A 57,671-nucleotide genomic window follows, 5' to 3' on the forward strand; every position below is an offset into this window, starting at 1 on the left:
TTTCTGAGTAGATTGATTCAAGTTTTTTGATTATTTGACAATTTTATCCCATTATCTCCTTTTTTTGACTCCCTGTAGTCTTCTTATCATTAGACCAAACTGTGCAGTTTGGTTGCAGGTTGAGTTAGTCTAAACTCCAGTTATAATTGACATTAATTCCTTGCATTTTCACGAGCGCACTTAGGTGTCTCATGCCAACGATACTTTTAGCCAGCACAAAACCTACCCAGCAGCACATCAAGGTAAATGTACTTATGTAAAATAATCATTTTTGGGGAGTGGTTTGAGAAGCTATTTCATTAGTTTTGGTAAAATTATAAGCCTGGCTTATTCACCCTTATTAGGGTATATTTAATTTATGTTCCTATCTATAAAAGCAACTTTTGTATAACTTCTTTCCATATTTGAAGATTTACAGCTTGTCAAAACCTATTGTAGCATTTATCTTAATAGTGAGGTACAAAGTTTTCCTTTGGGGGAGTCGGTGGTCAATACCAAATTAGGTTACACTTCATCTTTATGGGAAACGCTGTAAAAATTATCGAGGTAGAAATTGAGAACTATAGCCTAAACACCAGCGATTCAAGCCCCTTTTTGACTGTTAACCCCCTTAACCCAGAGATTATGGATGCTTTTAGTCCCTTTCCCCCTGACTGGACAGAGAATGCTGTTCACGCCTACAATTTTTGTTGTCCTTACTGTGGGGCAAAAGCTAAAGAAGCTCAGTCCGTTTGGATCAATCGCCGCGCTCCCGTTTTAGGAGAAGATTCTCGACGTAAATGGCAGGAATTCTATCATTGTCAATGCGATCGAGTTTGGTGGGCCTGGAGTAGTGATCGACCTGCCGAAAATAAGTAATTCTCAATCGGGAATGGAAAATATGGCCGATGTTTATGTTTCTTGGGATGAATACCATCGTCTGATCGAAAAATTAGCAGTAAAAATCGATCATTCTGGTTGGCAATTTGCTCAGATTGTCTGTTTAGCTAAGGGAGGATTGCGCGTCGGTGACATTCTCTGTCGTCTTTTTCGTCAACCCCTAGCCATTCTCTACGCTGCTTCCTACGGGGGGCAAAATCATCAAATTCGGGGAGAATTAACTATTTCCTCGAATTTAGCTATGATCGAACCCAAATTAAAGAGTCCCTTGTTATTAGTGGATGATTTAGTCGATTCGGGAATCACTCTCCAAAAAACCTCGATTTTGTTACAGGAAAAATACGGGATTACCAATATCAAAACTGCGGTGATCTGGTACAAAGCGGCATCAAGAATCAAACCTGACTATTATGTGGAATATTACCCCGATAATCCTTGGATTCATCAACCCTTCGAGCGTTACGAGTTAATTACACCCAAAGACCTCCTAGAATAAATTCAGTTTAGCATCAGAGGTAGAGAGTTTCCCTTTAAAAATCCCACCAAAGAAGATTCATGTCTGAAATCGGCAACCTCATCTATTCTCCGTAGGATTCAGCAGTAATTTTGCCCCGAAAAACGATGTAATTATAAACTGTATAGGCTAGTAAAATTGGGATTAAAAAACCCACAAAAGTCAGCATAAACACCAAAGAACTAGGGGCGGCCGCCGCTTGATAAATTGTCACTGACGGGGGAATAATATCGGGGAAAATCAATAATCCCAAACCGATAAAAGAGAGCATAAACAGCAATACTGTCCAGACCATGGGGGTGTTTTCTTCCTTTAGTTGCAAACTCCGCAGTAATAAACCCAGTAAGACCACAGCTAAAATCGGGATGAGGATAAAGATGTAAATTAGTCGAGGGTCAAATAAACGCTGACGGATATGGTCAGAAAGCAGCGGCGTACTGATGGTGATAAAGACAGCACCGATAAAAGTGGTAATAGCGGCAATTTTTGCCGTTTTATAGTGAACTTCCTGTAAATTACCCGTAGTTTTCAAAATTAGGTAAGTGGAACCCACTAAAACATAAGCTTGGATTAAAGTTAGAGACACTAGAATCGATCGCCATGTTAACCAATCAAAGGGGCCGCCGGCAAAATGACCCAATTCATCCACTTTAATGCCCTCAAAAACCGCACCGAGGGCGAATCCTTGCCCCAAAGCGGCCAAAAAACTGCCGAGTCCGAAGGCATAATTCCAGAACAACTTGCGACGAGAATGTTCACGAAACTCGAAGGAAACAGCCCGAAATAACAGCCCCACCACCATAATCACTGCTGGCAGGTATAAAGCGTTTAAAATTGTCCCGTAAGCTAGGGGAAACGCCCCAAACAGGGAACCCCCCATCAAGACAATCCAAGTTTCGTTAGCATCCCAAACATTGCCCAAACTGGTCATTAAAATACTGCGACGCTTCTCGGAGGAGGAAGTCAGGGAAAGAATTCCCACCCCCAAGTCAAAACCATCGAGAAGGACGTAGAGAAACAGGAATAAACCCAGAATAAAAAACCAAATTTGTGGCAAAAAATACTGTAACGGTTCCATAGTTCCTCCTATTGTTGCGCTTCTAGGGAACGAGGATTTAGTTCTGGTGAGGTCACTTTTTCCTGTTGAGTCCCCGGCAGTGGTAAGTTAAGATTTGGTCCCTGACGGATAATAAGACTACCGAAATAGAGAGCAGAAACCAAGAAAACGACATAAATCGCCGTAATTCCGATTAAAGAGGTTAAAATCTCGCCTGCGGGCAGTTTAGAAGCAGCATCCACCGTCCGAATTTGATTGTAAACCGTCCAGGGTTGACGACCGACACAACGGACAATCCAACCGGTTTCCACCGCAAGATAACCCAGAGGGGCCGCAAAAACCCAAGCGCGTAGTAACCATTTTTGACTGTCGATTTTTTCGTTAGATAATTGACCGCGCAGCCATTGCCCAACAGTTACAGCCATTAAAGACGCGAGAAAAAGACCGATAGCGACCATAATCCGGAAGGAATAATAGATTAGCCCCACCATGTGCGGTCTGTCTTCGTATTTCCACGTTTTTAAGCCGAGAACAGGTTCCGATAACTTGGGTTTTAATTCCAAAAGATAACCCAAAGCATTAGGAATCTTCACTTCCCAGCTATTTGTCTCCGCTTTATCCTTGGGTAAAGCAACCAAACTCCAACCGGCAGTTTCTCCCGCAGGAATAGTTTCCCATTGCGCTTCCATGGCGGCTAATTTAGCCGGTTGATAGTGATACACTTGTTCGGCACTAAGATGACCGACAAAAATTTGCAAGGGAGCGATAACAATCGCTAGAGTAAGAATAATTTTGAGAGAACGACTAAAAAAGCTAATGTGACGTTTATTGAGCAAATACCAAGCACTAATCCCACCAATGACGAATAAAGAAGTTTCCAGAGTTGCGAAAAACATATGCAGGAAACTATTAACCATGAAGGGATTGAGAATCGCTTGTAGGTAGTCCTGAACGATAAATTTACCATCCACGAAGATGCCACCGGCGGGGGTTTGCAGCCAAGAATTAGCGGTTAAAATCCAGAAAGTGGAAAGATTAGCCCCAAAAGCGACGAGAATTGTCGCCAGGAAGTGAATTAACGGGGGAACTCGTCCCCAACCAAACAACATAATTCCTAGAAAACTAGCCTCTAGCATAAAGGCCATGGTTCCCTCGAAACCGAGGATAGTTCCGAAAAAGTCCCCCACCGCTTCCGAAAAAGGCGCCCAATTCATGCCAAACTGAAAAGCCATCGGTAAACCAGAAGCAACTCCAATGCCGAAATTGAGAATGTAAAGTTTTGACCAGAAGCGAGCGTGATGATAGTAGTCAGGATTGCGGGTTTTTAGCCATAATCCTTCGACAATAACTAGATAAATGCCCATACCAGTGGTTAACACCGGCCAAAGCATATGGAAAATAGCGGTGATGGCGAATTGTATCCGCGACAAAGCAACGGGATTGGCAAGTAAATCCATGATTATAATCTTTAAACGATCGTGAAGATATCATAAGCACCTATAATACTTAGCCAGTAATGCCCTGAAAAGGCAAGGTTAAATAGGAATTATATAGATTGTTTTTAGATTTATGCGATCGCTTTGATGGTATTCAATGATTTTAGTTAGTATTTTTGTATTGTATTAGGGGGAAAACTCAGAAAAATTGCTAGAATATTAGCCTGATTAATTAATTTTCCCCTCGATCGAGTATGACTTTCTCCTCAGCCGCAGACTTTCAAGACGAATTTGATGTCATCGTCGTCGGGGCGGGCCATTCCGGCTGTGAAGCGGCCCTAGCTTGCGCCCGTCTCGGTTGTCGTACCCTTCTCCTCACCCTTAATCTCGATAAAATCGCTTGGCAACCCTGTAACCCCGCCGTCGGTGGTCCGGCTAAATCCCAATTAACCCACGAAGTGGACGCTTTAGGCGGCGAAATTGGCAAAATGGCCGACCGCACCTATCTGCAAAAACGGGTTCTTAATGCCTCTCGCGGACCGGCAGTCTGGGCCCTACGCGCCCAAACCGATAAACGGGAATACGCGGCGGTGATGAAAGGTATCGTCGAAACCCAAGCCAATCTGGTTATTCGGGAAGGCATGGCCACAGACCTGATTTTAGGGGCAAATGAGCAAGTTTTAGGGGTAGAAACCTATTTCGGCACTTGTTTCGCCGCTAAAGCCGTCATTTTAACCACTGGCACTTTTTTAGGCGGCAAAATCTGGATTGGCGGCAAGTCTATGGCAGCTGGACGGGCGGGCGAATTTGCGGCGGTGGGTTTAACAGAAACCCTAAATCGTCTCGGATTCGAGACCGGTCGCCTAAAAACTGGCACTCCTGCCCGTGTGGATAAGCGTTCGGTGGATTACTCCCGCATGGAACCGCAACCGCCCGATGACGAGGTACGTTGGTTTAGTTTTGATCCAGAGGTGTGGATCGAACGGGAACAAATGAACTGTCATCTCACCCGCACCACGGCGGCCACTCATCAATTAATCAGAGATAATTTACATTTATCCCCCATTTATGGCGGTTTTATTGACTCCAAAGGACCGCGTTATTGTCCTAGTATTGAGGATAAAATCGTCCGTTTTGCCGATAAAGAAAGTCATCAAATTTTTATTGAACCGGAAGGGCGCGATATTCCTGAACTTTATATCCAAGGCTTTTCAACGGGACTGCCGGAAAATGTTCAATTAGCAATGCTGCGGACTTTACCCGGTTTAGAAAACTGTGTGATGTTGCGGGCTGCCTATGCAGTGGAATACGATTATTTACCGGCAACTCAGTGTTATCCAACCCTGATGACGAAGAAGATTGAGGGGTTATTTTGTGCGGGACAAATTAACGGGACAACCGGTTATGAAGAAGCGGCGGCCCAAGGACTGGTGGCGGGGATTAATGCGGCCCGGTTTACTTTAGGAAAAGAGTTAATTGTTTTTCCCCGGGAGGAAAGTTATCTAGGAACTTTGGTCGATGATTTGTGTACTAAGGATCTGCGGGAACCCTATCGAATGTTAACCAGTCGTTCCGAATATCGCTTAGTATTGCGATCGGATAATGCCGATCAAAGATTAACACCTTTAGGGCGAGAAATTGGTTTAATTGATGACCGGCGTTGGCAATTATTCCAAACGAAACAGGCTAATATTATCGCTGAAAAAGAACGCCTACACGAAACGAGAATTAAAGAACGGGATCAGGTGGCAATTGCCATCGTTAAGGATACGGAACAAAAAATTAAAGGTTCTCTCTCTTTAGCGGATTTACTGCGTCGTCCTAGCTTCCATTATCTGGATCTTGATCGCTATGGTTTAGGTAATCCTGATATAAATTTAGCCGAAAGAGAAGGGGTAGAAATTGAGATTAAATATTCCGGTTATTTAAAGCGACAACAAAATCAAATTGACCAAATTAGTCGCCACAGTAACCGTCATTTATCCCCCGATATTGACTACATGAAAATCGAAACTTTGTCAATGGAATCCCGGGAAAAATTAACAAAAATTAAACCCGCCACCATCGGCCAAGCCTCGCGAATTGGCGGAGTCAATCCCGCCGATATTAACGCTTTATTAGTGTACCTAGAAATGCGGCAGATGTCGGCAGTTAAAAGTTAGGAAATAATCCTGATTATCAGCGATCAAGAGTTCTTATCGGCTGCCTAATTGGCAGCCCCAATCAAAATAAATGACCGATTACTCCTGACAAAAGAAAAACCTTTACTTGTGACAAGGTCAAAGAATTTTGTGGACATCAAGAGTTGAGTCAGAAACTAGGAGCAGATTTTTATTTTGCCCCTCCTGATCATTCTTAGGAGAGGGGATTAAACGAGCATACTAATATTGCCAACGGACAGAAGGCGATCAAAAACCGACTAATTACCTTGGAAAACGGACAGAAGAATTTAGAGTTAGGGCAGTCGGAAATTAAAGGCGATATCTGAACCCTAGACGGAAAGATAGAGGGTTTAAGCTGCAAGCGGCTCGAGTTAAAGTATGGCGAACGCGGCGGGGAAAACCACCGATCTCGCCGAAAAAGTCGGAGAATTGAAAAACCGGAAACAGATCGGGATAGTGGTGATCACCGCTTTGATCAGTTCGGTCTAGTCCTAGGTTTTAAAAGTTACCCAAAAAGACAGGCAATAATTATCCCCAAAATACTCTGGGGAGTAACCTAAATAACCAACCTTAAAAAAACTCTCTGCTAAACTTGAGTCAGTAGATGCACCCTGATGAAAAAGGAGAGTCAAAGAAAGCTCTCCTTTTTTTTTGTTGAGAAAGCAATCTGGGGGATTTAGCCGCGGTTAGCAGGTAGTTTCGCCTTGCGTGCCATGTCTTTGAAACCATTCAAACTTGGACCGGGGCGACGGCGAGACAGACTAGGAGTAATCAAGTATTTTGTCGCAAATTCCACCTCTTGCGGCTCTACTTTACCGTTAGTAGCGGCTACGGGTGCCGGTGCGCTCACAGGAGCGGCGGGAGTTTCTTTTACTTGCTTTTCTTTCTTGATAGAAGTTTTTTGGGCTTTTTTCTCGGCTACAGGGGCGGCAGCAGACTCCACAGCAGCGGCGGGCGCTTCCACAACAGGGGCGGCTGCTGCCGTGGTTGCTGTCGCTTTTTGTTCACCATCAGTTTCTTTTAGTTCTAGGTAAAAGTCAGATTTTTTGCCACCAAAGAGATTTTTTAACATCGGGGATCACTCCGAGAGTTGGGAAAATGTAAAAGACTAGGTATTTAAAAATTTATCATTGACCGGGATCAGACAGCAAACAAGATTATTCTCTTGAGGATTTCCCTCTTTCATCTATTTTTCTTTGGATAATCGCTACCAGAAAAAGTTTTTAAAAACAAGTTAAATTTACAAAAATTAATAAAAATCTCGAAGGAGAAACCCCGACGCAAACAAGGGCAAAAACTGCTAGAGACGTTGCTGACAACGTCTCTAGATTATTTATTGGGGATTTAGCCGGCTGCGGGTACACGGCTGCCGCTAACTCCGGGGACAGGACCACGACGAATGTTGGTTTCCGCTTCGATGGGAACGAATTCAATATGATTAAGGAGGGTAGTAACGAAAGCAAAGAGTAAAAAAGGCAAAGAGAGGACGACGACTAACCCCACGGTAGCGAGGGCGAAAATTTGTCTAGTGCTACTCCAAAGAGCTAGAGTGGAAGCGAGAGTAAGAAAAATAACGATTAACCAAACGATTATTTGTCCGTAAATATCTCCAAAGGTGAGAGTGCAAACCATGCGATAGTTACGAAAATCCTTATCCATAACAGTAAACCCGTAGATAGTCAGTTATTATCTCAGGGTAAGTCTAGAATCGTCACCTTGGTCAATATTTAAAGGTTTTTATAAACACTTGTTGATAAATCTTTACAATTACGCCCCGATCGGGTAGCCAAATCTAGAGGTAAGAGCGGTATTGCTTGGTTGCCCTTCTGGAAAACTAAGTTGATATTATAAGAATTGATAAGAATTGCTAAGAATTACCAAAAAACTGGCCAAAATTTTGGCGAACGCTCTTTACAATTAAATTATAAAGGCAAGGAGGAGCAAGCCTAATGAAAACTTTTGTTGAGCGTTATTGGTCTTGGTTTAATTGGACAACCTTAGCCATGGTTGTTCTTGGTTTCTGGTTAAGTGCCAGTTTCGTCATCGATTTAATCATTCTTCCCAGCTTATCCGTAGCTGGCATGATGACACAAAATGGCTTTGCCAGTGCCGGTTACTTGCTATTTGGCATTTTTAACCATCTGGAATTAGTTTGTGCGGCGATTGTGCTGTGTAGCTTTGTTGTCTTCCACCGCTATCATACCTTAATCCATCTCCCCGAACATCGATCGCTTCTATTCGCCGGTGTTCTCTTAGTAATCACCCTAATTTACACCTATTTTCTCACTCCTAATCTGAGTGCTATGGGTTTACTGGCCCCCGTTACCGCGTCGGGAATGTCGGGAGAAATGATGTCTTTGCAGATTGGTTATTGGTTTCTAGAAGTGGTTAAAGGTTTGATAGCTTTTACCCTGTTGCGCTGGTGTTGGCGAGATGCCTTTAAGTTGGCTTAGTTTTTGATGACAAGCGGGGTTCAACCCGCTTTTTTTAGTTCTAGCAATATAATCCGCCTATTTGACTCGTGAACGGAGTGGCACCACAACTGGCGAATCCAAGAATAGAGGTGGTAAATTTTTTACACTTCATTTAGGCATACTAGGGGATTACATAATTGATAACGGATAACTTTAAGAACTTGCTAAGTGGGTGGGTGGAATTAAATATAAGATGAACGTAGGTTGGATTGAAGCATGAAACCCAACGCCCGCTCATGTTACGCTACCGCTAACCCATCCTACAAATAATTGTGCATCCCTACTTATCTAAGAATAAATCTAGGGGATTCCATGATTGATAACGGATAACTTTAATAACTTGCTATCTAAGCATAAATCAGTTACAATTTTTGCAAATTAATTTCGTCTGTGAGGAAAGCTGGAAGTGTTATTAAAAAAAGCCAAAAGAAACAGCCAGATGAGACAGATATTTTCTGGAGGAATTTTCATCACATCCTGTGTGGGGACAGCCATACTTTGTGATGGGATGAAGGCCCTTCCTTCCCCCTTAGACATTGACGCTGCTTCTATTCGGGTATCCCAGGAAAAAATTATCATTAATTCCCCCGTAGAATTAGAGAAGACAGAAAGAGTTCTGACCACCAATTCCTTCTCGACAACAGAGGGATTAGCCGACAGTAATCTGCCCTTATCCTTAGAAAATAAACTAGAGAAATCTTCCCTCGATACTCTAGCAACAGAAAAGACCGGGACAATTTCAACCCTAGAAGAATGGAAGGCGAATCTAGGGACAACGCAAGCGAGTCAGCTTTTACCAGCAGGGGGTAATAACTCGCCAGAAGTCGAAAAATGGCAAGCGCAAGCATCCACCCCCGTTGATACCAATGTTTCTCCCGAATTGCAGCGTTTACGTCAAGAGTTTCTGATTGAGGAACCGCAAACCCTTTCTGCGAAACTGGCGGAATTTGTGGTTGCTCCTAGTGCCAGTATTTCTATTCCCATCGGTTTTGGAGCGAATTTTGGGCAGATTTTCGGTGGTTTCGCTTTCCAGTCGAGAACCCGTTTTACCAATCAAGCAGATGGTGGGTTAGCCCTAGGGGTCGGTTTAGGAGAACCCCAGAAAATTGTCGGTTTGGATGTAACTATGGCGATTTTGAGCCTTTTTGGTGATAATGCCGGACGGGGTAGTTTTAGCTTTAAAATTCACCGTTCTCTGCCAGAAGGTTTTGCTGTCGCCCTAGGATTTGAAAATGCTATTAACTGGGGTGGGACAGATGCCGGTAGCAGTATCTACGGGGTGGTGAGCAAATTTTTTCAGTTCACAGAAACAACGAAAGAACCCTTTAGTCAATTGACGCTCTCTTTGGGTGTTGGTGGTGGTCGTTTTCGCTCGGAAGGAGCCATCGAAGATGGGGTAAATTCCCTCGGTGTCTTTGCTAGTGCTGGTTTAAGAATTGTTGAACCGGTCTCGGCCATTGTCGAATGGTCGGGTCAAGATTTAAACGCAGGTATTTCCCTGATTCCCTTCCCGAAAGTCCCCTTGACGATTAACCTTGCCGGTGCTGATTTAACGGGCAATGCTGGGAACGGCGCTCGCTTCGTCATGAGTATCGGCTACAATTACTTTTTCCCCCGTTAGTCGGTTTTTAGATTGTTAATTTAGCTTTTTGAATGGAGATTAAGACCATGTTGATGAAATGGTTGACCAATTGGCAAGTTTCCCTAGTGGCGGCGGTTTTGCTGACCAATTCCCTAGTCTCTCCCGGTATGGCGCAAACCGGCAACCAATCCGATGCCACCGGACCAATTCTTTCCACCGGTGATTTTGCTGGTCAAACTTTCCCCACCACCACGACGGTAACGGGATTTCAAGGGGGAGAACCGGCTCAAATCGCTGTTAATCAGGCGGCTGCTTCTCTGAATACTCTGTTAGCTGATAATAATTTAACCTCCCCCACGGGTACCCCGATTCCCGCAGCCGTTCAGCAATCGCTACTGAGCATCTTAACAACGGATGCACAGGCGGGTAATAATATCAATGCTGTCACCGCCGCTCTTTACTCAGCCCCCGGCGCACCGCCATTAAATGTTATTCAAGACTTATTGGCCAGCTTAGAGAAACTGACCAGGGATGACAAGGTAGTGCCAGCTAAATTGCTGGCGGCGGTGCTGGCCTATAATGCGATGATTTTAGCCAGTAACGAAGAGTTTCTCCGCAATCCCCCCGCAGAACTACGAGCAATTCAAGCATCCTTAGCTAAATTGGTCCAACCGACTATTAGCTAACCCGCATTTTCCCTGCTCACTTCACCATAGTCTCCTTGGATTAGAGGGCTGTGGTGAAGGCTCCACGGTGGGCGAGGTGGTTGGCTGTGAGGGAGTTACAGGAGGGGTATTTCCTCCCCCTAAAGATTCTTGGAGCTTGTCGCGCAGTTTTTTGGCGGTATCGGAGTTAGGATTAATTTTGAGAGCTTGTTCGTAGGCGGCCAGCGCCTCTTGGGGGCGTTTCCAGTAGGTCAAGACCAGACCTTTCCCGTACCAAGCTTGATAGAGTTGAGCATCGAGTTGCAAGGCTTTTTCATAGGCGGCATAGGCGAGGGCTAATTGTCCTAACCGCCACATTTTATTGCCTTGATTAAGCCAGTTGAGGGGATTAGTATCGTTATTATTGGGAACTTCAAAAGCCTTGTATAATTCATCACCAATTTCTTGCAAAGATAAGGCATTGGGGGGCGAATTTTCGACATTTATCTGCCCTTGAATGCCAGACTGGGGTGTTAATTTCAAAAAAGTAGTGATGGGAATAGCGAGACTAAAGCCAATTGGCACGGGAACCTTTTCGATTTTTTCGGCTTCATTTTGTCCGTGAACTGCGATGACTCGTCCATTGATATCCAACACTGGACCGCCACTCATGCCCCCATAGGTGACACTGGTATAAACTATCTCATACCCCAACTCCGGGGGAAATATTTTCAGCAAGGGCGTAATGGCGTTGGGTAGCACTTTCCCCACATTGAACAATCGTTTCCGCTTGCCGATAAATTTCGGGTCGGGCCATCCAGAAGCAAAAATAAATTGTTCGTCAGCTACTTGATAGTTAGCCAAGGTCGCTAACTGATAATTTTGGTCGCTCTGAAACTGCACGAGGGCTAGATCTACTCCGGGTAATTTTTTGATGCTATTGTAATCGAGCGGATATTTCTTACCATCCCAGGTAATAATTTTTAGTTGATCGTAATAGAACTTGCAGGCATCTCTAGCATCTTTACAGATCACATGACTGGCAGTAAGAACAGTATAAACTCTTCCTTCTTTGGCAATAATTGATCCAGAGCCATTAGAAGTAATTTTCCCATTCGCCCCCTCTTCTTCTGAGGGGATTAAAACGGTAATCTTTTCAGCAATTTTTTCTATCTGCTCAGTTGTTGATGCCTTAGCAATCTGAGGAGAAACCACAAACACCCCTATACTAACTAGGGCGGCGGAAATTTTCAAGAAATTGTTGCTCATTCTGGTTTAAAAATACAGTTGAGTGGAATTTACCAGAGGGGTGTGCGAGCGGGATTCTTTTCTCTTGGGGTTGACGGGGATGGAGAAGAAAAATCTTCCGAGAAAGTGGGTTCTCTATGGGTGGGAAGCGATGGGGGTGACACTGCGGGCCGTTGCCGACTGGAAGCAGATGGAGAAGATGACCCCGATTTTAAAAAAGTCCCGATAGGAATCGCCCAACTTAATCGACTCATTTGTTCCCACAGTGCCGGTGAAGTCACCGTTCCATCAGCAAAAACGTAGGATTTACCCCAGAGAGGATAAGCATGAATCCCGTTAATACCAATAACTTTACCTTGCCGATTCAGCAGCGGTCCGCCACTCATGCCATTTTTAATCTTATTGGTGTAGCCGATTTGGTAGCCTCCCGAAAAGGATTTATCACTCAAAAGCGACACTTTACCCAGGGTGAAGGTAAATCCTTGTTCTGTCGGGCGATCGCCATCGTAGGGAAAGCCGGCGGCGAAGACTTCATCTCCGATAGCGAGATCATCGACATTAGCCAAATCAGCAATAGAATAAACTTGGCTACTGCGAAAAGAAACTAAGCCTAAATCATAATCATTCAAGCGAACTGTTCTGACCAACTCACCCCGATGTATCTTGCCGTCAGGGGTTTGTATTTGCCAACCCCGATAGCGATACCGCCCTAAAACATGGTCATTCGTGAGGACTTTGTAGGAAGAACCCTGCTTTTCAACTAAAATGCCCGAACCCCAGCCTTGCCCTGATAACACCTTAACAGTAATTGCTCTGGCTAACTGACGCAGCTGTTGTTCTGAAAGTTGCTGAGAGCTATGGGCATTGGCCTGGTTAGGTTCCAGAGCAGGAGCATAGCTTTGGACAGCAAGCAAAGGTGTGGACAGTCCCAATAATAAACTGCCCGCACCAGCCAAAATTCTTTTTATAGGCCGACTCACTTGATTACTATGCTCCTATCTATAGAACTAGAAAAGTTTACCAAACAGAACCGCCCGATGGTTTTTGGGGGGGTTGTTCGGGAGAAGTCTCCGGCAGTGGAGAGGGGGACGAACCGGTGGCAGGATTTGTTTCCACGGGAGCATTTTCTAGGAATTTATTGAAATAGACAATGACAGAATCCGATGAGCTTTCAAACAAAGGACCAGGGCCGCCTCTCTCCCGGAGGTCAAATAGCAGTTGGATTTTCTGGGTTGCGTCTTCCCCTCTCTTGAGGGTAAATAATAGGTTACTGCTATTTGCCCGTTCTCGTCCATGACTAGGGGAATAGATGACCGGCAGACCATTGAGATAGCCAGTGGTAATAATATCAATTCCTCTAGGTCGAGCGTCAAGGGTATTGAATCGTTTAGTTACTTCTAGACACCGTTGCCGGGGAGTGTAACCGGAACCGCTAGAATAACGAGAAACCCAACGAATCACAGCTTTGCGTTCATTAGGGCGGACTTTGACATAGGTTGTGGGAACTCCCACATGGGGGCCTGTCACTGGTAAAAGACACTCGAATCTGGCTTGAGCTTGGCTCGGTGATTGTAAGGTCAAGGCAGGTCCTACACCAATCAGAGCAATAGTCAGAGTTTTTGTCAAAGTTTGTAATTTCATTGTCCTTATTCTAATCCTGCAAAGGGACTCTACTATACACTTCAAAGGTAGCTATTATCTCTCCGCAAAACCAACAAAAGCAAGGCTTTTGCAACAATTCTTATTTTTTGGCTCACCCTTTCTTCAAACTCCTTTAAGAGAGCAATCAGATGAGTTCGTTTACCCCAAAGCAGACCAAACTTCTAACTTACTGACCACGCGACGAATCACCTCATCGGTAAACTCAATCATGGTCATTTGTCCCCCTAAATCGGGGGTTTTTTTGCCCTCGTGAATAGTTTCAAAGACACTTTCATAAATTGCCCTGGAAGCTTTACGCGCTTCGTTAGTTTCGATATAACCTAACAAAGCTGCCGAGGCTAAAATCATCGCCATGGGATTAGCGATATTTTTGCCCTCTAAAGCCGGGGCTGTGCCGTGGGGAGCTTCTGCCATAATAGTTTTAACTGCTAAGGTCTCCTCATCAAATCCCAAAACTAAACTTTCGGCCCCAGCAATACTGCCATAGAGTTGCAAGACAAAATCCGATAATAAATCGCCATCGCGATTAAGGGCCGGAATCACCAAAGCTTCGCCGTCGGTTTGTAAAAGTAGGGCAAAAGTTGCGTCAATTAACAGGGGTTGATAACGTACTTCCGGATGTCTTTGGGCTGCCGCGTCTAATTCCTCTTTAAACATCCCTTCGTAGGTGGCACTGACGGTGAATTTTGGGCCGCCAAATACCCGCGCCCCGGTTTTTTTGGCCTGTTGAAAGGTAAACTCGGCCACAGCGCGACTGGTAGCCCTAGAAATGCGCGAGGTGCGATAGGCAATTTCATCGCCGGTGGCCGTGGTTTCTCGCCATTCTTTGGCCCCGTAGGCATCGTCAACGGCCATGCGGACAATGGCAATGGGAGAATAAACGCCACCAATCGGACGAATACCGGGGATACGGCGACCAATGCGGAGAATTACCTGAGAATTCATTGCTTCTCTTAAAATAGCGTTAGGACTGCCCACATCTCCTTTAATTTCTGGGGTAATGGTGGCAGCTTTGAGAGCTAATCCGGTTTTTAGAGTCGCTTCGGCGGCCTCATGAACCACTTGATTGTTACTCTGGCGACGCTGGGCTAAACTAAGATCAAAATCGGCAAAGTTAAGCGGTTGACGAATTATCGAGGGTTGCAATACTCTCAGGGCTTCTAGTAATAGTTCTTCTCCAGTTTGGTCGCCGTGCATGACCACAATGGTGGGGATATTTTCTGTCATAGTTTTTGAGTTTTAATAAAAATTTTCAAGTATATGTTAATGCTGAATTGGCTGGTTAATCGGCTAAAAAAGATACTTTTTACCTTAATTAATTCTGTAATTTTATCAATCTTGCAGAAAAAGATATATAACAGCAAATCTGGTTATTAAAAACTGATTATTTATTCTCCCTTTTGCCTTTTGCCCCCCTTGATAAGGGGGGTTTGATCCCCCCTGCCCCCCTTGATAAGGGGGGTTTGATCCCCCCTGCCCCCCTTGATAAGGGGGGTGCCGATAGGCGGGGGGATCTACCCTTAATAAGGGGGGTATCTGAAAGTTTTTAACACCTAGCGACTTAGAAGAAAATATATAATTAATATTATGCCCGATCGCTAATTAAATTAGCAATCGGGCGGTGGTGAGAATTAATTAACCCAAGATTTAGAAAGCTTGTTCAACTTCGGCAATTTCGGGAATCACTTCCCGGAGACGACGTTCGATGCCCATTTTTAGGGTCATGGTGGAACTGGGACAGGAACCGCAAGCGCCTTGAAGACGCAGTTTGACGACTGGCCCGTCGATTTCGACTAATTCCACGTTACCACCATCCGCCATCAGGTAGGGGCGCATTTCATCTAAAACTTGTTCGACGTTATTGGGAGTCAGTGTTAAAGACATAATCAGCTTCTGGTCAGAGATTTATTAGAGTGTAAGTAAGTGGTTTCAATTAAATTGAAGATAGATTTTGTCTTTGATCCCCCCTGCCCCCCTTGATAAGGGGGGTGCCGATAGGCGGGGGGATCGCCCCTGCCCCCCTTGATAAGGGGGGTATCTGACAACTTTTAACACCCACCTACTTACCTTTATTATAGAGGAAAATCCCCCAGAGAAATTTTCTATTCTTCCTCTGACTCTGGAGAACTTACCCAAGGGGTAGAAGATTCGGCAGCTTTCGGGAAAGAAAAAGATTTTTTCGGAGGAGAAGGCAATAATTCCAATTGTCGATTACCGGTTTTATAGCTAGTTTTATTTTTCTGCTCTCCCCGTCGTCGTTGGGAGGTTTTTTCCTCCGTGGTATTTTCGGCTATCACTTCATACAAAATCGCCCGTTTATCCTCTTGTTGGCCTTTTCTTAAAACCCGTCCCAAACGCTGAATATATTCCCTCGTGGAACCGGTTCCCGATAAAATAATCGCGATGCGTGCTTCTGGCACATCAACCCCTTCATTGAGAACATGGGAAGTCACCAGAATTTTGTATTCTCCCTGACGAAAACGGGTCAGGATTTCATGGCGTTCTTTCACGGGAGTTTGATGGGTTATGGCAGGTATTAAAAAGCTCTCGGAAATGCGGTAAACTGTGGCATTATCGTTGGTAAAAATTAAAATTGGTTCCGGATAGTGTTCACAGATTAACTCGGCTAAAACCCGCAATTTTCCCTGGGTTCCAGAGGATATTTCCTTCGACTCCCGGTGGGCTAACATCGCCCGGCGCCCTTCGCTACTTCTGGCACTAATCATGACAAAATTTTGCCAACCATCTAAACCAGACAAACTGAGATTATTTCTTCTTAAAAAATCATTGCGAATTTTAATTGCTTCTTGATATTTTTCCTGTTCTTTGGCAGATAGTTTCACTTTAATTTGAATTATTTCATGATCCGCTAGGGCTTTTCCTGACAAGTCTTGGGGAGTTTTTTGATAAACAATTGCACCGATAAGATAATCTAAATCTTGATGACTACCATCACCGCGATCCGGTGTTGCTGTTAAGCCTAAACGATAGGGTGCGATCGAATCTTCCGCTATTTTCCGAAAGAAATCCGATGGTAAATGATGACATTCATCAAAAATCAAAAAAGCGTAACGATTGCCAAGAGTTTCTGAATAAATTGCCGCACTTTGATAGGTGGCGATTAAAATAGCACTATTATCCTTAGAACCTCCCCCTAATAATCCCACCTCGGCATCGGGAAAAGCCGCCAACATCTGGGCATACCACTGGTGCATTAAATCAATAGTCGGCACGATAATTAAGGTGCTGCGGGGAGTCGATTGTAGAGCTAATTGGGCAAGATAGGTTTTACCGGCAGCGGTGGGAAGGACGATAACACCCCTTCTCTGGGATTTTTTCCAAGCGATTAACGCTTCCGTTTGATGGGGGTAGGGTTCCCGTTCAAAACTGGCAATTAATTCTAAATTGTTAAAAGCTTTTGCTTCATCTTGGAAGTTAATGCCCTCCTCCTGTAGGGTTTCCACGAGAGGACGATAATGAATGGCCAAAATGCGAAATCTTTCAATACGATCATCCCAAGTGGCAAAATCTAGCCATTTTTTCCCTTTTGGTGGTGGATGGAGAATTAAGGTTCCTCGCTCATATTTGAGGGTGGGTAAGCGCATTTTTCAGTTATCAGTAAACAGTAAACAGTTATCAGTAAACAGTAAACAGTATAAGTGAACTGAAAACTTACATCTGATAACTGATACTAAATCCGTTGAGTATAGGCTACATATCAGGACGGGCAAAAGGCAAGAGGCAACCCCCCCGACGTCGGGGGGGCAAGGGGGGGTAGGGGGAATAAATAATCAGTTTTTAATAACCGGATTTAGTATGATAACTGATTCAAGGCTGACGGCTTATATTTATCTAAGGGAGGGCGTACGCCCTACGCCCCTACAGAAAAACTAATACGGGGTAATGTAGGGGCGCAATGCTTGCGCCCAAAATGTAAAATTTACGAATACTTTACACCATGATGTCAAGAGAGCTAATTTATCTTGTTAAAAAAATAGAGTGTGAATTAACACACTCTCAGCATATCGAAACAGCCAAAGTTTGGCAATAGATTAAATCTTTTCGGTTAGCTTAGTCAGAACGCGATTGGAACGTTCCACAAAAGCTTGCATTCCCTCAGCATCAAATCCTTTTTGAGCGATTAAAGCTAAATCATAAACGTGCTGACAGAGCATTTTTGCTAATTGCGCCGATGGAGATTCGCCACTACCGGTAACAATACTTCCCTGACTAATCTGGACAATCTGTTGAATTAGGGGATGATTAGTATTAATCATCAGAATATGTTCTTCGGGGAAAGCCATGGATTTTTGTTGCATCATTGCCGTCATTTCCTGTAAGCGTCGCATCGCTTCTGGAAGTAAGACAATTGCCGGGGGAGTACCTTGGGGATCATCGGATTTCAAGGCTTCAGTTTTGATATTGATGCGGGAATTATCGAGAGCTTTGGCGAAGATTTCTTTGATCAATTCAGCCCGGGTTTTATTACTACCGGGATCGATAATTTCACTAGCTTGATCCTGTTCGAGCAGCGTCGAGTCTAATTCAGAATCAACCCGGGTGAATTTCACATCGGAGTATTCTCTTTCTAGGAAAGGAATAAAGTAATTAGTATCGATGAAAGAATCAAAGAAGAGTATCTCTAACCCTTGATTTTTGTAGAGTTCAACGTAGGTGGATTGGCTACGAGGATCGGTACAGTAAAAAACTCGATTTTCGTGGCGTTCTTTATGGCGTTCCAGGTAGGCTTTGAGAGTAGTATAACCTTCCTGTTCGATCGCTTCTAGGGGAGTTTTCGCCGTTGCTTCTTGCCATGCGTCACCTTCGGCGGTTTGTACTGCCACTTGTACCGCAGTTTCTGGGGTTTTGTAGGTAGTGCGATAGATTAAAATATCTTCTACCTGCTGTTTAAATTTATCCTCTTTTAAGGAACCAAATTTAATAAAAGTTCCCACATCTTCCCAACAACGAATATATTCTTTTGCGTCTTCGTTGTAGAGAGATTTGAGGCGATCAGCAATTTTTTTGGCAATAAAATCGGCAATACGGCGAACGGTGCGATCTTTGGTTAAAGCACTTCGAGACACATTTAAAGGAATATCTGGACTATCGATAACTCCTCGCAAGGGCATCAGGAAATCGGGAATAATTTCCTCACAATGATCGCTGACAAAAACCTGATTACAGAATAACTTTAATTGTCCTTTTGAGACATCTACATCTGGTCTGAGTTTGGGAAAATAGAGAATGCCATTGAGCAAGAAAGGATAATCGGTATTCAGATGTACCCAGAGTAAAGGTTCTTCTTGGAAAGGATAGAGATAACGATAGAATTCTAGGTAGTCTTCTTTAGTCAGATTTTGAGAAGATTCTTTCCATAAAGCCCGTTGTTGATTAATCACTTCCCCATCAATTTTAATGGGAACGGGCATAAAATCTGAGTAGGTTTTGACTAACTGGCGAATGCGGGCAGGTTCTAAATATTCCCCTTCCTCATCCATTAAAGTTAGGGTGATAGTGGTGCCGATTTGGCTGCGGGAAGAATCGGTTAATTCAAACTCTGGAGAACCATCACAGCACCAATGGACAGGGGTAGCACCTTCTTGATAGGAAAGAGTATCAATTTCTACCTTTTTAGCCACCATAAAAGCCGAGTAAAAACCTAGGCCAAAATGACCGATTAAATCGTTGGCTGATTTTTGGTATTTATTGATAAATTCTTCCGCACTGGAAAAGGCAACTTGGTTAATATATTTCTTGATTTCTTCCGCCGTCATCCCGATCCCATTATCGGTAATTGATAGGGTACGATTTTCTTTATCGATGGCGAGATTAATTTCTGGTTCGGGGACTTCTCCTCTCGCTTCTCCTGCTAAGGAAGCCATTTTTAATTTCGAGATGGCATCAACACTATTAGATATCAATTCCCGCAGAAAAATTTCATGGTCAGTGTAGAGGGATTTTTTGATAATAGGGAAGATATTCTCGGTATGAATCGTGATATTACCTTTTTCGAGTACCGTCATACGTTCAATTACTAAGGGTTTGACTATTCTAACTTTTTTATTTTGCTCGATGATGGCACTATTGATCACAGAGCGATTGCCCAACTTCTTCTAGGGGGATAACCGTACCGATAAAGGGATTCTAGAACTCGATCGCAAAAATCAGGGGTAATTGCCAGATTATCGGGGTTATTGATGACTTTTTGACTTTTACAAGCGGTTGGTTGAGATTTGCCGATTGAGGGGGAATTGCAGTAGCTCTACTGGTCACTTTGCAGATATCCCTCAATCAAAATATCGGGATTGAGATAATTAACCGTGACATTTTCTAACTGTAAAGCTTCGCTCATTAACTGGAAACCTAAATCACCCACAGCAGTAGGTGCCTTGATTCCCCCGATGATTTTGGGCGCGATAAAAGCGATAATTTTTTGTACCATGCCCTCAGCGATCGCGGCTGCACTTAAACCACCACCGCACTCCCACAAAACCTGACAAAATCCCCTCTGATAGAGATTTTCCATCACTAAAGTGGGTGTCACCTCGGTTAGTTCGATCACTTCCACGCCTTTTGTTAATAATTGTTGCTTAAGCTTGACATTAGAATCAATTTGTGTATAGACAAGGGTGGGAAATTGACTGGTATCCCAAAGATGAGCGGAGGGTGGTAAATCGAGCGATCGAGTCATGACCACGCGCAGGGGATTATGATCAGAGAGGCCGTGAGTGGTGAGGTGGGGATTATCTTGACGGACAGTGCTACCGCCGACGATAATCGCATCACAGGCCGATCGCAATTGATGGACTATTTGGCGAGAAGCGGGGCTAGTAATCCAAGTGCTATGACCGCTAGTAGCGGCAATTTTGCCATCGAGAGTCATGGCATATTTGAGGATACCGAAGGGTTTTTTAGCGGTGATGCGATGGATAAAACCCTGATTGAGTTGACGACATTCGGACTCCTCCACTCCCACCAGCGTCTCGATGCCTGCCGATTCTAATCTTTGAATGCCTTTCCCCGCCACCAGGGGATTAGGATCGATCATCCCCACCACCACTTTTTTAATGCCTGCTTGCACAATTGCCTCGCTACAGGGGGGAGTACGTCCATAGTGGTTACAGGGTTCAAGATTGACGTATAAAGTGGCACCACGGGCTTTTTCTGCTGCCTGTCTCAGGGCGAAAACTTCTGCATGGGGTTGTCCGGCCCCTGGGTGAAAACCTTCGCCGATAATTGTCCCCTCTTGAACAATCACAGAACCCACCAAAGGATTAGGAGAAGTTCGCCCCAAGGCTTGCCTAGCAAGGGTTAGACATCTTTGCATCATTGTGCGATCGAATTCCGTTGCCTGGGCCATGGTTGATTTCTCCAAAGGAGGGGAGACTTTATCAGTGATCAGTAAACAGTAATCAGTGATCAGTGGGAAGCTTTTTTCAGTGTTGCCAAAGGCACGGCGTAGCCGTCCAGTAAACAGTAATCAGTGAACGGAAAACTCACATCTGATAACTGATCACTTCTCTACTATTGTTATTTTAAAGTGAAACGTATCAGAGGATACAGAAATCTCAAATAAAAAAAAACAAAGATCGAAAAACGTTGACTACTCACACATCAAGATAAATCCCTAGCTGTTTGGTCTTCTGAAATGATTGACCTCTGTTCCTAGGATTTAGCGGTTGAACGGACATAATTGCTCGGTAATTATTTTCAAAAGTAATGAATCGACCTACTAACTCAACAAAGTAAACGAATTAACGATGAAACGAATTGCTCGAAAATCTGGGGAACTTGTCGGTTTATTACCGAAAATTAACCCTGTCTGGTTAGCCTGTGTTCCCTTGTCTGCGATTATTTTTGTGGTTTGGAACACGGCCGTACAGGCCCAAGATGCGAAACCCTTAACCCCCGAAGATGTCCAAAACGCCCTCAATACAATCTGGGTTTTAATTGCCGCCATCCTCGTGATCTTTATGAATGCGGGTTTTGCGATGCTAGAAACGGGATTCTGTCGTCAGAAAAACGCCGTTAACGTTCTGGCCAAAAACCTGATCGTTTTCGCCCTCTCCACCATATCATTTTGGGCGATCGGTTTCTCCCTGATGTTTGGGTCTGTCAGTAACGAATTTTTCGGTACAGGAGGCTGGTTCCTTAGCAGTAGCGATCCCGCCACCTACGTTATGCCTGCCTCTTTGCCCACCTCGGTGTTCTTCCTGTTCCAAGTAGCTTTCGCGGGAACGGCGGCAACCATTGTATCTGGGGCGGTGGCAGAACGGATTAAATTCGTCGATTTCCTCGTTTTTAGCTTAATTATCGTCGGTATCATGTACCCGATCACCGGTCACTGGGTTTGGGGTGGCGGTTGGTTAGCTGACCTTGGTTTTAAAGACTTCGCTGGTTCGACGGTGGTTCACTCGGTGGGTGGTTGGTCTGCTTTAACCGGGGCGGCAATTCTCGGCCCGAGAATGGGTAAATACATCAACGGTCGCACCAGTGCCTTACCCGGCCATAACATGAGTATCGCGACCTTGGGTTGTTTAATTCTCTGGATTGGCTGGTTCGGTTTTAACCCCGGCTCTACTTTAGCGGTTAATGAAACTGTACCCTATATCGCTGTCACCACTAACCTCGCCGGGGCCGCGGGCGGCATTGCCGCTACCTTTACCGCTTGGGCGAAAGATGGTAAACCTGACCTTTCGATGATTATTAACGGTATTCTCGCCGGTTTAGTAGCCGTTACTGCCGGTTGTGATGGTGTATCCTATTGGTCGGCGGCAATCATCGGTTTAATTGCCGGTGTAGTCGTGGTTTACTCGGTGTCTTTCTTCGATAACCTGAAAATTGATGACCCCGTGGGTGCGACTTCCGTTCACCTCGTCTGTGGTGTGTTTGGAACTTTAGCCGTCGGTATCTTCAACAAAGATGCGGGTTTAATCACCGGTCAATTCCAACTGTTTATTAACCAAATTATCGGAATTGTGGCAGTAGGGGCATTTACCGTGATTGTCAGTGGTATTGTTTGGACAATCCTTAAGGCTACCCTCGGTATTCGTGTTACTCCCGAAGAAGAAATGGAAGGTTTGGATGTGGGTGAACACGGAATGGAAGCCTATAGCGGTTTCGTCAAGGAGTCCGATATCGTTACTGGTGGCTATTATGCTTCCAGTGTTGACATGGAAACGCCCAGCAGTCGTTAGGGTGAACCTTGTAAAGATAGATTAATTAGATCCCCGACAAAGTTAAAGAGAAAAGGAAGAAGGCCTCGCCCCGATGCGATCGGTGGCTATAATTAGCTTCTAAACCTTTTCTCTTTCGGTTTTTTGTCTCTTTCCAGACAGAAAAAATTAATCTTGCTACTAGGCACCAACCGTCAATGAAAAAGATCGTAGGAATAACCATGCTTTTGCTGGGACTGGGATTCAATTTCGGAGTTGCCCCGGTTTTTGCGGAAACCGTCGCCGCCGCTCCCCCCAATCCGATTAGTGCTGGAGATACAGCTTGGATGCTGATCTCGTCGGCTTTAGTTTTATTAATGACCCCAGGACTGGCTTTTTTTTATGGGGGTTTAGTACGTTCGCGTAACGTCCTCAACACCATGATGATGAGTTTGGTAGCCATGGGCGTAATTGGTGTAACTTGGGTGCTTTGGGGTTATAGTCTCGCTTTTGATGTCACCCCGGGTAAAAGTGGTTTTGGTGAAGGGATTGAAGCTTTTATCGGTGGTCTGGATTGGATTTTTCTCAACGGAGTCACCGCCGCCGCACCTGACAATATCGGTTATGCACCCACCGTTCCCCATCAAGTGTTTATGGTCTATCAGATGATGTTTGCGATCATCACCCCGGCTTTAATTTCAGGGGCGATCGTGGAACGGGTCAACTTTAAGGCCTATTTTTGGTTTTTACTGCTTTGGTCCACCTTTATCTATTCTCCCCTAGCTCACTGGGTTTGGGGTAAGGGTTGGTTGGCAGCCACTGGGGCGCTGGATTTCGCCGGTGGAACCGTTGTTCACGTTAGTTCCGGGATTTCCGCACTGGTGGCCGCTTGGGTAATCGGTCCGCGGCGTAGTTTTGGCACTCAAACCTATGCACCCCATAATGTGCCGTTTGTTCTCCTCGGTATCGGTTTACTCTGGTTTGGTTGGTTTGGTTTTAATGGGGGTAGCGCACTTTCCTCTAGTTCCCTAGCCACCACAGCTTTTGTTAATACCACGATCGCCGCTTCGGCTGGTGGTTTGACATGGATGTTTATAGAATGGATTTTACGCGGTAAACCGACGGCGATCGGTATTGCTAGTGGATTTTTGGGGGGATTAGTGGGTATAACTCCCGCTGCCGGCTATGTGCTGCCGATTGGGGCGATTCTGATTGGTTCGATCACTGCCCTTAGTTGTTTTTTTGCGGTTAGTCTCCGAGCAAAATTGCGCTTTGATGACTCTTTGGATACCTATCCCGTCCATGGTGTGGGTGGGACAATAGGGGCAATCCTTACGGGGGTTTTTGCGACTAAATCGGTTAATTCCTTCGGTAATGACGGTTTACTATTTGGCAACCCCGGCTTAGTTTGGACGCAATTTGTTGGCGTTGCCGCTACTTATATCTTTGCTGCCGTGGGTACTTTTGTCATCCTGAAAGTTCTCAGTTTATTCATGGATTTGCGGGTTAAACCGAATACGGAAGCAGAAGGTTTGGATGTGCCTCAACACGGAGAGGAAGCCTACGGACAGGAATTCGAGTTTGGTAGCAGCTTTTCCTACCAAGAAAATCCTCCTAGCACAAATCCTCGAGAAAATTATTAGCGATTCAATCGGCTATCAGTCCGGCTAACAGAGGCGAAATTTCGTCTCTGTGGAACTTGGCTGAACAATCAAAAAAAAAGAACGGGTCTGCTTCTAGATGATACTAAATCTGGTTATTAAAAACTGATTATTTATTCCCCCTTTTGCCTCTTGCCTCTTGCCTCTTGCCTTTCCTGATATGTAGCCTATACTCAACGGATTTAGTATGAGATGAGGTTTCAACCCCTCACACATTGCGCCAATACCAGCGAGTAACATCGGTTAAAAACTGTTTGACTCTGGGAGGAGGGGTTATTTTTAATCCTAGCCATTGATAGGGAAGTTCTCCTACTACATGATATTTCTTAGAGATGTTCATATTCGTCGGTAACTCCATTCCCCAGCGTTTAAAACTAGCGGCGCAATTTTCTGTGATTTCACCGCGACTGGTGCTTTCCCCATACACGGCTATATTCTTGTCCACAATTAATTGTCTTTCTCCCACTAACTTTGTAATTCTGAAACTATCCATTTCCTTAGCAACAAATGGTCGATCAGGAAAACTTTCAAAAACTCTTCTCAAAGCTTTTACTTTTATGAATTGATGAGACCAGAGATCCGGGAGAGTATCTGCTTGAGAAAATACCGTTTCTCGTAAAACGACTTGCTTTTTAGGGGTGAGAATCTTGACTCCTTCTTGAATAAATTTGTCGCTTTTAAAGTAACCACCTTTAAGGTGGCGCAGGCAGAGAACTGTTAAGAGATCGGACTCGGTGTTATTGATAACAAAATTGTAGATATCATTAGCTGCCTCTTCTTGAATTCGGATCAGGTAACGATCATCCATGCACCAATAAATCCATTCTTCATCAGGCAAGTCTTTTAAGAGATTTAAAACCGTATCCCTGATCTTGGAACAGTCCATCGGAATTAACTCCACTTTATCGCCATATTTTGCTAAGTTCTCAGGATAATTGTCGTAGGGAACACGAAAAGTAAAAGGATTACTTGGCCACAATTTTTGATAAGTATAAATCATGTGATCAGCAAATTTAATGTACTTATCGCAGGTCAAAACGATCGCTTTCATAAATGATTCTTAATCCTGAATAGTTTTTTAGTTTTAGCTGTTATCCTTACGGAGCGACTAATTATAGGATTATCACCAGCAAATTTACAGCAAAGCTGTCTATTTGTCAATACTTTTGGTATCCTAGTCTTGAAAAAACAGAGAGCGGCACTCAAGAAGGCCGTTTATTCTCTCCATCAACTGGCAATTTTAGCGATTATTACTGACAATAATCAAGAATAACGAATCGAGTTAAGTAGCTGGTTATAATTAAATTAAAAATGGATTTTAGGTTCGATCCCCCCTGCCCCCCTTGATAAGGGGGGTGCCGATAGGCGGGGGGATCTGAAAGTTTTTAATACCTATCTACTTAAGTAGTTATCAAGTCACAAACATTTAAAAAAAGAAATAGGTTTATATTGGGGTAAAATCCAGTTTAGAATGGCCACAAGACCCAGAAAAAAGAAAAAAATTCAACAGAAACTAGCGGAATATTTAAAAATAGCAAAATCTCAATATAGACTCACAGCGATCGCACCATACCAGAATTGAGGGATAACTTTCCCCAGTCTGCAAGCTGGGGGGGACAAAACTGGTTTATGCTAGAAAGGGTTACTCTTAACGTAACTTTACAAAGTCATCGATCGCCCACATTTATGGATTGCATCATCAATCGTCGAGCGCGGTTTTCAGCCAGCCATCGCTATTATCTACCAGAATGGGACGAAGCCGAAAATCAAAGACTTTTTGGTCTTGGTAGCCGTTTTCCCGGTCATGGTCACAATTACGAATTATACGTCTCCCTATACAAAGAACTCAATCTTTATGGCATGGTGGAAAATCTCTCCACCGTGAAACAGGTAATTAAACGAGAGATAACCAGTCAATTAGACTACTCCTATCTCAATCAAGTCTGGCCGGAATTTCAGCAAACCCTACCCACCACAGAAAATATCGCTAGAGTTATCTGGCAAAGATTAGCACCCTATTTACCATTGGTCAAAATTCAACTATTTGAACACCCCGAATTGTGGGCAGAATATCAAGGAAAAGATATGGAAGCAACTTTAACTATCAAAACCCATTTTAGCGCCGCCCATCGTTTGGCTTTACCGCAATTAACCCTCGAACAAAACTCGGAAATCTACGGCAAATGCGCCAGGGTAAACGGTCATGGTCATAATTATCACCTAGAAGTATCCGTGGCGGGAGAAATCGATCCCCGCACCGGTATGATTGTGGATCTAGGGGATTTACAAAAAGCGATCGATGAATTGGTAGTAGAACCCTTCGATCATACTTTTTTAAATAAGGATATTCCCTACTTTGCCGAAGTGGTTCCCACCGCGGAAAATATTGCCCTACATATCGCTCAACTATTAGAGGAACCAATCCGCCAATTAGGAGCCGAATTAGATAAAGTTAAACTAATTGAAAGTCCCAATAATTCTGCCGAAATCCACTGCCGTGGTTCGGTTCAAGCTCCCCGACAACTTCTAGAAAAAACCCTGACAGCCGTTTAATTGCCTGTTGGTTAAGGTGATTAGGGTGAGCATGGCTCACCCTGATGGATTTAATTAAACCCTAGTTAAACACTTCTCGCCATCCTCGCTTTCCTTTGCTTTGGCGCAAGGGAGAGGCTAAATCGACAATTTTCTCCAGCAGTTTCGGGGCCAATTTTTGACACCAAAGAGCTAGATGACTTTGCCAACCGACGACAATTTCCGTTTTTTCCCTATTTAACCCGGTAATTAGGGTTTGGGCGACTTCTTCGGCGCTCATCGGCTTTAACCATCGAAATAACTGCAATTCTCGCACCATATCCGTATCGGTTAAAGAGGGTAAGAGGGTGACAACTTTGATGTTGTGTTCCCGTAATTCCGACCTGAGAGCCTGACTAAAACCCAAAATGGCAAATTTGGTGGCCGAGTAGGTAGCGAAGCTAGGAGCGGCAATTTTACCCATCATGCTGGAAACATTGACGATGGTTCCCTGTCCCCGAATTGCCATCCGGCGGGCAATTAAGCGAGTGACCGTGTACATGGCCATCAGATTTAAAGATATTTCTGCTTGCACTTGCGAAAATTGCGATCGCAGAAAGGGGGTTTGATGGGCAATACCGGCACAGTTAACGAGGATATCAATGCCACGGCATTCTTGCCAAACGCGGATAATTGAAGGACTAACAAGGTCATTTTCGGTTAAATCTAGGGCTAAAGGTGTGGCAATGACCCCTAGAGACTCAATTTCTTTGGCTAGTTTGTCTAATCGCTCTTGATCTCTGGCAACAATCACAATTCTGCTTAAACCTTGTCGGGCTAATTCTAAGGCGATCGCTCGTCCAATGCCCCGGGATGCCCCCGTGACTAGGGCTGTTTTTCCCTGTAATTTCATGATCAAACTCCTGTTTTAAGCAACAGTACAGAAATTTATTGGTTTTGCTTCTGAAATCTTTGATTTGTGCATCTATGCCCTACATAAGTAGCGAAGCAATCGGGGGATAGATGGATAGGTTAGGGTGCATGGGATTTTTCCTCCTTCAAAGCGCACTCTTGAACCCACGGTAACAGTTGTCTTTACAAACAGCAATCTTTTTTAACACTTTTCCGCAAAATCACTCGATCGGATGAACGCTCAGGGTGATCTTCAATCCTATGGAAGGGGAGCAGGGAGAGAGGAGAGGTAGGGTTGATTCATGAATCAACCCTACTATGAATCAACCCTAGGGGAGAGGGGCAGCAGAAAAAAAAATTGTGGTTCCACCCTATTGTTGATCTCAATTTAGGTGTTCAATGTCGGTAATAATCGGTAGAATCACCGTGATCTTTGTGCCTTTTCCTTCCTCACTTTCTATGTAAATTTGTCCTTTGTGCGCTTCCACACAGCGTCCGACAATGGCTAATCCTAATCCCGTTCCTTGAATATTATCGACATTGCTACCGCGATAAAAAGGTTTAAATAAATTTTCTTGATCTTTGCTGGGAATACCAATGCCTCGATCGATAATTTTAAAGACTACCTGCTCGGATTCGACAATAATCTTAAATTCTACGGGGTTTCCCTGTGGTGAATATTTGATAGCATTTCCCAGTAAATTTGTCAAGATATGTTTAATTAAATTAACATCCCAAAGTCCTCTTTCTAAGCTGCCCTCAATTTGGAAAATAATTGCCGATTGTTTTTCTGGCTTAACCATAAAAGATTCTACCAATTTCTGACAATAATCGAGCAAATCCACCGGATCAAATTGACAGTATAATCTCCCGGAATCGGCCCTACCAATTAATAACACTTCTGTGAGCAATTGATCCATGTCTTTAATGGCCGATCGAATCATGCGAAAATAGCTAACTTGCTGATCTTTTGTCAACCGATCGCGACTTTCTTCTAATAATCCAGCCGAGAGTAAAATTTTATTTAAAGGATTGCGAAAATCGTGAGATAACATGGAAACAAATTCAGTTTTTAACTGATTTAACTCCTGAGCTTTTTCCAGTTGATTAGTGCGTTCAATCACGCTCATTTTTAAAGCTTCGTTCGATTCTCGTAAAGCTTCTTCCATCTGTTTTCGCTCGATCGCATAACATAGCGATCGAGTTAAAATTTCTAAACTTACTTCTCTTTTAATTAAATAATCCTGCGCTCCCTGACGTAGTGCTGCCAAAGCTAAATTATCATCATTAGTATTAGTTAAAACCACGATTGGTAATTTCGGAGCCGTAATTAAAAGGGGAGCTAAGGATTCCAAATCCTGACTATCTGGTAAAGTTAGATCTAATAAAATTACATCAAAATTTGTTTGTTTTAAAAGAGAAATTGCCTCCGATAATCTTGACACATTAACCAGATGAAATTCTTTTTTTTCATTACCCTTAAGAATTTCCTTTAATAATCGAGCTTCGGCTAAATTATCCTCGATTAAAAGAACTTTTATATCCTGCGAGAGTCCCATTGTTTAATCAAGAGTTAAAGAGATTTGGGAAGTTAGGAAGTGGGGTGTGGGGTGTGGGGAGAATAAAGCTGCCTCCTGCCGACCGACTCCTGACTCCTGACGACCGACTCCTGATAACTGATAACTGATCACTGATAACTGATCACTGATAATGATTCACTCCCCAGGTAAAGTAGCGGTTTCTAACCAAAAAGCCTCGATATTTTTGACAATTTTGAACAAATCGTTGAGATTGCGCGACTTGGTTATATAACAATTAACGTGCAGTTCATAGCTATAAAAAATATCCTCCTCGTTGCGAGAAGTGGTTAAAACCACCACAGGAATTCTTTTTAAACTGGGATCGTTTTTGATTTCCGCTAATACCTCCCGTCCGTCTTTTCTTGGCAAATTCAGATCGAGAAGAATCAGATTAGGACGAGGAGAATCGATATACTCCCCTTCTCGACGCAGATAATCCATAGCGTTGACACCATCCCTAACGATAACTAATTCATGCGGGACGGTGCTAGTTTTTAATGCCTCTTGGATGAGGCGAATATCAGCTTTACTGTCCTCCACTAATAAGATAATTTTGTGTGGCACGTCCTCGCCAGCGCTCACGCTCGTTACCTCCTAGGGGAATTGTAAAATAGAAAACCGCTCCTTTACCTAATTGGGATTCTACCCAAATTCGTCCGCGATGACACTCGATAATTTTCTTACAAATCGCCAAACCCATGCCTGTGCCAGGGTACTCGTCGCGGGTGTGCAGTCGTTGGAAAATTACGAAAATGCGTTCGGAAAATCGGGGATCGATGCCAATTCCATTATCGGTGACAGAGAACAGCCATTCCTCCTCTTGACGTTGAGCAGCAATATGAATAGTGGGAGTCGCTTTTCCTCGGAATTTAATGGCATTACCGATGAGATTTTGGAACAATTGCATTAACTGAGTTTTATCTGCCATGACAATTGGCAAGGGATCAACGGTGATTATAGCTTGACTTTCTTGAATTCTCCCTTTCAGGTTAGCGAGAGCTTTTTCCAGTGCCAGATTAGCATCGATGGTATTAAACTCTACCGCCTGCATATCCACTTTTGAGTAAGCCAGCACATCATCTATTAATGTTTGCATCAAGCTGACACCTTCGACGGCAAAAGTAATAAATTCTTTAGCATCTTCGTCCAGTTCTTCAGTGTAGCGCATTTCTAGCAACTGCACATAGTTGGCGACTTGATTGAGGGGTTCCTGTAAATCGTGGGAAGCGACGTAGGCGAATTTTTTTAATTCGGCGTTTGATAGTTCCAAATCCCGCGCTAAACGTGCCAATTCATCGGCTTGTTTTAAGATGATATTGATGATCGCTTTTCGTAATTCTAGTGCGGCGTTAATTTCTACCGCTTTCCAGGGTAAAGATTTGAGGCGAACGGTTTCTTTCCAGAGGGAGAAAGATTTACGCGGACAGAGACGAATATTACCATCTATGGCAGTCGTTTCGATCGCTTTACCCGGATCACCACCCCAGTTCACGGTTTGAATTACTTCCGGACGAAACCAGAGGAGATAATTACGTTTAGAAATGGGAATTGCTAGTAAACCACTGGCAATGTCTTTAAACTTACCCGCATCGGCATAAATTCGCGGTAAGGAATTGGTATAGTAAACATCTTCATGGACGTTTTTTTCTAGCCAAGTAATCAGATAATTTAGTTCTTCTTCGCTCGGTGTTACTCCAATTAAGGTATAGTTACCACCTAAACAAATAGCGGCTCCTGTGGCTTTAGTTAGATCAAGTAGATTCGGTTTATGGGCAATTAATCCATCAATAAAGTTATTAGCTTCCGCCATATAATCGATTAATTGCGATTGCACAAAATTTAATTTCACTCGATAGTCATAATCCTCGGTTTCTTCCCGTGCCGATATTTCCGAGAAAATTACTCTTCCTAAGAACTCACAAGCTTTACGGAGTTCGTAGGGTACATATTTAGGGGTACGGTGATGACAGGCAATAATGCCCCAGAGACGTTTATTTTCAATCAGAGAAATGGTTAGAGATGCTCCCACTCCCATGTTATGCAGGTATTCTAAATGACAGGGAGAAGCACTTCTAAGACTGGACAGGGTTAAATTTAAGGGTTGTTGGGTTTCGGGGTGAAGACTAGGCACTAGATCGACGGGTTCAGAGGTAGCATCGGGAATCTGTCGAATCCAATTAGCACTTAATAAATTTCGTGCCGGGAGAGGGATATCGGAAGCGGGATAACGTAAACCGAGATAGGGTTCTAGTTGCTCTATTTTGTCTTCTGCTATCACATCACCGTTATCTTCTTCGTCGAATTTGTATAACATAACTCGATCGAATCCTGTCATTTTTCTGACTTCTTTAACGATGATATTACAGAAATCTTTCAGGCTACGGGTGGCTTCAAGTTTATCGATCGAAGTTTTGGCTAGGTGATAGAATCTCAGGAAAGGAATGTTTTCATAGGAAATAGCTGGTTCTAACTCTAAAATCAGCATTTGTTCGGCGTTGCGGTGAAAAATAGCATCAAAGACGGCAAAATCATCCCCTTTAACCCGCGCCCAAATTTTGGCAGGATTGAGAGCATCAAAATCGTTATTTTCTATGGCTGATTTTAGAGGATCGATCTGAAAGGGATCGAAGATTTCCTCTAGGGTTTTACCGATAATTTCCCCCGGAGAAATACCCAATAAACTGCGACTATTATTGCTAGTTTGGCTGACTTTTAGCTCCGGTTCGCTGAGAACTAAAAGCACCCCGTGCGGTTGAATTCGGTTATAGAGATGGATCGGTTCCCGTTCGATCGAAGTTGGGTTAATTGTCTCGGTTATAACTTCCATGTGTATTTCTCCCAGAGGATTTTTGCCAAGTTGAAAACTCTTTGTTTATTAAAACTATTTCTTCTCACTTTCAGGGGGCGATCAAGAATAAATTTACTTCTCTTAATACTAGGCCATCAAAAGTAATAAAACTTTAATTAATCAGTTATCTATCGATCGAGCAGTTCTGTTCAGTTCCCTTTATTATAATCAGTTTTTCTCTGAGAATCTAGGGTCATTTGTTAAGAATTAAGATTTAATGTTACAAGGGACAGATAATTCTTAATAAAAATATATGGTAGGGTGTGTTAGCGAAGCGTAACACACCAAAATCTAAGATTTAAATACGATAGCAACCCTTTTTTGTTAATTACCTGGAGGTAAAATTTTGAACATTTCTGCAAGCTTATCCATATTTACAAGGAGACTAATTGGCGGATTAATCTTTTGTGCTTTTTCTGGAACTATTTTTGTGAAAAATTCCCATAACTTTTGGGATATATTGTTCTTGGTTTCCTTATCTTCACCTTCGACTTCATTAATTCCCACCTCGGTGAGGGTAGCCAAAATTTCCTTGCGAAGACCATTATAGCCAACGATGTAAAATTTGTTAAGAGCTTCTAGGACTTCATTTAATTTAATCAGCAGAAATTGTTTAAACTCTTGCGTAATTTTGCTATCTTCAATCATTTGAATTAAACCTAAGATTTCTTCCCTTAACCTGTTCAAATCCTCTTTGCTTAAATATATTTCCTCAAAATCTTCTACACAAGAAGGAAGCCAATGTAGAGCGTACCAGTCAGGAGAGTTTAATGGCTGTAAGAAAGAATTTGACCAAGACATTTCAAGTCTTGAAAATACACTAATTAATTCATCCTTAATTTGTTCCATAAGTTTTTTATAGGAAGACTGTTTTCTTGAAGGAAAATATTGTAGTTGATCTTCTATGTGATAAATAAGCTGTAGTAATTGAATCAACCCTTTCTGAACAGAATCAGTGTCATTTTTCACTTCCATTGCTCTTGCTAAAACTGCTTGAACTGATTCGTCAGTTTCGTCTGGAGAACATCTTTGTAGGATAATTAATAAACGTTCGGCTGGATTATGAATCGGTAGAGTAGATGATTCCATAAATTTTATCAAAGGCTAGATTGGTGATGTATAGAACAATAGTATTGTAACCTATCATTGTCTATTTTTACAGCAAGTTTGAGAGCCTATTTATGAAAAAATGTTAAGTAGTCAAGTAGGGTGCGTTAGACAATCCCTTGTTTTTAGGGAAAAAATCAAGAGCTAAATATTACCGTAACGCACCACAAAAAAAAGTTTTTAGCTACTTTTATAAGCCGCTATGACGGAGGAGAGGCTCGGTACTGGGTTCGCGACCGCGGAAAGCTTTAAAAACATTCATAGGATGAGAACTTCCCCCCATAGCTAAGACAGTATCGCGAAAACGGCGGCCGATCGCTTTCACTGCTTCTTCGTTATCTAATCCCACTTCCTCGAAAGCGGCAAAAGCATCGGCACTGAGGACTTCTGCCCATTTATAACTATAGTAACCCGCCGCATAACCGCCAGCGAAAATATGTCCAAAAGAACACAAGAAAGCATCTTCTGGTAGAGGAGGAATTATCGTCGTCGTCGCCGCTAAACGCTGTCTGACTTGTTTAGGAGTTTCGCCGCCATTGGGTTGATAACGATGGTGTAATTCCAAATCTACTAAAGACAAATGTAACTGACGCAGCATAGCCGAACCGCTCATATAATTCTTAGCTAGGAGCAGTTTTTGATAGTAATGTTCGGGGAGAGTTTCACCGGTTTGGTAGTGTTTGGCCATACTCATTAAAGTAGGGCGATCATAACACCAATTTTCCATAAATTGACTGGGCAATTCCACCGCATCCCACTCAACGTTATTAATACCCGCAGCCCCGGAATAGTCCACAGTGGTTAACATATGCTGTAAACCGTGGCCAAATTCGTGAAATAGGGTAGTTACCTCCTCAAAGGTCATTAAACTGGGGTTTCCGTCCACTGGAGGCGTTTGATTGCAGATTAAATAAGCCACAGGTAAACGCACCTCGGTGCCGGTTTTGGCGCGACCGATACAGACATCCATCCAAGCGCCGCCGCGTTTTTCGGCGGGACGACTGTAGGCATCGAGGTAGAAATAGGCGATTTTTTCGCCCTTTTCGTCATTAATCTGGAAATAACGCACATCGGGATGCCAGATAGGTGCTTTACCGTCGGCGGCGATAATTTCTACCCCAAAAATCCGTTTAGCGAGGCTAAATATGCCTTCTAAAACCCGTGGTAGGGGGAAATAGGGGCGTAATTCCTCGGCACTAAAGTTAAACTTGGCCTGACGCTGTTTTTCTGACCAATAGGCTATATCCCAATGCTTGAGATCGTCGGTTCCCGCAAAAGTTTTTAAGGCCTCTAAATCCTGTTTTGCCGCTTCGTAGCTGACTTGGCGCAAATTGTCAAGCAATTTCTCGATTTCATCCACAGAATTGGCCATTTTCCGGGCAAGACTGACCTCGGCGTAGGTACTATAACCTAGAAGATGGGCCTGTTCCTGACGAAGTTGCAAAATGCGATCGATTAAGGGATTATTATCCAATTCTCCCAGATCAGCCCGACTAACGTAGGCTTTATAGAGTTTTTCGCGCAATTCCCGATTATCGCTGTACTTCATAAAGGGGAAATAACTGGGAAAATCGAGGGTAATTACCCAGGGTCCAGTTTCGGTGCTGGCGTTAGTTTCTCCTTGGGCGCGGGCTGTTTGGGCGGCTAAACTGAGGAGACTAGGGGGTAAACCGGCGATATCTTCTGGGGTTGTTAGTTTCAGTTGAAAAGCTTTGGTGGCATCGAGGATGTTATTAGAAAATTTCGTGGTGATTTCCGCTAATTCCAGTTGAATTGCGTTAAATCTGTCTTTTTTATCCCCTAGCAATCCCACCCCAGCCAATTGAGCATCCCGCAGGGAAGCTTCGACAATGCGCTGTTGTGCCTCGTCTAATTGCCCCCAGCTTTCCCCTTGACGCAGGGACAAAAATGCTTCATAAATGGGTTTACTTTGGCTTAAACGGCTAATAAACTCGACTACCTGTGGTTGTACGGTTTCGTAAGCTTGACGCAATTCTGGGCTATTTTTTACCCCCATCAGATGACCGATAATCCCCCAACTCCAGCTTAAACGTTCTTCGATCCGGGTGAGGGGTTCGACTAATTTTTCCCAGGTGGGGATAATCTGCGCTTCTAGATCGGTTAATTCTCTGGCCAGTTCCTGCAAAAGTTGCGTTATCCCAGGGACAATCAGGCCAGGTTGGATTTGGTCAAAGGCCGGTAATCCTTGACCGGCAAGCAGCGGGTTACTGGTGTTCGTCATAATTGTTGGTCTGGAAGGGTGGGTAATCTGTATCTTTTACTACCCTAACCCAAATCCCCGACCATCTATCCGGGCGATCGAGCGCCGGAGCTTTTTCAGTGGGGTGTGGGGTGTGGGGTGTGGGGTGTGGGGTGTAGGGTGTGGGGTGTAGGGTGTAGGGAAAGAAACCTCTTTCATCTGTGGGGGTGAAAATTTTTTCATTGGGACTGCCTCTGTTGATCAAAGATAAGCAAAAATTATTTATTGACTGCAAAAACTTGAGAATATTTAAATTAACATTCCGCAATATTTACAAATTCTTAAAAATTAATTGAGAAAGATTTTTATTTAACAACGATGTTACAAGGGTTACAGCGATTTGATAGAATTTCACAATGGGTCATTCTGTGCTTTTTTGGGCAGCAATGGTTGAAACCCTTGCCACACCTAGAAGGTGATCCTAATTAAGACGGTCAAATCAGTCAATTTCACCCATAACGATGATCTTTTTTTTGTGTAGTTTTATTGCAAAAAAAAAGTTTTTTTGACAAAAAGCACAAAGTATGATATTACCCAACGTATTTCTGGCTGCGAGTAATTATTGTAGAGGGGGAGAAAGGAGAAGGGAGAGGGGAGAATAAATAGGGTTTGCGGCAAAAAGTAAGGGCGAAGCATTCGGGTAGAAAATCTACGGTTTCACCGATAGGTTATTGCCCGAATGCTTCGCCCCTACAGGACGCGGGCTAATGAAGACGCAAGGTTTTGAACGACGATTCTCTCAAAATCTTGCACCTGTTTCGCGAGAAAAGCCACAAAACTCTTAGCTTGCCTACATTTCACATTTATTCAGCAAACCCTAGTTAAGGCCTGCTCGATTCTCTGACTATCGAGGGAGCGGCCGATAAAGACCAAGCGAGTTTGCCGCGTTTCCGTGGATTGCCAGGGTCGATCGAAGAAAGAATCAAAGCGATCACCGACTCCCTGTAACACCATACGCATCGGTTTATTGGTCACATTAACAAATCCCTTAACCCGATAGATTTCTTCTCGGGCCACCAATTCCTTGATCCGTTGGGTCAAAATTTGGGCATCTACGGGAGAATCGAGGCAAAACTGCACGGAATTGATCTCCTCATCGTGATCGTGTTCTTCCTCGTGATCATGATGACTAGGACGACTAGCTAAATTATCCTCGACGGCGGCATTAAATCCCAATAGCACATCGGGGCTAATTTGTCCATCGGCACAAGTAACTATTTTTACCGTCGATCGCAGTTGTGTTTTCAGCCAATTAATAATTTTTTCTAATTCAATTTCGCTGATGAGATCGGTTTTAGTTAAGAGTACCAGGTCAGCGCAGGCTAACTGATCCTCAAATAACTCCTCAATGGGCGTTTCGTGTTCTAAATTGGGGTCTGCTTGCCTTTGTGCCGTTAAAGCATCTAAATCCGCCACCAGACGACCCCTAGCGATAGCAAAACCATCCACCACGGTGATTACTCCGTCCACCGTCGCACCGTTGCGGATTTCCGGCCAGCGAAAAGCTTGAACCAGAGGTTTAGGTAAAGCTAATCCGGAAGTTTCGATCAGCATACAATCCAACTGTTGCCGTCGCTCCAGCAATTTCTGCATGGTGGGGAGAAATTCTTCCTGTACTGTGCAGCACAGACAACCGTTGGTCAATTCCACAATATTATCGTTGGGGTTGTCGTCGCAGGTCTGACAACTTTTCAACAAATCACCATCAATTCCCACCTCTCCGAATTCATTGACCATAACGGCCACCCGGCGGCCTTGATTATTTTGCAGTAGATGACGGATGAGGGTAGTTTTTCCCGCACCCAGAAAACCCGTAATCACAGTAACTGGAATTTTGTGCATAGATAGAGCGATCGATCATATTCTTAGATCAATGTATCAGACTCTCGGTCTAGGGTTGAGGGTTTCAGCGCTAATTCTTTAGGATTGCCCCACCAATTGCCGGACTGTCACAAACTAGCTGAAATTTTCCTAGTTAGTCGTTATTCTGGTAAAAGTTTCAGCCGGCTAAAATAATCGCTGAAAAACTTTTGTGGGAGTGGATCATGTTACAACGTCTTTTTTTAGCCTTTACCCTCGCTTTTCCTCTTTATCTAAGCATTGCTATTCAACAAACTTCGCCTCTAGCTGATAGAATAAATCGCCCTTCTTCTCGCGGTATCAATAAAATTGAGCAGACGGTAAAAACCATTCAAAAGCAATTAAAACAAGAGCATTCGGTTCAATTAGATTAATAAATTTTGGCAACAAGAGGAGAGGCAAAACTCCTCTTTTTCACTTTTGATTTGACAAATTACTGGCCATTGGTTGGGGAGGCTGGTATTCAGGAACTAAATCTTGTAGGGACTTAACTAAACCCTGACGGTCATTAAGTTGGATAGAATTAAGCAATTGCTCTAATTTGATTTGCAATTTTTCCCAAGCAAGAAAGTGTTCATTAGCGCAAAAAATCTTTGGGTGAGCGGTGGGACGAGCTTTATCGGTATCGATTAATAATTCTTCGTAGAGTTTTTCCCCCGGTCTTAATCCCGTGATTTCAATATCGATATCTTGCCCTAATTCCAAGCCACTTAAACGAATCATCTGTAGGGCCAAATCGTAAATTCTTACCGGTTCACCCATATCTAACAGGAATACCTCACCCCCCTTAGCCATGGCTCCCGCTTGTATAACCAAACGCACCGCCTCTGGAATAGACATAAAATAGCGAATAATATCGCGATGGGTGAGGGTAATATTCTTACGTTGGGCGATTTGTTCCCGGAAACGCGGCACCACGGAACCGCTACTATCAAGAACATTGCCAAAGCGGACGATCGCGCAACAGGTGGAACTGTCGGGTAAAGCGGCCAAAGCTTGCACGACTAACTCAGCACAGCGTTTGCTGGCCCCCATAATGTTAGTCGGTCTGACGGCCTTATCGGTGGAAATAAGAACTAAATTACTAACTGAATTCTCGATCGCAGTCTGAGCGACATTTAAACTACCCCAAACATTAGTGTAAACCCCCTGACTAGCATTGGCTTCCACAAGGGGAACGTGCTTATAGGCGGCCGTGTGATAAATTGTCTCAATCTGGTGTTGTTGGATGACTCGGTCTAGATGATTGCGGTCGAGAACATTGCCTAAATAGGCATACTTGCGTAAATCGCTATAATTTTCGCTTAAATCAAGATCGATTTTGTAGAGGGAAAACTCGTTTAATTCGTAGATTACCAGGCATTTTGGGTTGAGGAAGGCGATTTGTCGGCATAATTCCGAACCGATGGAACCACCACCCCCAGTGACTAACACCGCTTTACCGGTGACATTTTTTCCCAAAAGTTCGGGATGAGGTAGAATTTCTTCCCGTCCTAATAATTCCGAGACATCGACACTGCGAATCTGATTGATGGTCGTTTCTCCCGATAAAATTTTTGAGAGGGGAGGAACGGTTTTAATGTCGATGGGTAAAGTTTCTAGACTTTCGATGATTTGCCGCTTTCTGGCCTTGGCTACATTAGGAATAGCGAGAATAACCCAGTCAAAGGCTGTTTTTTGATGCAGTCGTGCCAATTGAGAGGGGGAATAAACCCTAAAGCCTTGGATAACTCGGTGCTGCAAATCGGGATTATCATCAACAAAGGCCAATAAACGATAGTGGGGGTCATTTTGTAGGGAACGTGCCAATTGACGACCCACAACCCCCGCACCATAGATAACAATTGTCGGTTCTCTATCCACACTACTGACGTAAATATTCAGACGGTGAAAGACAGAACGAATCAACAATCTCACCCCGATAACCAATACTAGGGTTAACAATGCGTCGATAATCAGGACTGAACGCGGCAAAAAGGCATCCCCTTGAAAGTAGGCCAGAATGATTAAAACCCCTGAACTATAGAGAACCGCGTGCAGTACGGAGGAAAGAAACTCTAATCCTGTATAACGTACTACGGGACTGTAAATACCTTTGAGATGGAAAACTAGGGTTTTAATGGCAATTAAGCCCAATATTGGCCCTAAAAAAGGTCTAATTTCCTGATGTTCGAGGCTCAGATTAAACCTGAGAGAGAAGGCCAGATAGATGCTTAGACAAAAAACAAGGCAATCGGTGATCATTAAAAGAGATCGCTTCGATGACCTAGATAGGCAATTAGCCAATTTAAGGATTTTGTTCGCCAGTTTTCTATACATTATCCAATTGATTAATTAATCTTAAGGTAAATTACTTGGCTCCTCTCGACTTTGTCTGGTAATCAGTGCTTATTATTCGGACGAGTCTTGCTAGGCAAGGCTTTGAAGAATATATTTACGGAAAACTACCCCTATTCTTCTCTCTTCCATACACAAACGAGAAGAGCCAATATTTTTTTTATAACAGTAGCAATGTCCGTCTTTCCGCAACATAATATCACCTAAATCCAAATATGTCAAGCAGCGGGATTTGTCAAGACTTTGGCTCTCTTAGGTTTGGTGGGTAAAATGTGTTCTAAGATACAGTCCTGCTGGCGAGCGAGTGGAAGGAACCACACCAGACACGGAGGACACAAAGATTGATCGCTTCTAGAGTAAGTTAAACTGGTCGCAACGCGCTCGCTACGCGAGATCACACAAAGAATAAGAGAGCCGGACTTTTTTCCTTTTAGCAACTTTTCATCGCTCCCCAAAAATTTTTTGCTCCCCCAAACTAGCCGATAGATGACCGCTAGTCAAGGGTTACAATCAAGAATTGATGCAAAAATTTATCGAGTCAAGTTATGAGTAATCAGTACGATGCGATCGTAATTGGGTCGGGAATCGGGGGATTGGTGACAGCGACGCAATTAGCGGCAAAAGGGGCAAAAGTCTTGGTTTTAGAGAGTTATCTGATTCCGGGGGGCAGCGCGGGTTATTTTGAACGAGAGGGTTATCGTTTTGATGTGGGTGCTTCGATGATTTTTGGTTTTGGCAAAAAGGGGACGACTAACCTCCTAACCAAAGCTTTGGCAGCGGTGGATATGAGTATCGAAACCATTGCCGATCCCGTCCAGATCCATTATCATCTCCCGGACGGATTAGACTTAAAAGTTCATCGCGACTACGAACAATTTTTACAGGAATTAATTAGCCATTTTCCCGCAGAAAAAGCCGGTATCCGGCGCTTTTACGATGAATGCTGGCAGGTGTTTAATTGCCTCAATAGTATGGATTTACTATCGCTGGAAGAACCCCGCTATCTGACTAGGGTTTTTTTCCAGCATCCTTTATCCTGTTTGGGATTGGTCAAGTATTTACCCCAAAATGCGGGAGATGTGGCCAGAAAATATATTAAAGACCCGAAATTATTGAAATTTATCGATATGGAATGTTATTGTTGGTCGGTAGTACCCGCCGATCGCACTCCGATGATTAATGCGGGAATGGTCTTTAGCGATCGCCATTACGGGGGAATTAACTATCCCCGGGGGGGAGTGGGACAGATTGCTCTCAAGTTAGTCGCGGGATTGGAAAAAGCTGGTGGTGAAATCCAGTATCAAGCGAGAGTGAATAAGATTATTTTAGATGCAGGACGGGCGATCGGGGTAAGATTGACCAATGGTAAAGAATATTACGCGAAAAAGATTGTTTCTAATGCCACCCGTTGGGATACCTTCGAGAAACTACTCCCCCCGGAATCTCTCCCAGGTAGCGAAAAAAAATGGCAAAAACGCTATCAAAAATCCCCCAGTTTCCTGAGTTTGCATCTGGGAGTCAAGGCCGATGTGTTACCATCAGGAAGCGAATGTCACCATATTTTACTAGAAGATTGGGAAAATATGGAAGCAGAACAGGGAACTATCTTTGTTTCTATTCCTACCTTACTCGATCCCTCCCTCGCACCCCCGGACCATCATATCATTCATGCTTTCACCCCTAGCTGGATTGATCAATGGCAAAAACTGCCTCCCCAAGAATATCAACAGAAAAAAGAGGCCGCTGCTCATCGTCTCATCGAGCGCCTGAAAAAACTCTTTCCCAAACTAGATACAGGATTAGATTATATCGAAATTGGCACGGCCCGCACCCATCGCCGCTTTTTGAATAGAATCGATGGCAGTTATGGCCCAATACCGCGAAGAAAACTGTTAGGTTTATTAGGAATGCCCTTTAATCGCACAGCTATTCCTAATCTTTATTGTGTGGGAGATAGTACCTTCCCCGGTCAAGGATTAAACGCGGTGGCCTTTTCTGGTTTTGCTTGCAGTCATCTTCTATCGGTAGATCTGGGTTTACCTAGTCGCAGAGATTAAAAGCTGAAAATCCGGATTTTTACCGGCGAATTCGGAAACGGGAAGGTAACACTTGACAGCATTTCTCAGATAGATGAAGCACATTTTTGCGACTGGAATCCTTGCTTCGGCAAGGTTTAATTTATACTTCACCTTGACGAGAAACGCTGTAGATCGGTTTTGCTGATAACTGATAACTGATAACTGATAACTGATGCTTACTCCCTTTGATTCCTCGAAGTCTTTACATTGGCAGCAAAGCTTGCGATCACCGATTGTTCGTCAATTGGAGATATTTAGCTTTACAACGCAGTTTTTGACTTTTTTGCTCTGGGATCGTTTAACGGGGGCTAATGGGGGCAAAAAACGGCAAAGGAGAGCGAAATGGTTAGTTGATCGCCTCATGAATTTGGGACCAACTTTTATTAAAATTGGACAATCTTTATCGACGCGAGCAGATTTAATTCCGCTCGAATATATCGAACAATTAACCCAATTACAGGATCGAGTTCCCGAATTTAATAGTCAAGAAGCGATCCGAGTTATTGAAACAGAATTAGGACAACCCCTAGATAATTTATTTGCAAGTTTTACCGTGTCTCCCCTCGCTTGTGCCAGTTTAGGACAAGTACATCGAGCGCGGTTATTAAGTGGGGAAGAAGTCGTTATTAAGGTACAAAGACCGAATCTAGAAGGACTATTTAATCTCGATTTTGAATTGTTGCATCGTCTCACCCGTTGGTTAAATATTTTACCCGTGGTGAAAAAATATAATTTAGAAGCTATCTATCAAGAATTCTTTGAACTACTCTTTCAAGAAATCGATTATATTCATGAGGGCAAAAATGCCGATCGCTTTCGGGAAAATTTTAAGAATTATCCTCAAGTAAAAGTCCCTTTAGTTTACTGGCAATATACCACCCGCAAGGTATTAACTTTGGAGTATGTGCCGGGGATTAAAGTGGATGATCGAGAGACTTTACTAGCTAATGGTATTAACGTAGATGGGATTATTCAACTGGGGATTTGTTCCTATCTCAAACAACTATTACAGGATGGTTTTTTCCAATCGGATCCCCATCCGGGTAATATGGCAGTTAGTCAGGAAGGGGAGTTAATTTTCTACGATTTTGGCACGATGTTCGAGTTAAAGTCCGTCGCTAAAGATCAAATGATCGAAACCTTTTTCGCTGTCTTGAGAAAGGATACGGAAACAGTCTTAAAAACTCTGGTGTATATGGGTTTAATTGAACCCGTTAGAGATCTGCAGCCCGTGCGAAATATCGTCCAGTTTCTCTTAGATGAATTTCGCGATAAACCGGTAGATGTGAGGGTCTTTGAACAAATTAGCGATCAAGTGTATTTAATGTTTAAACAGCAACCTTTTCGCTTACCTCCCCAAATGACTTTTATTATTAAATCTGTCACCACTTTGGATGGGATTGCCCGCTCTTTAGATCCTCAGTATAATTTATTAGCAGCTAGTCAACCTTTTGTGAAAAGTCTAGCGGTATCAGGAGGAACTACCAAGACAATGCTGACCCTAGCTAATCAAGCTCGCACTTTTCTTAAACAACAATGGCAAAAAGGTAATAAAAACGAGAGAATGATCCGTCAATTAGAGGAAAAAATCGAGCGAGGAAATTTAGTTTTTCAAGTTAAGTCACGCGAAAATGAACGACTTCTGAAAAAAATTTATCTGGGAATTAAAGTATTAATTAATGTCTGTTTATTGGGATTTAGCATTATCTCAGCCATATTTTTATTAGACAGTAACTATAGCAAACTAGCCATTATTCCCTTCAGTTTAGCGGGGTTATTTGGTTTATTTTTTCTACGTTCTTCTATGGCTTTATTGATTCAGGAAAGATTAGATAAAATGTTAGATAAGTAAATAATTATCATTTTTATTAGTAGATGGTTTTTGTTATCCGCAACAAAAATTAAAGTTTGACAGGCTGTCTGTTGACAAGATTTTCCAGAAGTTATCATAATGAAAATGTTTTCATTGCACCCAGCAGCAAGAGGACAAGAAAATGTTATTAAAATCTTTAGCCCTTGGTTCCCTTGTCGGATTATCCTTAGTTACATCTATCCCAGTCTTGGCTAATCCTTCCCTTTCTCCAGTACAAACTAACGAAGCAATAATCGCTGTCGGTCAACAAAAATCCGATTTATTTGTTAATTTAACCACCGATGATCCTTGGCGAGCTGCAATGGCCATTGGTGTCGCCACCAATATGCTGAAAAAAGGTCACTCAACCACCATTTTTTTGAATATTACAGGGGTACACCTGGCAGCGACGACCATTCCTCAACACACTAACGGTATCACCGGTAAAACCCTGCAAGCAATGTTAGTAGATTTCATCAGTCAAGGGGGAAAAGTCTTAATTTGTCCATCCTGTATGAAACAAGCAGCCATAAAACCCGAAGATCTAATTGCCGGTGTGGTGACAAGTTCCCCCGATTCCCTAGAAGCAAATTTATTTAAGGAAACGGTTAAAGTAATTAGCTGGTAATCGAGCATTTTCTAGAGAATATCGAGGCTGCCTCTCAATGTTGTCTGAGATGCAGCCAGATAACTGGATATTCTCCCCTCGTAATGGTGATTTAAATCACTGTTTAATCCAAGCTGATGGCCAAATACCGCCAATTTCGAGACCAGCTAGACGACTAGAGCTATTTATAAGGGTTTTACCACGACTATCAGCCAATTTTATCGATAATTTACCTTTGAGTGTATCTTGACAAGCAAAACAGAGACCTTTTTCCGTGGGTACACGCACGCGATCGGGAGGATGATCACTGATCCCGATTAAGACAATGGTATAATTCTCGTTAGTTGCCCTCATTTCCCAGTATCCCCAGGGTTGCACTGTCCAAGTTAGTTGAGAATTCCAGATATCAAACTTATAAAAGCGATTTTGCCAGTGAATACCGATAATTCCCACCGATTCCGTCCAGTTAAGAACTTTCCGGGTAGCACCCACTGCGGTTAAGGTTAAATCGGGATTTTCAGGGAAAGCATTACAATTAATCCAAAACCACTTTTCGGGGAAAGAATAACCCCAATTTTTCTCGCTATAAAAAGGTACATTCTCAAATTGATAATTTTTTCCCCGATGGGTAATCATTCCCGTTGCTAAACCATGAGCAGTTAAAATCTGCCAACCCGGGTCAAAAATCGGTAAATAAGATAATATTCCTGCTGTTGCTTGGGGTGGACGCTTGTTATCTCCCCAACTGTACCTAGTTTCAATGCGATAATCCCATTGACAGATTTCTCCAGTGACAGGATCATAAATTCGTCCTTGCTGCTGGTTTGCCGTTGCTTGATAACCCTCTTGAATAGACTCAAAAAAATCTGACGAAGAAAGCAAACAGGGACGGGTTTTTAAGTTAGTTTTTCCCCAATGGATAATGGCTAATTGCTGACGACTTGCCCAAAATTTATCCGTATCGGGAAAAGTGCGACAAAGATAATTAGATTCTATGGCTAAAATTTGCACTGCTCCGCCGCTATTGACTTGACCGCCCCTTGGGTCTTGAATAGAATACATAAAGGCGAATCCGTCGGCTAATTGCGGAATCATGACTCGGAAGTACCAACCTTCAAAGAATCGGGAAGTGATACCATCCCAATGGTAGCCAGAATGAGGGGGTTGTGAAGACATCTATGGGTTTATCTTTAGGTATTGATTTTGGCACGTCGGGAGCGCGAGCGATTGCTATTGATTCTAGCAAAAATATCGTCGCTGAGGTTCATTATCCTTTCACTAATGCCAATTTTCAGGATTGGCAAAAGTCCCTATTTTATTTATTGGATAATCTAGGGGATTCGGTGCGTTCAGAACTTAAATCGATCGCTATTAATGGTACTTCCTCGACGGTGTTATTATGTGATAATTGGGGTAATCCTCTTTCTGAGGCGATATTATACAATGATGGGCGAGGAATTGCATTTTTAGACGCAATTAAAGCTATAGCACCCCCTCACCATCCCGTAATTAGTGCCACCTCTAGTTTAGCTAAATTACTTTGGTGGAGTGAACAAGAAATTTTTTCGCAAGCGCGTTATTTTCTCTCGCAAGCGGACTGGTTAGCATTTCTGCTGCACGGTAAACTGGGAATTAGTGATTATCATAATGCCTTAAAGTTAGGTTATGATCTCGAAAATCTCTGTTATCCCGATTGGTTAGAGAATTTACCGATGTTTAATTTATTACCGCAAATTTTTGCCCCGGGTACAGCGATCGATACTATTAAACCAGATTTAGTGACGCGTTTTGCTATCCCGAAAGATTGTTTAATTTATACGGGAACCACCGACAGCATAGCGGCATTTTTAGCCAGTGGTGCTAATTCTTTAGGAGCTGCAGTGACATCCTTAGGTTCAACTTTAGTTTTAAAATTATTAAGTAGCCAGAAAGTTGATGATAGTAACTATGGCATCTATAGTCATCGTTTAGGAAATTTGTGGTTAACTGGTGGGGCATCCAATACGGGAGGAGCAGTGTTAAAGAAGTTTTTTTCTGATCAAGAATTGAGAAATTATAGTTTAGCAATAGATGGACAAAAAGAAAGTAATTTAGATTATTATCCTTTACTAAAAGCGGGCGAGCGCTTTCCAATTAATGATCCTTTTTTACCCGTGAAACTGACTCCCCAGCCCGATAATCCTCTAGAATTTTTGCATGGTTTACTAGAAAGTATTGCCCGCATTGAAGCTTTAGGTTATCAGCGTTTACAGGAATTGGGGGCCAATAAATTAGAGCGAGTTTATAGTGCCGGTGGTGGGGCAAAAAATCCGACTTGGAGAATAATTCGTCAGCGTTATTTAGGAGTTCCTGTGCTTTTATCTCAACAGGATCAAGCAGCCTATGGTACTGCCCTATTAGCACAGCAATCGGTTACGCTATTGAAATAGTCTCATAAGTAGGATTTGCGGCAAAAAGCTTGTTGGTGGGGTTAGGAGTTAGGAGTCGGTCGTCAGGAGTCAGGAGATAGGAGTCAGGAGATTATTTTATTTATTCTCCCCACACCCCACACCCTACACCCTACACCCTACACCCTTCGTTAATTAACCGTAATAGGGTGGCTCATTACCCGGTTTCCATTTGATATTACAGCCTAAACTAGGTTTTTGCTCCGTCGGCACCGGTTGACCGCTTAAAACCTTGTCAATAGCGGCCCGGAGATCTTTGCCTGTCACCGGTACACCATTACTAGGACGACTATCATCCAATTGACCGCGATAGACTAGAATGCGCTGACTATCAAAGAGGAAAAAATCGGGAGTACAGGCTGCCGTGTAAGCTTTCGCCACTTCTTGGCTTTCGTCATAGCATAAATTGAATTTAAAGTCAAGGGTTATCGCCATTTTTTTCAAATTTTCCGGCGAATCATCGGGATATTTCTCCACGTCATTAGAACTAATGGCGAGGATGCCCAGATTGGTGTTAGCATAATCGCAACCTAGACGGGTAAGTTCTTCTTGAATGTGTTTAACAAAGGGACAATGTTCACAGAGGAAGATGACTAACAGAGCGGTTTTAGCCGCAAAGCTGTCCAGAGAAATAGTTTCACCCGAAACCACATCGGGTAAGGCAAAACTGGGAGCTTTTGTCCCCAAATCTAACATTGTGGACTCGGTGCGTGCCATAAAGTTTATACTCTTTTCTATAGGGAGAACTGAGATTTTTATAACATTTCACGCTTCATCGCGCAAATTTAAGGCCTTAAACTGTATCAGTGAACAGTAAACAGTGAACAGTAAACAGTGAACTGATAACTGATAACTGATAACTGATAACTGATAACTGATAACTGATAACTGATAACTGATAACTGATAACTGATAACTGATAACTGATAACTGATAACTGATAACTGATAACTGCCATAACCTACTGAAACTGATCTGACCAATTTTCGATCACACGCTGACTTTCGCGAGCAATAACTAAAGCATTATCGGGGACATTTTTAGTGATAGTTGAACCCGCAGCCACGGTGACATTTTTTCCTAATTTTAAAGGAGCCACTAAAACACTATTTGCTCCAGTTTTTGTGCCACTGCCGATCAGAGTTTGGTGTTTTTTCACACCATCGTAATTAGCAGTAATTGTTCCCGCACCAACGTTAACTTTTTCCCCTAAAGTGGCATCTCCCAAATAGGATAAATGGGCAATATTGGTTTTATTGCCGATGTCACTTTTTTTAATTTCAACAAAATTACCGACTCGACAATTAGCCCCAATTTTCGCTTCTCCGCGCAAATGAGCATAGGGACCGATGCGACAACCAGAATCCACCTGACTATCAGAAATAACCGAAAATAAGACCGTTACATCGCTGCCTATCCGACTATTTTCGATTAAACTCCCAGGACCTAGACGACAACCAGAAGCGATTATCGTCTCACCGCGCAGATGGGTTTGGGGTTCGATAATCACATCGGGACTGAGGGTGACAGTATCCTCAATGGTGACACTATCGGGGTCAATAATGGTGACTCCAGCGGCCATCCAATCATCTTTGACTCTAGTTTGCAGGATATCATAGGCGGCGGCCAATTGTTTGCGATCGTTAATGCCGCTAATTTCTAAACAGTCCTCCACATCCACAGCCATGACGGGATCGAGAAAATTGACCACATCCGTGAGATAATACTCACCTTGATCGTTATTGGGCGTTAAATTAGGTAGTATCGCCGCTAATTTTGACCAATTAAAGCAGTATATACCTCCATTAATCCGGTGGTTTTGTCGTTGGGCATCGGTACAGTCTCTTTCTTCCACAATCTGCTTAACGAGATTATTGCCATCACAAAAAACTCGACCGTAACCTTTCGGGTTTGGGAGATTAGCAGTTAGGAGGGTGGCAGCGTTACCATGGTTTTTATGAATCTGGAGAAGATTTTGCAAGGTTTCGGGACGCAACAGGGGAACATCGCCATTTAAGACCAACAAATCCCCCTGAAAGTCCTCTAAATGGGGGATTAACTGCTGAATAGCATGGCCAGTGCCTAACTGTTCCTTTTGTTCAACAAATTCGATATCCGCAAGATGCTGTAGAGTATTTCGCACCTGTTCCCCTTCATAACCGATAATTACCAGTTTTCGCCGGGGATGTAAGGATTCGCTGACATTAAGTACCCGTTCCACTAGCGATCGACTGCCGAGGGGATGTAAAACTTTCGGAAGGCTGGACTTCATTCGGGTTCCCTTACCCGCTGCTAAAATTGCTACCGCTACCATGGTCATGCTTGCCAATATCGTTCGCGACTGAGTATATCGCACTCCGATCCCCTTGGTTGCAAGAATTTTTCCCCTCTTTCATCCTGTGCCAGTTGAGAAACTACCATAAAAAGGTTTTCTTTAAGACATTGTTAAGGTACTATACACAAATTGAAACAATTAAACATAATCAGCACTCTATAGATACCGCTATGACAACTGTACTAACAAAGGAATCCTCCGCCATGAAACAGATTCGCACCACCTACCAAGCTGACCAACAGGTGAAATACCTGCATCTAGAAGCGGAAATCGAGGTACTGCTGCAACAACTGCAAAACCTCAAGCGCAAAAACCAAGAGAATCAACACCTAAATTAAAGAAAATTTCCCTAAGAGTTCTCAAATCCCACCCTCTGATCGGCGAGAAGGTGGGAAAATGTTTTTTGAGAATTCCAGATAGGTGTAGATTAATGATCAATTTTGCCTTACAGCAAGCCTTCGCCCGTCGTCATGCCCTGAAAGTGATTAGTGGGTTAAATAATTTCGATCGCTCGCAGGTTCTCTCAGTAGTTAAAGCCGCTACAGCCGGAGGAGCAACTTTTGTCGATATTGCCGCTAATGCTGACCTAATTGGGTCCGTAAAAGCCTTGACAAATTTACCCGTGTGTGTATCGGCCGTCGAGCCAGAATTGTTGGTGATGGCAGTGGCGGCCGGGGCTGATTTAATTGAGATCGGTAATTTCGATAGTTTTTATGCCCAAGGACGCATTTTTGAGGCGGCGGAAGTTTTAGCCCTAACCCGTCAAACTCGCGACTTACTGCCCGAAATTACCCTGTCTGTGACAGTTCCCCATCTGCTGCCCCTCGATGAACAGGTGAGACTAGCGGAAGCTCTAGTTAGTCAGGGTGCCGATATCATTCAAACCGAAGGCGGCACTAGCAGTCAACCCCGTCACGCCGGTATTTTGGGACTGATTGAAAAAGCTGCCCCGACTTTAGCGGCAGCCCACGCTATTTCCCATGCGGTTAAGGTTCCCGTCCTCTGCGCTTCTGGTTTATCCATTGTCACCGCTCCTATGGCGATCGCTGCTGGAGCGGCCGGTATCGGTGTTGGTTCGGCGATCAATCAATTGGATAATGAAGTGGCCATGGTGGCAGCCGTGCGCGGTTTAGTCGAATCTCTGCAAGCACAACCGGTCCCTATTGGCAACTAGAACAATTTTTGTCTAGATACGGCAGAGAAGGAGCCGTTTTCCCTTCTCTTTTTCCCTCTGTCACCAGTTATCAGTTATCAGTTACCAGTTACCAGATGTGAGTTTGCAGTTATCAGATGTGAGTTTGCAGTTCACTGATTACTGATTACTGCTCACTGATTACTGCTCACTGAAAAGCCCCCCAACCCCATCAACTGTGGTAAAATGCGCTATGGCTCAAAACATTAGAGATAGAAGCACTCCACCATGATTCGAGATATCTTCATGCCCGCGCTCAGTTCCACCATGACCGAAGGAAAAATAGTTTCTTGGGTGAAGTCCCCCGGGGAAAAAGTCAGCAAAGGGGAAACGGTGTTAGTGGTCGAATCCGACAAAGCCGACATGGACGTGGAATCGTTTTATGATGGCTATCTCGCTGTAATTTTAGTCGAAGCTGGCCAGGAAGCACCCGTAGGAGAAGCGATCGCCTATATCGCCGAAACTGAAGCGGAAATTGAACTGGCCAAAGCTCAGGGAAAAACCGCCGCAGTCGCCCCTAGCAAGCCCGTAGAGACCCCAGAAATCGCTCCGCCTCCCGTTTCGATCCCCGTCGCCGCCGTTAAAGATAATGGCCGTTTAGTCGCCTCTCCCAGAGCCAAAAAACTGGCTAAAGAATTAAAGGTGGATCTGAAAACCCTAGTGGGTAGCGGTCCCCACGGACGAATTACCGCCGAAGACGTAGAAAAAGCGACAGGAAAAGTCAGCACCGCCCCCGCTCCCGTCATTACTCCTCCGCAACCCGTCAGCGTCCCTGTAGCGGCTCCTAAAGCCCCGATTCCAACCAGCGCCCCAGTCGGTCGGACTGTTCCCCTCACCACTCTGCAAAAAGCTGTCGCTCAGAATATGTCGGTTAGCCTACAGGTTCCCACCTTCCAAGTGGGCTACACTATCACCACCGACCCACTGGATCAACTCTATCAACAGCTAAAATCCAAGGGTGTCACCATGACGGCCCTGTTAGCAAAAGCGGTGGCCAACACCCTCGCTAAACATCCTATAGTTAATGCCAGCTATAGCGACGCAGGAATCCAATACCACGGGGCGATTAACGTGGCTGTCGCCGTAGCTATGCCCGATGGTGGCTTAATTACGCCGGTTTTGCGCTCTGCTAACCAGATGGATATCTATTCCCTCTCCCGCAGTTGGAAAGATTTAGTCGATCGCGCCCGCAGTAAACAACTGCAACCGGAAGAATATAATAGCGGTACTTTTACCATTTCTAATCTGGGAATGTTCGGAGTCGATCGCTTTACGGCTATCTTACCCCCCAACCAAGGTGCGATCCTAGCCGTGGGTGCTTCCCGTCCCCAAATCGTCGTCAATAAAGATGGTTTATTCGGAGTGCAAAAACAGATGACGGTTAATCTCACCAGTGACCACCGAGTCATCTACGGGGCCGATGCGGCCTCCTTCCTGCAAGACTTAGCTAAACTGATCGAAACCGAGGTGCAGTCTTTAACTATGTAATCAAAATCTAGACAGCAGGAGTCAAGGGAGTTTCTCTCTAGCTCCTGCTTTGTTGTTACTAAAAAAATGTAAAGAATTAGCTAAAATAGGTTTAACCTTATCTATCACCCCAAACTATCGCCCAAACAAGGCCAAAAAAAGTGTTAATCTCAGGGAACTTTAAGATCTAAGCTAATATCGGTAAATTAACACTCAATTTCGCCCTATATATTAAGCCTACAATAATTCGTATTCCCACGCCCTAACGCCTACCCATAGGAAAAAATGATCACAGAGAATAGTCGCTTACGTTCAGAATTTTTAAATACACAGGTTATCACTCGCAATACAGGCAAAAAACTCGGCGTTGTTAAAGATATCCTAGTAGATATCGATCAACGAGAAGTATTTGCCCTGGGACTCCGCGACAATATCCTCTCCTTGTCGGGAATGCCTCAATATATGTATTTATCGAGCATCAGTCAGACAGGAGACGTGGTTCTCGTGGAAGATGATAACGTCTTGGAATCCGTCGATATCGATGCTTATACTCCCTTAATCGGTAGTGAAGTGATCACGGAAACCGGCGAACCTTTAGGCAAAGTCCGCGATTATCAATTTGATCCCCTCAGTGGTCAATTACATTCCATTATCATTGCTTCCCTGGGATTGCCTCTGATCCCCGAACAATTGATCAGTACCTACGAAATTTCTATCGAAGAAGTGGTTAGCAGCGGTCCGAATCGCTTAATCGTCTTTGAAGGGGCCGAAGAACGTCTCACGCAGGTTAGTGTGGGGGTTTTGGAACGTTTGGGTATTGGTCGTCCCCCCTGGGAAAGAGAAGAGGAAGAAGCTTACTATACCCCCGCTGCTCGTCCAGAAAATCAGTTAGGTACGGGTATTCCCCTCCGCACCCCCGTGGAGGCCGCTAAACCCGTTGAAGAACGCTGGAGTGAAGACGAATGGGAAAAAGAACCCCTGCGTGCCACTCCCCCACCGCAAAAACGGGCCGAGGCTCGTTATTATGAGGAAGAATACGAGGAAGAGGAAGATAACTGGGGAGAAGCTCGCTCAGAACGCGCAGAAAGCTTTTCTCGTCCTCAGTACGACGATTACGAAGATAAGGCCGAGGATGATATGTGGGATGATGACGTGGAACCAGATTACAATCCCCCCCGCATCAATATCACCGAGAAGAAAAAAGAGAGAATCCCCGAATACGAAGACGGTTAATCTTTGACAGTCCCCCTATCCATTAGTTACATCTTTCTTAACATAAAATTTGACAAAAAAAGAAAAGTGTGCTATGTGGCTCAAGGGGGTTCTCTGGGGGACTAAATACTTTTGGTATTTGGTATCACGTCGAGTGCAGTGATTTGTCAGACTCTACAGATTTTCAATGAACTCTTCAACTGTGACTTGGGCTTGTTTCAGAATTCCACTTAATGTACCAACCTTCAATTCCTGATGTAAAGGGACAACACAGCCAATTTTGCCCTCTTCGGTTTCTTTCTTCATCACAACATGGCTACCTGTTTGACGAACTTGCTCGAAGCCTAAGCGTTCAAGACATCTAATTGCCTCCCCACTAGAGATTCGTGGCAGCTTAGGCATAACTAACCTCAATACTGGTCACAAATCTAGGGGATGTTTCTGGTAAGGTAAATTCCTCTAGGTAAAGCCGTGTGGCTTCTTTCAATCCAGCAATCGCCTGCTCAATTGTTTCTCCTTGATCTACTGTGCCAACTTCTGGACATTCAGCAATGTACATATTATCTTCTTTGTACAAAATAACAGTAAAGATGCGATTTTTCATGGTGTCTTATCATCTCCGGCTTACTCTGAAAATCATAACATAACTGTTTCCTAATCGTTTGGTTAGAAAATAGTTAGGTTTCCTGATCATTGACCCAACTCACGCTTTTTGAAAAACTCTATAAGATATTAAGTTATTAGTAATTAATCCAATATTGTCCCACCTTCCTAGAATTGAGTGAGAAGATTGTGCAAAAACAAGCGTAGAGTTGATTAATCATTGAAATAAATTTGCCCCAATCAAACCGACTCGATGAACTGCTCGATGTCCGATTCTTACGAACAAAATTTGAGCATCGGTCAATCGGGCTAAAAGTTGATCGGAAGCTGTGAGGCTGTCTTTTGCTACTTCAAAAGCCCCTGTTTCGATATCTATGGCTACAATCTTCCCATGATTGCCTTCCTCGACTTGGTGGCGCACCTGAGATTGATAAATCTCATTACCACGTCGGGCGAATTCTTCTTTGCTGTAGCGGAGTTGATTAACTGTCATTGTCCTGACCCCGTTGCAACTTTTGCCCCTCTATTTTAACCTAAACATGGGGAATCTTCGCTAACATTCCCCAACTAGGCCCACAAGGGCGGCATTGCATTTAGACTCACAGTTTCAATCAATGAGCATGGTGCGTTCCCCAAAATCGATCGCTGGAGCGCCAGAAGTTGTCTTAGGGAACGCACCCTACAAGATTGCGTACTGCTACGCAGTGCCTTCGGCATCGCACTCACCAACCAACTTGGTACGGTCGGTTTGCAACGGGATTGTTATGCCGTGTCGCTTTATGGTTTCAAGACTTCTTTTGCTCCTTCGATGAAAAATTTGGCAACAGGGTGATCAATCATTTTTTCCAAAGCTGCAAAACTACCTGCTTTAAATCCTCGCAAAATTCGGGACTTCATCTCTGGATTTTTTTCGACTTCATCAACAGCCTTTGCGCCTAAAACTCTAGGGCTGTCACTAGGATAGTCCGTAGATAGCTGTTCTAGTAGAGCTTTGATGTCTTTGGAAGCCTGCGCTAAATCTTGATTGTTGTTGATTTGAGTACCAATTTTGTCACCCATAACCTTATCGCCTGCAATATTGTCACCCGAACCATATTGATGAATTGAATTTCCCATGATTAACTCCTGAATAATGATCTGCAATTTTTTGTGATCAATCCCCTCTTTTAGCACTTTGCATAGTCTGATAATTGAACCTCCATAACGCTCAGATTGCATAGCATCATAGCAACCGCTTTGACTGCTGGAGCATAGATAGTAGCCCATTTGAAGTTTCTGGTTAAAGCTGACAAGCTGATTGTTAAAGTCAAGGAGACAACCATAGGTCTGATGATGAGCAGCAAGTTTTGTATATCCACCAATCAAGCAACACATCACAAGATGAAAGAGTGCATGACGTTGAAGTGAGTAATCATACTTCCGCTCCAGAATTCCCCACGAGATGAAGCTTAGAGAAACAGCAGCAGTGCATGGATATAAATCTTCTACATTGGCTCCAGCAATGAATAGATTTGCAAGCCCATGATCTAAAGCAGTGATCACACCATCATAGAAAGTTATCAGAAGATCTTCTTTATCTGACCTCATTTGCCTTTTTTGACTATCCAAAAATCCAAGAATTTCAAGATAATCAACGACAGGCTTCTTTAATGGAGAATCATCTCCACTGTATGGAGGTAGAAGATAAAACCTGAAATCTGATTGAGTTTCGTTTGCCTCATTCAAAAAATTCCCAAATTCACTTTCATACTGATAGTGCGGAAGAATAAGCACTTTAGGCATTGCATCTCACCCTGTCCTGTGATTCTAAATTAACCTTCCAAGGAGATCTTCATGAAGAATTGAGCAGCATAACCACATATTATACGAAAACTTTCTGCATAACAATCTCCAGAGCAACGATAGGGGTCAACTTTCTGTATATCACCCGTCCTCATACAACATATATACTAATTTGTCAATAGGTAGTAATATTTAATCTACTTATACTTCGAGTTTTGGTCTGAAAATGGGCGATCAATAGTCAAGCGATCGAGAGATGGGGAACAACTTATACTAAATCCGTTGAGTATAGGCTACATATCAAGACAGACAAAAGGCACTCATGCAAAAGGGAGAATAAATAATCAGTCTTTAATAACCAGATTTAGGATTATTTAACCTTCAATCCGGGCTATCACTGGGGCCACCAATCTTCGATCACCTGCGCGATAGTATAGGGACAAAACTCGGGAAAAATGCTGAGGACTAAACCTGTTTGTCTGGCGGCTTCTCGACGCGCTCTGGTGTATTCCTTATCCAAAATTTGCGCGGGATAACCGCGTAGACTGGGACTATCCTCTAATTTGCGACGAATTTGCGATCGCCCATCATTGATGGAATCCAGCCAACTATCGGAGTGCCGTTGGGGTTGATATTGCCACTTGAGCAGATGAAGCAAAATTCGCTCCATTTGAGAACCAATCGCACTGCGTTCACTTTTCCCCAAATCCTCGATTTCCTCGATTAAATGCTCCCAGTCAATGGCATCCCAGCGTTGTTCCCGCAAAAGTTGAGCCGTATCCCGGGCCCAGAGAATTAAATCGCAATCGTAGGTGGTTGGCATAACCGGTTCCCTGTTTTTCAAGCTTTTCGGGTGGGATTGTGGGGTTAATTCTGTTAGGTTAACGATCCGGCGTTTTCTTAATGATAACTGATTACCGTTCGCTTACAGCCCCTTCCGCAGTTCTAGAGTTTCCCAAAACCAGAGACCTTGCACCTCACCATTAACAAAAATATAGGGCTACAACATATATACTCATTTGTCAATAGGTAGTAATATTTAATCTGCTTATACATCGAGTTTTGGTCTGAAAATGGGCGATCAATAGAGCAGCAATTATTTTAGGTTGGGTTGACCCAAGGAAACCCAACAAAGAGTAACCTTTGGGGTGGTTAGGTTTCGCTTTTTCAAGCGAATTGAGCTATTTTCGCCCCAGTATTGTTTCGCTCAACCCAACCCACGAAGCGATGCGCCCTGCTACGCAGTGCCTTTGGCATCGCACTATGAAGGCTTAAAAGCTAAACTGAAACCGAGTTGAATACAGACTGCTTTCTCTATTTCTTGCCAATAAACGTCTTCTAAAACACCCTGTTTATTCTTAATTCTTTGAGAATCTACAGCCCTCATTTGACTTAAGTTGATGTGTCGATCTCCGTCTAGTCCATTCTGCACTGTCGGGGTAATATTGACAACAAAAGGATAAGTCCTTTTCCCAGGCAACAATGGAGCAACTATTGTCGTTGTTCCATTTTGATTGCCAATATCGTTTTGTAAAATCAGGCAAGGGCGTTCTTTATCGGTTTCATAACCAACAACCGGTTTCAGATCGACCCACCATATCTCTCCTCGCTTATAGGTTAGTCTTCCATTAGGCATTTAGACCATCGCCCACTGCAATATCCCAGACAGAGATTTCTGCTTGCATCTCTGGATCATTGGCCTGATCTTTATAAGCATCTTCTAGCTCTTTCATAAAAACCCTTTTCTTCTCTTGCCAGAGAACATCATTGATAAAGCGGCTACGATTGCTTGCTAGTCGATCTACAAAGTCCAAAACTTCGTCGTCTAAGGTGATGCTAACTTTCTTACTCATTGCCCTAAACTGCCCACGACAGCCCAGTAGGATTAGCTCATCATACTAACTAATCCTACATTAATTGTCAATGCCTGCCTCTGATCTGTAAGTAGATTGAATGTCTAACGGTTGAACTCACCCGCCGTCACTAACTTTGGATGATAGCAGTAGTTTAGCAATTATTTTAGGTTGGGTTGACCCAAGGAAACCCAATAAAGAGTAACCTTTGGGGTGGTTGGGTTTCGCTTTTTCAAGCGAATTGAGCTATTTTTGCCCCAGTATTGTTTCGCTCAATCCAACCTACCAGGCGATACGCTCTGCTACGCGGTGCCTTTGGCATCGTACTAACGTTGTTAGACCGTTCCACAC

The 57,671-nt window shown here is 43.5% G+C and carries 49 protein-coding genes and 1 pseudogene; 19 read left to right on the plus strand and 31 right to left on the minus strand.

What is annotated here, in order from left to right:
* Nucleotides 1–624 precede the first annotated feature (624 nt).
* Together O9323_RS00770 and O9323_RS00775 are read left to right on the plus strand one after the other, a co-directional pair.
* Nucleotides 625–858, plus strand: a complete 234-nt coding sequence (locus O9323_RS00770; RefSeq protein ID WP_002735880.1) for a hypothetical protein — start codon at nucleotides 625–627, stop codon at nucleotides 856–858.
* A 22-nt stretch (nucleotides 859–880) separates the two neighbouring features.
* A complete protein-coding gene (locus O9323_RS00775; RefSeq protein WP_043998939.1) occupies nucleotides 881–1,375 on the plus strand; it encodes a phosphoribosyltransferase in 495 nt (164 codons plus the stop codon).
* Nucleotides 1,376–1,457: 82 nt separating this feature from the next.
* On the opposite strand, the gene cydB is transcribed toward O9323_RS00775, so the two are convergent.
* Nucleotides 1,458–2,471 carry a cytochrome d ubiquinol oxidase subunit II gene (gene cydB, locus O9323_RS00780; protein ID WP_002753098.1) on the minus strand — a complete coding sequence of 338 codons (1,014 nt, stop codon included), beginning with the start codon at nucleotides 2,469–2,471 and terminating at the stop codon, nucleotides 1,458–1,460.
* A gap of 8 nt (nucleotides 2,472–2,479) precedes the next feature.
* On the minus strand, nucleotides 2,480–3,907 hold the full coding sequence (locus tag O9323_RS00785; protein WP_110544226.1) for a cytochrome ubiquinol oxidase subunit I: 1,428 nt from the start codon (nucleotides 3,905–3,907) through the stop codon (nucleotides 2,480–2,482).
* 233 nt (nucleotides 3,908–4,140) lie between these two features.
* Here O9323_RS00785 and mnmG point away from each other — a divergent pair, with 233 nt between their 5' ends.
* On the plus strand, nucleotides 4,141–6,048 hold the full coding sequence (gene mnmG, locus O9323_RS00790; protein ID WP_002753100.1) for a tRNA uridine-5-carboxymethylaminomethyl(34) synthesis enzyme MnmG: 1,908 nt from the start codon (nucleotides 4,141–4,143) through the stop codon (nucleotides 6,046–6,048).
* Between the two features lie 77 nt (nucleotides 6,049–6,125).
* Nucleotides 6,126–6,242, plus strand: a pseudogene (locus O9323_RS00795) (IS30 family transposase); the annotation flags it as partial.
* Between the two features lie 482 nt (nucleotides 6,243–6,724).
* On the opposite strand, the gene O9323_RS00800 reads toward O9323_RS00795, so the two are convergent.
* Together O9323_RS00800 and O9323_RS00805 are read right to left on the minus strand one after the other, a co-directional pair.
* Nucleotides 6,725–7,120, minus strand: a complete 396-nt coding sequence (locus O9323_RS00800; protein ID WP_002753101.1) for a hypothetical protein — start codon at nucleotides 7,118–7,120, stop codon at nucleotides 6,725–6,727.
* Between the two features lie 272 nt (nucleotides 7,121–7,392).
* The gene (locus O9323_RS00805; protein WP_002786368.1) at nucleotides 7,393–7,707 is read right to left on the minus strand and encodes a hypothetical protein; all 315 of its coding nucleotides are present in this window, start codon (nucleotides 7,705–7,707) and stop codon (nucleotides 7,393–7,395) included.
* 290 nt (nucleotides 7,708–7,997) lie between these two features.
* Here O9323_RS00805 and O9323_RS00810 point away from each other — a divergent pair, with 290 nt between their 5' ends.
* The 3 genes from O9323_RS00810 to O9323_RS00820 all read left to right on the plus strand — a co-directional run bounded on the left by O9323_RS00810 (nucleotide 7,998) and on the right by O9323_RS00820 (nucleotide 10,790).
* Nucleotides 7,998–8,501, plus strand: a complete 504-nt coding sequence (locus tag O9323_RS00810; protein ID WP_110577565.1) for a hypothetical protein — start codon at nucleotides 7,998–8,000, stop codon at nucleotides 8,499–8,501.
* 427 nt (nucleotides 8,502–8,928) lie between these two features.
* On the plus strand, nucleotides 8,929–10,143 hold the full coding sequence (locus tag O9323_RS00815; protein WP_353851580.1) for a hypothetical protein: 1,215 nt from the start codon (nucleotides 8,929–8,931) through the stop codon (nucleotides 10,141–10,143).
* 47 nt (nucleotides 10,144–10,190) lie between these two features.
* Entirely contained in the window at nucleotides 10,191–10,790 is a 600-nt protein-coding gene (locus tag O9323_RS00820) for a hypothetical protein (protein WP_002774275.1), read from the plus strand.
* A gap of 21 nt (nucleotides 10,791–10,811) precedes the next feature.
* On the opposite strand, the gene O9323_RS00825 is transcribed toward O9323_RS00820, so the two are convergent.
* From O9323_RS00825 to ribD, 8 genes are all read right to left on the minus strand, one after another.
* Nucleotides 10,812–12,017 carry a tetratricopeptide repeat-containing S1 family peptidase gene (locus tag O9323_RS00825; protein ID WP_288124546.1) on the minus strand — a complete coding sequence of 402 codons (1,206 nt, stop codon included), beginning with the start codon at nucleotides 12,015–12,017 and terminating at the stop codon, nucleotides 10,812–10,814.
* A 29-nt stretch (nucleotides 12,018–12,046) separates the two neighbouring features.
* The gene (locus O9323_RS00830; protein WP_288124547.1) at nucleotides 12,047–12,976 is read right to left on the minus strand and encodes a S1 family peptidase; all 930 of its coding nucleotides are present in this window, start codon (nucleotides 12,974–12,976) and stop codon (nucleotides 12,047–12,049) included.
* 37 nt (nucleotides 12,977–13,013) lie between these two features.
* A complete protein-coding gene (locus O9323_RS00835) occupies nucleotides 13,014–13,637 on the minus strand; it encodes a COP23 domain-containing protein (RefSeq protein ID WP_130756903.1) in 624 nt (207 codons plus the stop codon).
* A gap of 159 nt (nucleotides 13,638–13,796) precedes the next feature.
* Nucleotides 13,797–14,885 carry an isocitrate/isopropylmalate family dehydrogenase gene (locus O9323_RS00840; protein ID WP_288124548.1) on the minus strand — a complete coding sequence of 363 codons (1,089 nt, stop codon included), beginning with the start codon at nucleotides 14,883–14,885 and terminating at the stop codon, nucleotides 13,797–13,799.
* A 420-nt stretch (nucleotides 14,886–15,305) separates the two neighbouring features.
* Nucleotides 15,306–15,542 carry a NifU family protein gene (locus tag O9323_RS00845; protein ID WP_002735229.1) on the minus strand — a complete coding sequence of 79 codons (237 nt, stop codon included), beginning with the start codon at nucleotides 15,540–15,542 and terminating at the stop codon, nucleotides 15,306–15,308.
* Between the two features lie 218 nt (nucleotides 15,543–15,760).
* Nucleotides 15,761–17,263 (minus strand): DEAD/DEAH box helicase, encoded by a 1,503-nt coding sequence (locus O9323_RS00850; RefSeq protein WP_149107622.1) that lies wholly within the window; start codon nucleotides 17,261–17,263, stop codon nucleotides 15,761–15,763.
* Between the two features lie 447 nt (nucleotides 17,264–17,710).
* A complete protein-coding gene (gene htpG, locus O9323_RS00855; RefSeq protein ID WP_288124569.1) occupies nucleotides 17,711–19,684 on the minus strand; it encodes a molecular chaperone HtpG in 1,974 nt (657 codons plus the stop codon).
* Nucleotides 19,685–19,923: 239 nt separating this feature from the next.
* On the minus strand, nucleotides 19,924–21,021 hold the full coding sequence (ribD, locus tag O9323_RS00860) for a bifunctional diaminohydroxyphosphoribosylaminopyrimidine deaminase/5-amino-6-(5-phosphoribosylamino)uracil reductase RibD (protein WP_288124549.1): 1,098 nt from the start codon (nucleotides 21,019–21,021) through the stop codon (nucleotides 19,924–19,926).
* Between the two features lie 400 nt (nucleotides 21,022–21,421).
* Here ribD and O9323_RS00865 point away from each other — a divergent pair, with 400 nt between their 5' ends.
* Nucleotides 21,422–22,858: an ammonium transporter gene (locus O9323_RS00865; protein WP_004158875.1), complete on the plus strand. Its 1,437-nt coding sequence runs from the start codon at nucleotides 21,422–21,424 to the stop codon at nucleotides 22,856–22,858.
* Nucleotides 22,859–23,034: 176 nt separating this feature from the next.
* On the plus strand, nucleotides 23,035–24,459 hold the full coding sequence (locus tag O9323_RS00870; RefSeq protein WP_044034301.1) for an ammonium transporter: 1,425 nt from the start codon (nucleotides 23,035–23,037) through the stop codon (nucleotides 24,457–24,459).
* Between the two features lie 226 nt (nucleotides 24,460–24,685).
* On the opposite strand, the gene O9323_RS00875 is transcribed toward O9323_RS00870, so the two are convergent.
* A complete protein-coding gene (locus O9323_RS00875) occupies nucleotides 24,686–25,528 on the minus strand; it encodes a hypothetical protein (protein ID WP_002794508.1) in 843 nt (280 codons plus the stop codon).
* A 635-nt stretch (nucleotides 25,529–26,163) separates the two neighbouring features.
* Here O9323_RS00875 and O9323_RS00880 point away from each other — a divergent pair.
* Nucleotides 26,164–27,030 carry a 6-pyruvoyl trahydropterin synthase family protein gene (locus tag O9323_RS00880; RefSeq protein ID WP_002777480.1) on the plus strand — a complete coding sequence of 289 codons (867 nt, stop codon included), beginning with the start codon at nucleotides 26,164–26,166 and terminating at the stop codon, nucleotides 27,028–27,030.
* Between the two features lie 61 nt (nucleotides 27,031–27,091).
* Here the strand turns inward: O9323_RS00880 and O9323_RS00885 are convergent, their stop codons facing one another.
* The 7 genes from O9323_RS00885 to cobW form a co-directional block, all read right to left on the minus strand.
* Nucleotides 27,092–27,901 carry an SDR family NAD(P)-dependent oxidoreductase gene (locus O9323_RS00885; protein ID WP_002777481.1) on the minus strand — a complete coding sequence of 270 codons (810 nt, stop codon included), beginning with the start codon at nucleotides 27,899–27,901 and terminating at the stop codon, nucleotides 27,092–27,094.
* Nucleotides 27,902–28,283: 382 nt separating this feature from the next.
* The gene (locus tag O9323_RS00890; RefSeq protein WP_002777483.1) at nucleotides 28,284–29,459 is read right to left on the minus strand and encodes a hybrid sensor histidine kinase/response regulator; all 1,176 of its coding nucleotides are present in this window, start codon (nucleotides 29,457–29,459) and stop codon (nucleotides 28,284–28,286) included.
* 156 nt (nucleotides 29,460–29,615) lie between these two features.
* Nucleotides 29,616–30,062, minus strand: a complete 447-nt coding sequence (locus O9323_RS00895) for a response regulator (RefSeq protein ID WP_002777485.1) — start codon at nucleotides 30,060–30,062, stop codon at nucleotides 29,616–29,618.
* Entirely contained in the window at nucleotides 30,007–32,307 is a 2,301-nt protein-coding gene (locus O9323_RS00900) for a sensor histidine kinase (protein ID WP_288124550.1), read from the minus strand. The genes O9323_RS00895 and O9323_RS00900 overlap by 56 nt, the downstream gene beginning before the upstream one ends.
* 345 nt (nucleotides 32,308–32,652) lie before the next feature.
* Nucleotides 32,653–33,417: a hypothetical protein gene (locus O9323_RS00905; RefSeq protein WP_288124551.1), complete on the minus strand. Its 765-nt coding sequence runs from the start codon at nucleotides 33,415–33,417 to the stop codon at nucleotides 32,653–32,655.
* A 208-nt stretch (nucleotides 33,418–33,625) separates the two neighbouring features.
* Nucleotides 33,626–35,677 carry a M3 family metallopeptidase gene (locus O9323_RS00910; RefSeq protein WP_288124552.1) on the minus strand — a complete coding sequence of 684 codons (2,052 nt, stop codon included), beginning with the start codon at nucleotides 35,675–35,677 and terminating at the stop codon, nucleotides 33,626–33,628.
* Nucleotides 35,678–36,502: 825 nt separating this feature from the next.
* The gene (gene cobW / locus O9323_RS00915; RefSeq protein WP_288124553.1) at nucleotides 36,503–37,537 is read right to left on the minus strand and encodes a cobalamin biosynthesis protein CobW; all 1,035 of its coding nucleotides are present in this window, start codon (nucleotides 37,535–37,537) and stop codon (nucleotides 36,503–36,505) included.
* Between the two features lie 203 nt (nucleotides 37,538–37,740).
* On the opposite strand from cobW, the gene O9323_RS00920 reads away from it, so the two are divergent.
* Nucleotides 37,741–37,929, plus strand: coding sequence for a hypothetical protein (locus O9323_RS00920; RefSeq protein ID WP_024970909.1), 189 nt, complete (start codon nucleotides 37,741–37,743; stop codon nucleotides 37,927–37,929).
* 40 nt (nucleotides 37,930–37,969) lie between these two features.
* Here O9323_RS00920 and O9323_RS00925 read toward each other — a convergent pair whose 3' ends face one another.
* Complete coding sequence (locus O9323_RS00925) at nucleotides 37,970–39,799, minus strand: polysaccharide biosynthesis protein (protein ID WP_288124554.1); 1,830 nt, start codon at nucleotides 39,797–39,799, stop codon at nucleotides 37,970–37,972.
* Between the two features lie 638 nt (nucleotides 39,800–40,437).
* On the opposite strand from O9323_RS00925, the gene crtH reads away from it, so the two are divergent.
* The 3 genes from crtH (at nucleotide 40,438) to O9323_RS00940 (ending at nucleotide 44,450) form a co-directional block, all read left to right on the plus strand.
* Complete coding sequence (crtH, locus tag O9323_RS00930; RefSeq protein WP_288124555.1) at nucleotides 40,438–41,949, plus strand: carotenoid isomerase; 1,512 nt, start codon at nucleotides 40,438–40,440, stop codon at nucleotides 41,947–41,949.
* 193 nt (nucleotides 41,950–42,142) lie between these two features.
* Nucleotides 42,143–43,822: an ABC1 kinase family protein gene (locus tag O9323_RS00935; RefSeq protein ID WP_288124557.1), complete on the plus strand. Its 1,680-nt coding sequence runs from the start codon at nucleotides 42,143–42,145 to the stop codon at nucleotides 43,820–43,822.
* Nucleotides 43,823–43,964: 142 nt separating this feature from the next.
* Nucleotides 43,965–44,450: a DsrE family protein gene (locus tag O9323_RS00940; RefSeq protein WP_002777498.1), complete on the plus strand. Its 486-nt coding sequence runs from the start codon at nucleotides 43,965–43,967 to the stop codon at nucleotides 44,448–44,450.
* Nucleotides 44,451–44,546: 96 nt separating this feature from the next.
* Here the strand turns inward: O9323_RS00940 and O9323_RS00945 are convergent, their stop codons facing one another.
* Nucleotides 44,547–45,605, minus strand: a complete 1,059-nt coding sequence (locus O9323_RS00945) for a tocopherol cyclase family protein (RefSeq protein ID WP_288124558.1) — start codon at nucleotides 45,603–45,605, stop codon at nucleotides 44,547–44,549.
* 2 nt (nucleotides 45,606–45,607) lie between these two features.
* Between O9323_RS00945 and O9323_RS00950 the strand changes: the two genes are divergently transcribed.
* Complete coding sequence (locus O9323_RS00950; protein WP_149107385.1) at nucleotides 45,608–46,858, plus strand: FGGY-family carbohydrate kinase; 1,251 nt, start codon at nucleotides 45,608–45,610, stop codon at nucleotides 46,856–46,858.
* A 153-nt stretch (nucleotides 46,859–47,011) separates the two neighbouring features.
* Here the strand turns inward: O9323_RS00950 and O9323_RS00955 are convergent, their stop codons facing one another.
* Together O9323_RS00955 and glmU are read right to left on the minus strand one after the other, a co-directional pair.
* Complete coding sequence (locus tag O9323_RS00955) at nucleotides 47,012–47,593, minus strand: thioredoxin family protein (RefSeq protein ID WP_002777504.1); 582 nt, start codon at nucleotides 47,591–47,593, stop codon at nucleotides 47,012–47,014.
* A 244-nt stretch (nucleotides 47,594–47,837) separates the two neighbouring features.
* The gene (gene glmU, locus O9323_RS00960; protein ID WP_288124570.1) at nucleotides 47,838–49,190 is read right to left on the minus strand and encodes a bifunctional UDP-N-acetylglucosamine diphosphorylase/glucosamine-1-phosphate N-acetyltransferase GlmU; all 1,353 of its coding nucleotides are present in this window, start codon (nucleotides 49,188–49,190) and stop codon (nucleotides 47,838–47,840) included.
* 191 nt (nucleotides 49,191–49,381) lie between these two features.
* Here glmU and O9323_RS00965 point away from each other — a divergent pair, with 191 nt between their 5' ends.
* From O9323_RS00965 to O9323_RS00980, 4 genes are all read left to right on the plus strand, one after another.
* Nucleotides 49,382–49,549: a hypothetical protein gene (locus O9323_RS00965; RefSeq protein WP_002756735.1), complete on the plus strand. Its 168-nt coding sequence runs from the start codon at nucleotides 49,382–49,384 to the stop codon at nucleotides 49,547–49,549.
* Between the two features lie 92 nt (nucleotides 49,550–49,641).
* A complete protein-coding gene (locus tag O9323_RS00970; protein WP_002794486.1) occupies nucleotides 49,642–50,385 on the plus strand; it encodes a DUF561 domain-containing protein in 744 nt (247 codons plus the stop codon).
* Between the two features lie 246 nt (nucleotides 50,386–50,631).
* Nucleotides 50,632–51,891, plus strand: coding sequence for a dihydrolipoamide acetyltransferase family protein (locus tag O9323_RS00975; protein WP_103111219.1), 1,260 nt, complete (start codon nucleotides 50,632–50,634; stop codon nucleotides 51,889–51,891).
* Nucleotides 51,892–52,155: 264 nt separating this feature from the next.
* On the plus strand, nucleotides 52,156–53,103 hold the full coding sequence (locus O9323_RS00980; RefSeq protein WP_002777510.1) for a PRC-barrel domain-containing protein: 948 nt from the start codon (nucleotides 52,156–52,158) through the stop codon (nucleotides 53,101–53,103).
* Between the two features lie 153 nt (nucleotides 53,104–53,256).
* On the opposite strand, the gene O9323_RS00985 is transcribed toward O9323_RS00980, so the two are convergent.
* From O9323_RS00985 to mazE, 7 genes are all read right to left on the minus strand, one after another.
* On the minus strand, nucleotides 53,257–53,484 hold the full coding sequence (locus O9323_RS00985) for a type II toxin-antitoxin system HicA family toxin (protein ID WP_123231136.1): 228 nt from the start codon (nucleotides 53,482–53,484) through the stop codon (nucleotides 53,257–53,259).
* Nucleotides 53,477–53,686 (minus strand): type II toxin-antitoxin system HicB family antitoxin, encoded by a 210-nt coding sequence (locus tag O9323_RS00990; RefSeq protein ID WP_002734849.1) that lies wholly within the window; start codon nucleotides 53,684–53,686, stop codon nucleotides 53,477–53,479. The genes O9323_RS00985 and O9323_RS00990 overlap by 8 nt, the downstream gene beginning before the upstream one ends.
* 216 nt (nucleotides 53,687–53,902) lie before the next feature.
* Nucleotides 53,903–54,178, minus strand: coding sequence for a hypothetical protein (locus O9323_RS00995; RefSeq protein WP_288124559.1), 276 nt, complete (start codon nucleotides 54,176–54,178; stop codon nucleotides 53,903–53,905).
* Nucleotides 54,179–54,462: 284 nt separating this feature from the next.
* The gene (locus tag O9323_RS01000) at nucleotides 54,463–55,467 is read right to left on the minus strand and encodes a hypothetical protein (protein WP_149107376.1); all 1,005 of its coding nucleotides are present in this window, start codon (nucleotides 55,465–55,467) and stop codon (nucleotides 54,463–54,465) included.
* Between the two features lie 394 nt (nucleotides 55,468–55,861).
* On the minus strand, nucleotides 55,862–56,290 hold the full coding sequence (locus O9323_RS01005; protein WP_149107375.1) for a DUF29 domain-containing protein: 429 nt from the start codon (nucleotides 56,288–56,290) through the stop codon (nucleotides 55,862–55,864).
* Between the two features lie 438 nt (nucleotides 56,291–56,728).
* Nucleotides 56,729–57,103, minus strand: coding sequence for a type II toxin-antitoxin system PemK/MazF family toxin (locus O9323_RS01010; protein ID WP_016515140.1), 375 nt, complete (start codon nucleotides 57,101–57,103; stop codon nucleotides 56,729–56,731).
* Entirely contained in the window at nucleotides 57,096–57,320 is a 225-nt protein-coding gene (gene mazE / locus O9323_RS01015) for a type II toxin-antitoxin system MazE family antitoxin (RefSeq protein WP_004158853.1), read from the minus strand. The genes O9323_RS01010 and mazE overlap by 8 nt, the downstream gene beginning before the upstream one ends.
* Nucleotides 57,321–57,671 lie beyond the last annotated feature (351 nt).

It is taken from the genome of Microcystis sp. LE19-131.1A, assembly GCF_027532015.1.
Lineage (GTDB): Bacteria > Cyanobacteriota > Cyanobacteriia > Cyanobacteriales > Microcystaceae > Microcystis > Microcystis ichthyoblabe_A.

Excerpts from the sequence above, each read along its gene's own strand:
- mazE (WP_004158853.1), bottom strand. The coding sequence starts at position 57,320 with ATGAGTAAGAAAGTTAGCATCACCTTAGACGACGAAGTTTTGGACTTT.
- htpG (WP_288124569.1), bottom strand. The coding sequence starts at position 19,684 with ATGACGGTACTCGAAAAAGGTAATATCACGATTCATACCGAGAATATC.
- O9323_RS00785 (WP_110544226.1), bottom strand. The coding sequence starts at position 3,907 with ATGGATTTACTTGCCAATCCCGTTGCTTTGTCGCGGATACAATTCGCC.
- O9323_RS01000 (WP_149107376.1), bottom strand. The coding sequence starts at position 55,467 with ATGCCTAAAGTGCTTATTCTTCCGCACTATCAGTATGAAAGTGAATTT.
- O9323_RS00800 (WP_002753101.1), bottom strand. The coding sequence starts at position 7,120 with ATGTTAAAAAATCTCTTTGGTGGCAAAAAATCTGACTTTTACCTAGAA.
- O9323_RS00850 (WP_149107622.1), bottom strand. The coding sequence starts at position 17,263 with ATGCGCTTACCCACCCTCAAATATGAGCGAGGAACCTTAATTCTCCAT.
- O9323_RS00870 (WP_044034301.1), top strand. The coding sequence starts at position 23,035 with ATGAAAAAGATCGTAGGAATAACCATGCTTTTGCTGGGACTGGGATTC.
- O9323_RS00925 (WP_288124554.1), bottom strand. The coding sequence starts at position 39,799 with ATGATCACCGATTGCCTTGTTTTTTGTCTAAGCATCTATCTGGCCTTC.
- O9323_RS00910 (WP_288124552.1), bottom strand. The coding sequence starts at position 35,677 with ATGACGAACACCAGTAACCCGCTGCTTGCCGGTCAAGGATTACCGGCC.
- O9323_RS00970 (WP_002794486.1), top strand. The coding sequence starts at position 49,642 with ATGATCAATTTTGCCTTACAGCAAGCCTTCGCCCGTCGTCATGCCCTG.
- cobW (WP_288124553.1), bottom strand. The coding sequence starts at position 37,537 with ATGCACAAAATTCCAGTTACTGTGATTACGGGTTTTCTGGGTGCGGGA.
- O9323_RS00770 (WP_002735880.1), top strand. The coding sequence starts at position 625 with ATGGATGCTTTTAGTCCCTTTCCCCCTGACTGGACAGAGAATGCTGTT.
- O9323_RS01010 (WP_016515140.1), bottom strand. The coding sequence starts at position 57,103 with ATGCCTAATGGAAGACTAACCTATAAGCGAGGAGAGATATGGTGGGTC.
- O9323_RS00775 (WP_043998939.1), top strand. The coding sequence starts at position 881 with ATGGCCGATGTTTATGTTTCTTGGGATGAATACCATCGTCTGATCGAA.
- ribD (WP_288124549.1), bottom strand. The coding sequence starts at position 21,021 with ATGGCCCAGGCAACGGAATTCGATCGCACAATGATGCAAAGATGTCTA.
- O9323_RS00885 (WP_002777481.1), bottom strand. The coding sequence starts at position 27,901 with ATGAAATTACAGGGAAAAACAGCCCTAGTCACGGGGGCATCCCGGGGC.
- O9323_RS00840 (WP_288124548.1), bottom strand. The coding sequence starts at position 14,885 with ATGACAGAAAATATCCCCACCATTGTGGTCATGCACGGCGACCAAACT.
- O9323_RS00955 (WP_002777504.1), bottom strand. The coding sequence starts at position 47,593 with ATGGCACGCACCGAGTCCACAATGTTAGATTTGGGGACAAAAGCTCCC.
- glmU (WP_288124570.1), bottom strand. The coding sequence starts at position 49,190 with ATGGTAGCGGTAGCAATTTTAGCAGCGGGTAAGGGAACCCGAATGAAG.
- O9323_RS00935 (WP_288124557.1), top strand. The coding sequence starts at position 42,143 with ATGCTTACTCCCTTTGATTCCTCGAAGTCTTTACATTGGCAGCAAAGC.
- O9323_RS00875 (WP_002794508.1), bottom strand. The coding sequence starts at position 25,528 with ATGAAAGCGATCGTTTTGACCTGCGATAAGTACATTAAATTTGCTGAT.
- O9323_RS00940 (WP_002777498.1), top strand. The coding sequence starts at position 43,965 with ATGTTATTAAAATCTTTAGCCCTTGGTTCCCTTGTCGGATTATCCTTA.
- O9323_RS00980 (WP_002777510.1), top strand. The coding sequence starts at position 52,156 with ATGATCACAGAGAATAGTCGCTTACGTTCAGAATTTTTAAATACACAG.
- O9323_RS00920 (WP_024970909.1), top strand. The coding sequence starts at position 37,741 with ATGTTACAACGTCTTTTTTTAGCCTTTACCCTCGCTTTTCCTCTTTAT.
- crtH (WP_288124555.1), top strand. The coding sequence starts at position 40,438 with ATGAGTAATCAGTACGATGCGATCGTAATTGGGTCGGGAATCGGGGGA.
- O9323_RS00905 (WP_288124551.1), bottom strand. The coding sequence starts at position 33,417 with ATGGAATCATCTACTCTACCGATTCATAATCCAGCCGAACGTTTATTA.
- cydB (WP_002753098.1), bottom strand. The coding sequence starts at position 2,471 with ATGGAACCGTTACAGTATTTTTTGCCACAAATTTGGTTTTTTATTCTG.
- O9323_RS00825 (WP_288124546.1), bottom strand. The coding sequence starts at position 12,017 with ATGAGCAACAATTTCTTGAAAATTTCCGCCGCCCTAGTTAGTATAGGG.
- O9323_RS00990 (WP_002734849.1), bottom strand. The coding sequence starts at position 53,686 with ATGAAAAATCGCATCTTTACTGTTATTTTGTACAAAGAAGATAATATG.
- O9323_RS00965 (WP_002756735.1), top strand. The coding sequence starts at position 49,382 with ATGACAACTGTACTAACAAAGGAATCCTCCGCCATGAAACAGATTCGC.
- O9323_RS00995 (WP_288124559.1), bottom strand. The coding sequence starts at position 54,178 with ATGACAGTTAATCAACTCCGCTACAGCAAAGAAGAATTCGCCCGACGT.
- O9323_RS00880 (WP_002777480.1), top strand. The coding sequence starts at position 26,164 with ATGGATTGCATCATCAATCGTCGAGCGCGGTTTTCAGCCAGCCATCGC.
- O9323_RS00820 (WP_002774275.1), top strand. The coding sequence starts at position 10,191 with ATGTTGATGAAATGGTTGACCAATTGGCAAGTTTCCCTAGTGGCGGCG.
- O9323_RS01005 (WP_149107375.1), bottom strand. The coding sequence starts at position 56,290 with ATGCCAACCACCTACGATTGCGATTTAATTCTCTGGGCCCGGGATACG.
- O9323_RS00890 (WP_002777483.1), bottom strand. The coding sequence starts at position 29,459 with ATGGGACTCTCGCAGGATATAAAAGTTCTTTTAATCGAGGATAATTTA.
- O9323_RS00835 (WP_130756903.1), bottom strand. The coding sequence starts at position 13,637 with ATGAAATTACAAACTTTGACAAAAACTCTGACTATTGCTCTGATTGGT.
- O9323_RS00945 (WP_288124558.1), bottom strand. The coding sequence starts at position 45,605 with ATGTCTTCACAACCCCCTCATTCTGGCTACCATTGGGATGGTATCACT.
- O9323_RS00985 (WP_123231136.1), bottom strand. The coding sequence starts at position 53,484 with ATGCCTAAGCTGCCACGAATCTCTAGTGGGGAGGCAATTAGATGTCTT.
- O9323_RS00865 (WP_004158875.1), top strand. The coding sequence starts at position 21,422 with ATGAAACGAATTGCTCGAAAATCTGGGGAACTTGTCGGTTTATTACCG.
- O9323_RS00810 (WP_110577565.1), top strand. The coding sequence starts at position 7,998 with ATGAAAACTTTTGTTGAGCGTTATTGGTCTTGGTTTAATTGGACAACC.
- O9323_RS00845 (WP_002735229.1), bottom strand. The coding sequence starts at position 15,542 with ATGTCTTTAACACTGACTCCCAATAACGTCGAACAAGTTTTAGATGAA.
- mnmG (WP_002753100.1), top strand. The coding sequence starts at position 4,141 with ATGACTTTCTCCTCAGCCGCAGACTTTCAAGACGAATTTGATGTCATC.
- O9323_RS00805 (WP_002786368.1), bottom strand. The coding sequence starts at position 7,707 with ATGGATAAGGATTTTCGTAACTATCGCATGGTTTGCACTCTCACCTTT.
- O9323_RS00975 (WP_103111219.1), top strand. The coding sequence starts at position 50,632 with ATGATTCGAGATATCTTCATGCCCGCGCTCAGTTCCACCATGACCGAA.
- O9323_RS00900 (WP_288124550.1), bottom strand. The coding sequence starts at position 32,307 with ATGGAAGTTATAACCGAGACAATTAACCCAACTTCGATCGAACGGGAA.
- O9323_RS00950 (WP_149107385.1), top strand. The coding sequence starts at position 45,608 with ATGGGTTTATCTTTAGGTATTGATTTTGGCACGTCGGGAGCGCGAGCG.